Consider the following 44,267-nt stretch of genomic DNA (forward strand, 5'->3'; position numbering starts at 1 on the left):
GGTCCAGTAGCGCCGGTAGCGCCCGTGTTACCTCGAGGTCCAGTGGCACCGGTAGCGCCAGTAGCACCCGTGTTACCTTGAGGTCCAGTGGCACCAGTAGCGCCTGCTGGTCCAGTAGGTCCGGTAGGCCCTTGAATAAACGAAGCAGAATTAACTAGAGCAGTTTGTAATGCTGCTATTAATTTAAGGAGCTCTTGAAGTGTGCAAGGGTCAATTCGGAATAATTTTGTAATGTATAGTAAATAGTTAATGAGATTTTGAAGCTCAATAAATACAGCGCTTGCTACAAAGGTTGGATTTCTTAATATAGTTATTAAGTTTTTAATAATAGCTAACCCTTGTGCTTTCAGGGAGGAAGTAGCGTCTAGTGAACAAATAAATTTACTTAGTAGGTTCAATGTATCGATTAGATCTTCAATATTTTGGGGAGATGGATTTGCAAAAAGTGTTGGGATTATTTTTGTTAAATCAATAATAATCGCACGAAATGTTCTAAGTTGAGCTTTAGTAATTGGGATTGATGGAGTATTTGGTATTCGTCCAGCGCTACTTGGAAAGCATGGTTTGGAGAATTTGTTTTGATTGTCGTTATAACGAGACATTAAATCTCTCCTTTCTCACGAAAATGTGAACGAAACTCATCATAGTAGATGCAGAAATTAGTTAAATGGTCATAGTAAAATCGTTTGTTTAAAGAAAAAATAGAAAAAACGCCTTACAATAAGGCGTTTTTTCTATTTTCTGCGTATTGATAATATCGCTTTAATGAAATTTTTGATTTGAATCCAGCGAGTTTTATAATTTCTGATTCAGGAGTTTCTTTTTTTATTAAGTTTAAAATATAGGTGTTACGAAAATGTTGTCCTGAAATTCCTTTACGTAAATTGGCTCTAGCCACTTCGAGGCGAATCATTTTTTGTATAGCAATTTCCGTTAATGCCTTTGGTGCATCATTTTCATATACCCATCTGTATGTTCCACGGTTAAAATCGAATGCGACAAATAATGGATCATCACTATGGTATTTGGGACGAACTGGTTCCGGGATGCTTTTGTAATAATTATATAGTTGTTTTTTGTCTTCTTTTGCTAATGTAATTGTTCTTTCTACACCTGCGGTTGCTGGGATTGATAATGTGTTAGTTTCAAAGTGAACGTGATGCATTGTTAATGCTGTAAGTTCCTGTAAGGATAAACCGTAGTCAATCAATAGATTTAAAATAGCAATATTGCGATCCATTAATAAGGGGCGCACAGGAAGTTGTTTTTCTGAAAGTCCTTCTAATGAAGTGACTATATACTTTAACCTTTTTTCTTCATCAGGTGAAATGAAATCTTCGTTACGAAGTGTACGGTCTGGTTGAATAGATATCTCCATATTTTTCAATGGATTAGGAATGTTTAGAAAATGATGCATTCTATTTAGTACAATAAATACACGATGCATCGTTTTTTCTGAGTAATGTCGATTCGTTTTTAAATCGGAAAAGTAATCTTCGTAGTCTTTTGTACAAAGTGTAGCCCATATATTACTGGAAGGGAGCTTTTTGTTTTTTTCTAACCAATGTCCGAAGTCTTCAACGTCATAAACATAACGTTTAATAGTTGAGGGTTTTCGGCCTTTATTCAATAAAAAAATAGAAAAGGCTTGTATTGTATCATGGAATTCCGTTGTCTCCATAGTCCCACCACCTTAATTATTTCTTATATTATAGCAAACTTTTCTGAAAATAGGCATTTACAAGGGGGACAGGAATAATAATATTTGGTGAGTGGATAAAATGAGGTGATTGTATGGAACAATCGATGCGAAAGAAGAACAATAATCAAATTAATATTGTGTTAAACCATCGAAAGAAAATTTCTTTGCCAGCCGCAGAAAATAAAACGGTAATTTCAAATGAAACTACAATTAAACATGAAATGCTGCAGAGAATTGAAGAAGAGATGGGGAAGCTTGTTGGGATGGATGATATAAAAAAGATAATAAAAGAAATATATGCTTGGATTTATGTGAATAAAAAAAGACAAGAGAAGGGATTGAAGTCAGAGAAGCAAGTACTTCATATGCTGTTTAAAGGGAATCCAGGTACAGGGAAGACAACAGTTGCTAGAATGATAGGAAAATTGCTGTTTGAGATGAATATTCTATCGAAAGGCCACTTGGTTGAAGCTGAACGTGCTGATCTTGTAGGAGAGTACATCGGCCATACAGCCCAAAAAACAAGAGACTTAATAAAAAAAGCAATGGGAGGTATTTTGTTTATTGATGAGGCGTATTCTTTAGCTCGAGGAGGAGAGAAGGACTTTGGAAAAGAAGCAATTGATACGCTTGTAAAACATATGGAAGATAAACAACATGGTTTTGTATTGATTTTAGCTGGATATTCAAGAGAGATGAATCACTTTCTTTCATTAAATCCAGGGCTGCAATCTCGTTTTCCATTTATTATTGAATTTGCGGATTACTCGGTAAATCAGTTGTTGGAAATTGGGAAAAGAATGTATGAAGAGCGTGAATATCAGTTATCGAAAGAGGCTGAATGGAAATTTAGGGATCATTTACATGCTGTAAAGTATTCGTCGCAAATTACATCGTTTAGTAATGGGCGGTATGTACGGAATATTGTTGAAAAATCAATTCGTACACAGGCGATGCGGTTGTTGCAAGAAGATGCCTATGATAAAAATGATTTAATTGGAATATCGAGTATGGATTTGATGCTCGAAGAGGAGACGCACAGTACATAAACTGTGCGTCGATTTTGTGTATAAGTTCGTTTACTCTTTTTTTGCTTTTTCTTGGTGTGCTTTATGGAAGTGTTCCATTTTAGCGCTCTTTTCGTGTGCTGAATTAGGATCGTGCCCGAATTGATTTACTGAGCTTTTTTGAGCTCCTTTATTAACGTGGTTTGTCATGTGTATTCACCTCACTTTAAAAATTAGTATAAACATTATATAAAGAAAAAATCGTTAGAAAAGAAAAACCTCTTTACGATATGTAAAGAGGTTAGATTGCTATTTATGCATTGAACGTTCTTTCGTTTCGATACGTCTGTGCGGTAAATGCCATTTGTAATGAATAGAAACCATGCGGAAGCAAACAATTAAAATGAATAAAATGTAAAGAGCCCAATCGCTAACAATAATTTGAGCGCCAATTAAGAAACCTGCTAAAATTGTCCAAAAGGCATATACTTCAGCTCGAAGAACGAGAGGTTTTCTGCGGGCTAAAAGATCGCGAATGATACCGCCGCCGATACCAGTTAAAACAGCTGCTACAATTGTGGCGCTAATTGGTAAATTTAATTTTTGGGCATATAATGCTCCTTGTACAGCAAATGCTGATAAGCCGATAGCGTCAGTGATATTTTCCCACTTTTTCCAATGTCTAATTAACTTATTTGGAAAAAGAAAAATAATAGTCATTGATAAAAGTGCGATTTGGAATAACATGTCTTGTTGCCAAAACGCGACAATCGGATAACCGATTAATAAATTACGAAGGGCACCTCCCCCAAATGCGGTTGCCATTCCTAAAATATACACCCCGAAAATATCATAATCCTCTTCCATTGCAACAATGGCTCCGCTTAGTGCGAAAGCGATTGTGCCTATGATGCTAAAAATCTCCCATGCCATGAATTTTCTCCCCCGCTAACTAGATGAAATGTGCTTCCTCTGCTATTATATTAGAAGGTTTAAATTTCGAAAAGGATGAGTGAACATATTTGATGGAAGAAAAAGAAAAAGTCATATTAGTAGGCTGTCAATTGCCACAAGATGATGATGAAAAATTTATGCATTCCATGAAAGAGCTTGCATCACTAGCGAAGACTGCACGAGCAGAATTGTTAGTGTCAACAACGCAAAAACGACCAAAGTTTCATCCGGCAACTTACATAGGTAAAGGGAAATTAGAAGAGCTTACAATGTTAACTGAAGAATTAGAGCCGGATGTTATTGTATTTAATAATGAATTAACGCCGAGTCAAATTCGGAATTTATCCTCAGTATTAGATGCGAGAGTAATTGATCGAACGCAACTAATACTGGATATTTTTGCGCAACGTGCGAAGTCGAGGGAAGGTAAGCTTCAAGTAGAATTAGCTCAGTTGCAATATACAATGCCGCGTCTTATGGGGCAAGGATTGTCCTTATCGCGTCTTGGTGGTGGTATTGGAACGAGAGGACCGGGTGAGACGAAATTAGAGACGGATCGTCGTCATATTCGATCCCGTATTGATGAAATAAAGAAACAACTTGCAGTTGTTGTGGAACATCGAAAAAGATATCGTGAGAGAAGAAAAGATAATAAAGTATTTCAAGTTTCGTTAATAGGGTATACAAATGCAGGGAAATCGACACTGTTTAATAGATTAACGGAAGCTGATACGTTTGAAGAAAACCTTCTGTTTGCAACATTAGACCCAACGACGAGGAAGATGCCGTTACCTTCTGGTTATACAGTATTACTAACCGATACTGTTGGTTTTATACAAGATTTACCCACTTCATTAATCGCTGCTTTTCGTTCGACACTGGAAGAAGCGGGGGAAGCAGATGTCATTTTACATGTAGTTGATTCTGCGGATCCTAACTACATAGGGCATGAAAAAACAGTAAAACGATTATTATCAGAACTTGAAATTAATCATATTCCTATTATTACGTTATATAATAAAAAAGATGAATTACATCAAAACTTTATTCCGTTTCCGAAAAGTGATTTCTTAATGACTAGTGCTTTTGAAGAAAGTGATGTATTGCGTATAAAAGAAGCGATAGAAATGAAAATGAAGAAAGAAATGGATCGTTATCGAGTAGAAATCCCTCCGAGTGAAGGTAAGTTATTAACGCTTTTAAAGACGGAAACGCTATTAGCAAAGATGGAGTTTCTGGAAGATAAATTTGTATATGATTGTGCAGGGTATATTTTTACTCATTCATCGCTTAATGTGCAATTAAAGAGATTTTTAGTGGAAGAAGGAGAAAATAAAAATGTTTGATCGTTTGAAAAATGGAGAAAAAATTGCTCCAATCGTAAAAGAAGTAGAGAGTCAGATTACAGAAGTACATAAACGTGCGGATGAAGTAATTGAAAGTAATCAGTTTCGTGTATTAGAAAGTTTTCGTAAACATAAAATTAGTGACTCGCATTTTATCCCGACGACAGGTTATGGTTATGATGATATTGGCCGTGATACGTTAGAAAAAGTGTATGCTGATGTGTTTGGAGCGGAAGCTGGACTTGTTCGTCCGCAAATTATTTCAGGTACTCACGCTATTTCTACAGCGTTATTCGGTATTTTACGTCCAGGAGATGAGTTATTGTACATCACTGGAAAACCGTATGATACGTTAGAGGAAATCGTTGGCGTGCGTGGGAAAGGTGTAGGTTCATTTAAAGAATATAATATTGGTTACAATGCAGTTCCGCTAACTGAAGGTGGGCTTGTTGATTTTGAAGCTGTTGCAGCAGCGATTCATAGTAATACGAAAATGATCGGTATTCAGCGTTCGAAAGGTTATGCTACTCGTCCATCGTTTACTATTTCTCAAATTAAAGAGATGATCGCGTTTGTTAAAGAAATTAAACCTGATGTTGTTGTGTTTGTAGATAACTGTTATGGTGAGTTTATTGAAGAGCAAGAGCCATGTCATGTTGGTGCAGATTTAATGGCGGGTTCGCTTATTAAAAACCCGGGCGGCGGAATTGTTAAAACTGGCGGTTATATTGTCGGGAAAGAACAGTATGTTGAAGCGTGTGCATATCGTTTAACATCTCCGGGAATTGGTGCGGAAGCTGGAGCGTCTTTATACAGTCTGCAAGAAATGTATCAAGGGTTCTTCTTAGCGCCACATGTTGCAGGACAAGCGCTGAAAGGTGCAATTTTTACAGCTGCGTTTTTAGAAAAGTTAGGAATGAACACGTCACCAGCGTGGAATGCGCCAAGAACAGACTTAATTCAATCTGTTCAATTTGATGATAAAGACCGTATGATTGCCTTCTGCCAAGCGATTCAATATGCATCTCCAATTAATTCGCATTTTACTCCGTATGCAAACTATATGCCAGGTTATGAAGATGATGTAATCATGGCGGCGGGAACATTTATTCAAGGTGCAAGTATTGAATTGTCTGCTGATGGTCCAATTAGACCACCGTATGTTGCATATGTGCAAGGTGGCTTAACGTATTCGCATGTTAAAATTGCGATTTGTTCTGCAATTGACGAATTGATTGAAAAGAATTTATTAACAATTTCTTAATGGGGAGCTGTCGATATCGGCAGCTTTTTTCGTATAAAAGTAACGATTTATGCGATTAGAAAAAAGAATGAAAAAATTTATAAAAAAATCATGTAAGAAAAGCTAACATCTATTGACACTAAACATAACATGTTATAAAATGAGAAGCAGTTAAGGCGAAGGAGGAACTGAAAAATGAAAGAAGATAGACGTTCTGCCCCGCTGTTTCCAATTGGTATTGTTATGGATTTAACACAATTGTCTGCACGTCAAATTCGCTACTATGAAGAGCATAATCTTGTTTCTCCAACCCGTACAAAGGGGAATCGTAGATTGTTTTCATTTAACGATGTAGATAAGTTGTTAGAAATTAAAGATTTGTTAGATCAAGGCCTGAATATGGCTGGTATTAAACAAGTGTTACTAATGAAAGAAAATCAAACAGAAGCAGTGAAAGTAAAAGAAGAAACGAAAGAAATTTCAAAAACTGAGCTTCGCAAAATACTTCGAGATGAACTACAACATACAGGTAGATTCAATCGAACTTCATTGCGACAAGGTGACATTTCAAGATTTTTTCACTAAAGATAACTGATTCTGAAGGCGATTAGAGGGACTAAGGAGGAATTTATAATGTCTAGATACACAAAAGAAGATATTTTCCGTTTGGCGAAAGAAGAGAATGTAAAGTATATCCGTTTACAATTTACGGACCTTTTAGGGGTAATTAAAAACGTAGAGATTCCAGTGAGACAATTAACGAAAGCTCTTGATAACAAAATGATGTTTGATGGATCTTCGATTGAAGGTTTCGTACGTATTGAAGAGTCTGATATGTATTTATATCCTGATTTAGACACTTGGGTAATTTTCCCTTGGACAGCTGAAAAAGGTAAAGTAGCTCGACTAATCTGTGATATTTACAATGCAGATGGCACTCCATTTGATGGAGACCCACGTAACAACTTAAAACGTGTGTTAAAAGAAATGGAAGCTTTAGGATTTTCAGACTTCAATCTTGGACCAGAGCCAGAATTCTTCCTATTTAAGGTGGATGAAAAAGGAAATCCAACATTAGAACTAAACGATAACGGTGGATACTTCGACCTTGCGCCGATGGATCTAGGGGAAAACTGTCGTCGTGATATCGTTCTTGAACTTGAAGAAATGGGTTTTGAAATTGAAGCATCTCACCATGAGGTTGCTCCAGGACAGCACGAAATTGACTTTAAATATGCAAATGCAATTCGCTCATGTGATGACATTCAAACATTCAAACTTGTTGTAAAAACAATTGCTCGTAAACATGGTTTACACGCAACGTTTATGCCAAAACCACTATACGGTGTGAACGGTTCAGGTATGCACTGTAACTTATCATTATTTAAAAATGGTGAGAACGTATTCTTTGATGCAAACGGTGACTTACAATTAAGTGATGATGCTCGTCACTTCATCGCAGGTATTTTAAAACATGCACCAGCATTTACAGCGATAGCAAACCCAACTGTAAACTCATACAAACGTCTAGTACCTGGATATGAAGCACCTTGTTACGTAGCATGGTCTGCACAAAACCGTAGCCCGTTAGTACGTATCCCTGCATCTCGTGGTATTAGTACACGCGTAGAAGTACGTAGTGTTGACCCAGCTGCAAACCCATATTTAGTAATGGCTACATTATTAGCTGCAGGTCTTGATGGAATTAAAAACAAATTAACTCCACCAGCAGCAGTAGATCGTAACATCTATGTAATGACAAAAGAAGAGCGCGAAGAAGCAGGTATCGTTGACTTACCAGCAACATTAGCGCAAGCATTAGTTACATTACAATCTAATGAAGTAGTATGCGGTGCACTAGGAGAACACTTACTTGAGCACTTCATCGAAGCGAAAGAGATTGAGTGGGATATTTTTAGAACACAAGTTCACCAATGGGAACGCGATCAATATATGTCTCTTTACTAAGAGGCTTGAACCCTTGATACAACTCGTATCAAGGGTTTTTTAATTCCCTATTATTACAATTTTATGTGGTTGCAAAATGAAAAACAGCCACATAAAAGCCAATAATTAATAACAAGTAGTGATATCATAGAAAAACATTATCAGATAAATGTAAGTTTTATATAATTTGTGAAATGAAAAAGCCTTGATACTACGGTATCAGGGCTTTTTTAGTGAAGTTATTGGATATGTTAACTACTAGATAATGGATTGTTTTTGGTTATTTTGAATCATGTTACTAAGAAAATCTTTTCAAAAGAATTGATTTTATCTTTTTTAATCACTTGTGCTAAAACTTAATAATTCTTTACTGCCTGTACAACGCGACCAATTATTTTTACATCTTCAGCTGAAAGGTCGTAAGTTTTTGGTTCGTGGATAGGGTCATTACTCAATGGTATTAAAGTAATGATGCTTCCGGATTTTGAAATCTTTTTCACGGTAGCATCATAACCATTGACTTTTACAACAGCAATTTGTCCGTTTTCAACATAAGGAGTTTCCTCTACTAAAACATAAGAACCATCAGGGAATTCGAGATTCATGCTAGTGCCTTTTACAGTAAGATAAAAATACTTTTTACGCTTGTTTAAAAATGTACTTAGCATGGGTAAATAGCCTTCGATATTTTCTTCAGCGAGTATGGGTGTACCGGCTGCTACAGAACCAATGATAGGAATGTAAATAATGTTTGATTGATCGTTTTGGATGGTTTCATAAATAGAAACTTCTTCTTTAACAGTATTGTCCTCTTGAGTTGCGAGTCTTTCTAAATCATCAGTAGTGATTCCTAATCCCTTACAAACTTTTATGACATTATCAACAGATGCTTTACCAATCCCTCTTGATAACATGGATTGCAGTGTTGTGGGGGGGAGACCTATTTTTTCGGCGAAGGCTCTTTTACTATAGCCAGCTTCTTTTATTAAGCGTGTTACAACCTCTGCTTTTTTCATTACTTTCACCATCTTTCTTATTAAAATGTATACGATATTGCGTATTTCTGTATATATCATAACCTAACTAAAATTGTTAGTAAATAGAAAAGCATACGAAATTGAGTATTTAAATACGTTTTTTTGTTGACTAAATACGAAATTGAGTTTATATTTAAATGGAAATGAACGCAATATCGTACAAAAAACAGGTGGTGAGTAAATGTATCCGAATTTGCGTGCAGAGATGGCGAGAAAAAGAATTATGATTACACAAATTTCTTCGCATCTGAAACTTCGCCACGCAACAGTGAGCGACAAAATAAATGGTAAATTTCGTTTTTATTATGATGAAGCTTTTGAAATTAAGAAAACTTTTTTTCCAGAACATAGTTTGGAATATCTTTTTGAATTTGAAGAAAATGAAGCGAATTGAAATCGGAGGAAATTTACTTAAAATGTAACCCTATAATCGAATTATTGAATGATGATTTAGTAAGAGGGTTCATATCAAAGTATTTAATTTAAATTCTGATAACTAGTTAATTTGTAAAAAGAAAGTAAAGAATTATGCGTAGTGCGAAATTATCTCAATGCAATAAAGATAGTCCAAAATTAGTAGTGAGGAGGAGATGAGGATGGGGCAATTAATTGACTCATCAGTACATAGTTCATTAGTATTTGAAGTTAATGGCAAAGTAGTAACGGATAGTTTGGTAATTGCGAAGATATTCAAAAAAAATCACTTCGACGTTTTGAAGGAAGTTCGAAAACAAATTGTATATGTAGGTGAAGAGTTTGGAGGAGAAAATTTTCACGAGTCCACTTATTTTAATTCAAAGAATAGGCGAATCCCTAAATATGATTTAACAGAAGAAGCATTCACGTTACTTGTTATGGGATATACCAGTAGAGAAGCGGTTGGAATGAAAATTAAATTTATGAAAGAGTTCAAACGAATGAAGCAATATATACAAAATCAACAAAATGTGCCAAAGGACCCAATGGGGGTTTTAAAGTTAACATTTGCTGCGTTAGAAGGACATACTCAGCAGATACAAGAGATAAAGTCTGAGGTGAAGGGTTTGCGAGAAAATACGCCGCTTTATGCTATCGAGTGTGAAGAGATAACAAGGGCTGTAAAAAGCTTAGGTGTTATGTTATTGGGAGGTAAAAATTCAAATTCTTATCAGGATATCGGCCTTAGAAGGAAGTTATATAGAGATATTTATAGTCAGTTACATCGGGAATTTGGTGTGAATAGTTATAAAGCTATTAAACGTTATCATTTGGATAGAGCAATACAAATGATTAATGAAGAATATTCAATTCCAACTGTTTTAAATGAAGAAATTACAGTTAAAAACTCACAAATAAATATGGCAGACATTCAGTAGGAGGAAAGAACATGCAAAGAAAGATTTTAGTAATTACTAGCAGTTTAGCAGGGTTACCAACTGTCAGTGAATTTAAAACAAAAGAAGATGCAAAAGAGCAGGTTAGAAAGCTTATTCAAAAAGGAATGAGTCAAAATGTGATTCGTATAACACAAGAAATTCCAATGAATATCGAAATTCAAGTGGATGTTGAACTTGAGGAATAAGAGAGGTTTAGAAGAAAATAGATATGGATAGCATGATTGTTTTGAATGAATGCATAAGAAAAGAATCCGTTGCAGCGGATTCTATAAGAAAAAATATCTCTAGATAAGTATAACATTGAATACCGTTTTTGAGAATTTATGAGGTGGCTAGTATGGGGATTATTCGAGTGAAAAAAGATAGTAATTATTCCGTTATAAATAATACTGGTTTAAAAGATGAAAGGTTGTCATGGAAAGCGAAAGGAATCTTAGCCTATGCGCTTACATTACCAGACGATTGGACTTTTCATATTAGTGAATTAGCTCGACATGCTAAGGATGGAGAAGATTCGCTCCGTACAGGTTTTAAGGAATTAAAAGAATTAGGTTATGTAAAACGTTATCCTGTTCGTGATGGGAATACGAAAAAAATTGCAAGGTGGGATACGGAAATTTACGAAACGCCACAAAGGGACATGCCACAAATGGAAAACCCAGATGTGGTAAAGCCATATGAGGAAAATCAGAAACTACTAAATACTAATAGACTAAATACTAATAAACGAAATAATAATGATTATGATGATATGGATAAATTAGAATCTCGTGTATTCATCAATGAGAGGGTTAAAGTAAGTTGTAACTTTATTAAGGGGATGGGCATTCCGTTAAGTGAAATTGCAATTGCAGAGTTGGGGAGCTTTTGTAATTTGTTTAGTGGGGAGTTAATTCAGCATGCAATTAATAAAGCTGTTGATGAGAATGCGCCAAGATGGAACTACATTAAGGCTATATTGAGGAATTGGAAGGAGCAAGAAGTTAAAACATTAGTTGATGTGGCTATACTAGATAGACGTTTCGAAATGAGCAAGAAAAAGAAATATAACGGGACAGGTAGGAAGTATTCAAATAGAAAAGAGATTGTACCCGATTGGTTATATAAAGATGATGAATCAACAAATCTAGAAGAGGAAAGAAAAACCGTGCAGTCTACTGATGAAGAGCGTGAGAGATTACAAGAAGTGTTAAATAAATATAGGTCATAAGAAAAAATGCTAGATGATTTACAAGCAATAAAGATTGAAAAGGCTAATAAGCATATTCATGCTATTAAATTAGTATTAAGAGACTTTGTAAAAAGAACGGAAGTGGGTGAATCAGTAAGTGTTCGAATGGCTCAAAGATTATAAGAAGTTAGAAGAAGAAATTGCTTATTTAGAATACAACTTAGATAAATCAAAAGCCGAATTGAAGCGTTGGATTAGCGGTGATTTGCAAAATGTACGATTAACCGCTGAATCGGAAGGGGCTAAGGTAGAAGGGCGGATTGAAGCAATTGAATATGAATTAGCTCATAAAATGAATGAGGAGTATGATTTAAAGCTTTTGATTAATAAGTTTACAGGACTGGATCATCAAATACTTAAAATGAAATATGTTGATGGAATGACTTTAGAGCAAATTGCGTTTGAATTACATTATAGTACAGGCTATATACGCCGAAAACATGCTGAAATAAGGAAGATTGTCAAGTTTTTAGATGGATTTTAGTGTTACCTTTTTGTAGGATACATGCAGTGTACAGAAAGTATTGAAAAAGTGATTTATAGTAGTAATATAAGATTTCGACGAAAGGGCAACTATTTTTATGGTTGCTCTTTTTGATGTGAAAGAAGGTGAGTAATATGAAGTGATTTGATGGATTAATAGGTCTTTAGCTTCTAGTTATATTTAGTAAAGTAGTAGTTTTACAGGCGAAAATAATAGAAAAATAAGGAGATGTTTAATGATGAGTTTATTAGCTGCTTCAGTCAAAACAAAGAATTTGCCACAACAGGTGTTACGTTGGCAATCAATGGTAGAAAGCGAATGTTCTGCACAAGGTGTACCTGAGTTAGTTCCTTACGTGCTTGGAATTATTATGGTGGAAAGTGGAGGGAATTCTGAAACGACACCTGATATTATGCAATCCAGTGAATCACAAGGGTGGGCAATGAATACAATTAAAAACCCGAAAGATTCAATTTATTACGGAGTGAAGCATTTAAAGGGTGCTTTTGATGATGCGAAGAAAAATGGAATTACAGATTTAAGTGCCATTGTTCAATCATATAATTTTGGACGAGCTTACCTTCGCTGGTTAGCATCTAACAATAAACAGCATTCATTACCGGTGGCAGATCTGTATTCTAAAACGGTTGTTGCGCCATCACTTGGAAATACGACCGGTGCTATGGTGAAATATAGTAACCCTATCGCTGTTGCCTACAATGGTGGTTATCGATATAAAAACGGGGGGAATTTCTTCTACTCTGAAATTGTTAAACAATATGTAGATTTTGATGGAGGAACTGGTGGTGGTGTGCCGCAACCAGAGGGTATTGGATTTGCCAAATCAAAGTATCCAGAGGGATTTGGTGTTAACTATCATGATAAACCACATGGCTCTTTTCAAGGACGTTTTACAACAGCAGCGGAAGTATTATATTGGGGTGCCTACTGGGGAGCAGATGGTGATGTTTGGTTAGATTTAGGTAGAAGTCGTTGGGTAAAGGCTGAACATTATAATTACTGGCCTTTCAAAGCAGTATCAAAGTATCCAGAAGGATGGGGAGTAAATTATTACGATGGTATTGATGGTCCATATAAAGGTAGAATTTCTTCAAAAGCGCCTGTCATGATTTATGCTCGTAAAGAAGGATGGATTGATGTTGGTAGAAATAGTTGGGCGCCAGAAGAACATTTTGATATTTTAGATATTCGATAAAAGGGTAGTAAAATTAGTTGAACAATGATTCATTGCTTATTCAAAATATCCAGTAGTTTATGGTATTAACACATATGATGGTCCTAATAGGAATTATACAGGTAATGTAGATGGATTTGTTCCATATAGGGTTTATGCACGACAAGATGGTTGATTTGATATTGGAAATGGTGCGTGGTTAAAAGAAGAACATTTTGATGTTAGGTAACGGCGGAGAGCTTTTCATTCTGTTCATCTTTAGATTTGAAAAACTATAATATATTAGAAAAATAATAAATATAGACAGTGAACGAAGGTGCTCATTTAAGTACCTTTTTTATATTTTGTAAAAATAGAAAGGAAGATTAATATGGCAAAATTTATTTATCCAACGGATACAACAAGAGTAACAAGTGGTTTTAGGGGTGACAGACCAGATCACCATGGGGTAGACCTTGCTGAATCGGGTTATCATCCGATTTATGCAGCGGCTAGCGGACAAGTTAGTCGTTCTTATCTTTCATCCAGTTATGGTGAATGTATTATGATTGTGCATACTATTGATGGAGTTACATGGGAAACTGTATACGCTCATATGCGTAGTGGTTCTCGAACGGTTAAAGAAGGCGATTACGTTATACAGGGACAAACAATTGGAGTAATGGGAGAAACGGGGCAGGCCAGTGGCCAACACTTACATTTTGAATTGCATAAAGGACGCTGGAATGTTAGTAAGAGTGATGCTGTGAACCCGTTAGACTACTTGGGCAAAGGTGGCGGAAACGGTGTGCCGCAACCAGAGGGTATTGGATTTGCCAAATCAAAGTATCCAGAAGGGTTTGGTGTTAACTATCATGATAAACCACACGGCTCTTTTCAAGGACGTTTTACAACAGCAGCGGAAGTATTATATTGGGGTGCCTACTGGGGAGCAGATGGTGATGTTTGGTTAGATTTAGGTAGAAGTCGTTGGGTAAAGGCTGAACATTATAATTACTGGCCTTTCAAAGCAGTATCAAAGTATCCAGAAGGATGGGGAGTAAATTATTACGATGGTATTGATGGTCCATATAAAGGTAGAATTTCTTCAAAAGCGCCTATCATGATTTATGCTCGTAAAGAAGGATGGATTGATGTTGGTAGAAATAGTTGGGCACCTGAAGAACATTTTGATATTTTAGACATTCGATGAAAGGTTTAGAGTCACTCATATGAGTGGCTCTTTATTTTGGAATCTGGGCATGACAGAGGAAGAAAAATGGCGGTGTGTACTGAACTAAGTTGTTTTCGTGTCTCGATTCGAGAATGAAAGGAGTAGTTTAGTGACTAATTTGTTTAAAGGCTGCTGCATAAACGCTGTGACTATTCTATGTAAAGATATTACAAAGCACTTAGTCAAGTTACCAAAGAAAAAATGATTCGAAATTTTAGAGGAGCAAATTATATCTAGCTTTGCCAAGGGTGAAAAGTACTAAAAAAGTATGGGGCAATACCATGAAATTACAAGGAATCTTAGAGAGGTTCTACAATCATAATTACTGTGAAAAATACAAAAGGTGAAATAGATAAAACAGTGACTAAAATGCAACAGACAAATGAAGAGTTTAACAAATCCATAGAAATATTAACGAAAAAAAGTGAAATCACAAACGAATTAAACACAGTAAAAATTCCTACAAAAGTTGATGGTGCGGGCTCTATTGAGGGACATATAGATGAGACAGATAAAAAAGAAGGAACTCAATAATGAAACGCAAAGCCAAGCATATGTAATATAGGATTTTTAATTTTAAATTAAATAAGAAGTGGGAAAGAGGTGGAAATATGGATGGTTTACAAGAGGTGCAAAGTAATGTTCAGGAAATAAGGCAAGATATTAAGGATATACGATTAGAGATTAGAAGTTTAGAAATGCGGACGACAGGTAATGAAAAAGATATTATTAATATCAATAAGCAATTAGATAAAATCAGTGCTAATACAACTTGGATCTTACGCCTTATTATCGGTGGAATAATTGGAGTTGCTCTTACCTTCTTTTTGAAAGGGGGAGGTATGTAATGATTGAAATTACGGCAATGATTGGGGTTGTTGTAGGAATTTCACAAATTGCAAAAACAACTGGACTGCAAACAAAATATATCCCAGTATTTAATTTGACGCTTGGCATTACGTTAGGCGTTTTATTTTTGTCTCAAGATACCAAAATGAATATATTTCAAGGAATAATTATCGGATTATCAGCAAGTGGATTATTTGATCATACGAAAATTATGAAAAAGGATGACAATAAGCAATGAAAAAGAAATGCAAATATATTTTATCCATATTTGTTACTATGATTTTAATAGTAACAATTGAAACCAATGCATTTGCTGATAGAACGCTACTTATTCCTGAATTGCCTAAGCAACCTTTCCGTTATGGTGTTGGTGCTTTTGAAGGTGTTGTGGCACATTCTACAGCTACCCCTGAGGCGCCAGCAATTAATATTCAAAAATATGAGTCTCGTACATGGCGTTCGGCATTTGTTCATTATGCAGTTGATTGGGAAGAAAAGATTCAAATAGCATCTATTAAATATCGTGCATGGGGGGCAGGTCCAGCAGCAAATACTAGATTTGTTCATGTTGAATTGTGTGAGACAAGTGATTCATCCAAATTCAAACGTTCTTATGAGCGATATGTAAAGTTAATTGGAGAAATCTTGCGAGAACGAAATATTCATCCTTCTAAGGGCCTATGGACACATAAGGATGTTACCTATAAATTAGGTGGAACAGATCATGAGGACCCTCTTGATTATCTTCGTAGTCATGGTGTATCTGAGGCTAAATTTCGAGCGGATGTGTTAAATGTCTATAACAGTGATTCAGTTGCGGTTGATGCTAAACCACAAGAGTCAAATGATTTACCTAGCATAGTGGAGGCGAATGGTGTTGTAAATATTGAGGGATACAATGTAAACTTGCGTTCTGGACCATCAACTAAGAACAAAGTCATTCGTAAACTACAAAAGGGTGAGACATATAAAGTAGGTAAGAAGGTAGGAGATTGGTTAGATATTGGAAGTAATCAGTGGATTTATTATGATTCCTCATATATCCGTTACAAGGGGATGGATGCTTCTACATTAGTTGGTAAAAAGGTTATTTCCAAAGTGGACAATCTACGATTCTATGAATCCCTATCTTGGCAGGATAAAGATGTTGCTGGTACTGTAAATATAGGATTAGGATTCACTATTGATGCTAAAGTAAGTGTAAATGGATCTCCACAATATAAAGTACACAACAGCAAAGGGAAAACATACTATTTAACAGCAAATGAAATTTATATATATGTGAAATAAAAAAAGACCGCCTGTAATAGGTGGTCTTTTTTTATTTATTATATTCGTAATTTCTATGAGTTCTAAATCAATTGATTTTTCTATTTTCAAAGTTCAATCAATTTGTCTATGTACCAATGAGTTTGTACTCCTATATATCAATTCTATTTTGAGGATGGTCTAATATTATTTATTTCTATTTAATATAGACTGAAGAGACTGTTCTACCTTACACATTTCACCTAATATAGGATTATCATAATAACTACAAGAGTCGAGATGTGCTCAAACGCTATCAAAAATCTTGAAATCTAGTCTGGATAGTAAAGAAAGTTCTTTAGTTTCTAATATAACGACAGCTGCTTTGTAATGTTTATTTATATCATCAATCATTCTTTCCAAGATGTTAATAATATTATTTATTTGTTTTTTAATTCAGTAATATTTTTAGCATGCATTAGTATTTAAATACCTCTATTTTAAGTGTTTATTTGGTGCTTTTTGTATATCGATAATCCATTTTAAAGGCCAATTTTGTAGAAGTAAAACTGGATCCACCACCTTTAAACTTGCTCCCACTTATTTTGGATTTTTAGCGCAATTTAAAACTTGTTAAATTCAGAGGATATATTCCATACATAAGTTCACCGATGGGAACGCGGTCGGTATATGTCCCTATACGAAAAGAAAAGCTTTGATACTATGGTATCCGGACTTTTCTTTTCGCGGGCAAAAGAGGCGCTTGTGAAATGTCTGAAAAAATCAAAGAGATTATTTGAGGTGGTACCGTATATTTTTAATTTAATGTAAAAGGTTTAATCATTTTGCAGTTCAGGAAGAGGTGGTTGAACAAGTGTTTAATATGCGTGGTAGCTGTGAACATATATAGAATAATTGTATTGTATGTTTTGCTCGACGTTTGATGTTGTGAGTGTGAATAGTGCTAAATATAAAAATGAAAAATACAGTACCTTGCAATAAATAATACCAAGTGGTATATTATGGATAAAACAGGTACCGTGTATTGAACAGTACTAAGATAGGAAAGGAGGATGGCACTTGAACGTTCAGTTTAAAAAAGGTGTGCTTGAACTTTGTGTATTAGCACTTGTAAAACGTAAAGATAGTTACGGTTATGAACTTGTTCAGCAAATTTCTAATAAATTTTTAATATCGGAAGGGTCAGTATACCCTTTATTACGTCGTTTGACGAAAGAAGGGTATTTTCAAACGTATTTAAAGGAATCTACGGAAGGGCCACCTCGTAAATATTATCAATTAACAGAGCAAGGGGAGACGCAATTTCATTTGTTAGTAACAGAATGGCGTGATTTTGCGAAAGGGGTACAAGAAATTATTGAAGGGGTGGAATGGGATGAGTAAAGAAGGGTTTCTTAAAGAATTATCAAGTTATCTTAGAAAGTTACCAGAGGAAGAGAGGCAAGATATTTTATTGGATTATGAAGAGCACTTTCAGTTTGGACTAGAAGAGGGGAAAACTGAATCGGAAATAATACAGAGCCTTGGTTCTCCGAAAGTAATCGCGAAAGAATTACTTGCGATGTATCGCTTCGATGAAATGAAAAAAAATCCATCGACTTCAAATGTGACAAGAGCTGTTATGGCAGCGATTGGACTTAGTTTGTTTAATTTTATTATTGTGTTAGGCCCGTTAGTCGCAATTATTGCTTTTATATTTTCTTTTTGGATCGGTGGTATTGCTAGTGTAGTAACACCATTTTTCATTATTGGAAAAGTATTTATGGGTACTTTTATATGGTTGGATCTTTTCGTTAGTATAACGTTTGTTGGGGTAGGTTTATTGTTATGTATTATCGCTTTTTATAGTACAAAGTGGTTTAAGAGATTGTGTGTACGATATGTAATATGGAACTTCAAAATGATAAAAGGAGAGTAAATGATGAAAAAACTATTTTTAATCGCTATCGCTTGTATCATTATTGGAGTAATAGGAATTTCCCAAACATATGAAAAAGCAGTACAAACTGCTGAAAAAGGCGATAAAGAAAATGTAATTAAAAACGAAACATTAAAAAATATAGAAGTTAAGTTAGATGCCGGGGATATTATTGTCCAAAAATCTCCTGACTCTTCTTTTTATGTAAAGCAATCGGGAGATGTACGTAAACAAGAGATTCGTATCGCAGAAGATGGTGACACATTAAAAATTATTGGGGAAAGAGAAAAAGGTGCTTCATTTGATTTTTCTTTTTACGATTTTAGGTTTCAAACGTCTAAATTGACTCTCCTTGTGCCCGAACGCTCTTACCAAGATGTAAAAGTAAATTCATCTGCTGGACAAATCGAAATGAGTGATGTGAAAAGTGATAGCGTAAGTGTTAGAACACTTGCTGGAGAAGTAGAGTTGAAACAAGTAACGGCTAAGAATGTGGAGGGATCGACAAAAGCTGGTGAGGTGAACTTTAAGAAGGTATTAGGGAAAGTGACCGCAAAAACAACAAGTGGGGAAATAAATATTCAAGATCATGATTCTAAGTATAATCTAGAAGCAAGTTCAACTGCGGGAGATATAGATATTACTTTATCGGAAAAACCACAAGATGCGGTAATTACTGGGCAAAGTGCTGCTGGAGATGTAACAATTTTTAATGAAGAAAATAAAAATGTAACAATTGGAAATGGCAGTAAAAAGATTAGCGGTAAAACGGCTGCGGGAGATGTGACGATTGAAACTCGTTAATAAGAAATAGAATGCATGGAAATCTATCAAAATACAAAAAGAAGATAATTACCGTATATAAATAAGGTAATTATCTTCTTTTTTTTATTTTTAATGTAAATCACGATATACGCCAATTACTTTCCCGATAACTGACACTTGTTTTAAAATGATAGGTTCTAATGAAGAGTTTTCTGGTTGTAGACGGAAATGGTCTTTTTCTTTATAGAAACGTTTAACTGTTGCTTCGTTATCCTCTGTTAAAGCGACTACAATTTCACCATTATATGCAGACTGCTGTTGGCGAACAACAACTAAATCTCCATCGAAAATACCAGCTTCAATCATACTATCTCCAGAAATACGTAACATGAACACTTGGTCTGCTCCAGCAACAATACTAGCTGGAAGTGGGAAATGTTCTTCTACGCTTTCGACCGCTGTAATTGGTAAACCAGCAGTGACTTTTCCGACAATTGGAACTTGAATAACAGATTGTGTTTCCGTATCCATTCGGTCTTCACCTAAAATTTCAATTGCACGTGGTTTTGTTGGATCGCGTCGAATGTATCCTTTTTCTTCTAATCGTGATAAATGTCCGTGCACTGTAGAACTAGAAGCGAGGCCGACTGCTTGACCAATTTCACGTACGGAAGGTGGATATCCTTTTTCTTGTACTTTTAGCTTAATAAAGTCGAGAATGTCTTGCTGGCGTTTCGTTAACTTTTCCATGTTTTCTAACACCTCGTTTTCTTTCATTTTTCTTATTAATAAGTATAACATGTGAAAAAACATTCTACAAACATAAGTTCGAACAAATGGCGGATTTATGTTACACTATAGGGAAATAATAGGGAGAAAGAGGGGTTCAAAATGAATGCAATTATTTATGCACGTGTGAGTACAACGAAAGAAGCGCAAGAAACATCATTATTACGTCAAAAAGATGAATTATTGCATTTAGCTGAGCGCTATCAAATGAATGTTACTAAGGTGATTGAAGAGCAGGCTAGTGGATATATAATTGAACGTGACGGTATATTAGAGGTGTTGGATACAATTCGAGACGAACAAATTGATGTGTTACTTATACAAGATGAAACGCGTCTTGGTAGAGGAAATGCGAAGATCGCGTTAATGCATTGTTTACATAAAGAAGGCATAAAAGTATATACGCATACACATAATGGTGAATTACAATTGTCGGATTCTGATTCAATGGTATTAGATATTATTGGTATTGTTGAAGAATATCAAAGAAAGATTCATAATTTGAAAATTAAACGTGGTATGCAACGTGCAGTAGAAAAAGGTTATCGTCCAGAAAAAAATTTAAAAAATCGTCATTTAAGTGTAGGAAGAGAGAAAAAAGAAGTGCCAATTGAGGAAATTGTACGTTTGCGAAAAAGTGAACTCACGTTTGAAGAAATTGCAGCAACATTACGTGGATTTGGTCATAATGTTTCAAAGGCGACTGTACATCGTAGATATGTAGAGTATACGAAGCAATTGCTTGATAAAGAAGAGTAACTATTGTATGATAATAATCAGTTTTGATTAGAAGGGGGATTCGAGATGATTAATCACGAACTCGTTGAACGCATTAACTTCTTAGCGAAAAAAGCAAAAGCTGAAGGTTTAACTGAAGAAGAGCAACGTGAGCGTCAATCGCTACGTGAACAATATTTAAAAGGATTTCGTCAAAATATGTTAAACGAACTTAAAGGTATTAAAGTTGTTAACGAAGAAGGTACAGATGTTACACCGACGAAATTAAAAGCTTTAAAAAAGCAAGATAATGCAAGATTAAATTAAAAGATGGGCGAAGCCCATCTTTTTTATATTTAAAAATCGTTATTTAATAACTTTCCAGTTGTTATTAACTGTTGCTTCTATCGTTTTATGTTCCAATATATAATTAGCGATAAGTTCAGACATATCTGTGGGGATATCTTTTACTACCGGTTTGTTTTGAAACATAAAGAAATTTCCCCCGCCACTTGCACGATAATTATTCATTACAACGTCATATTCTTCATTCATATTAAGAGGAGCACTGTTATGCTGTAAAGATTCTACTCTTTCACCAATTGGTTTTGAAATGTTTAATACGTATGAAATCCCTTCCCACATATCATAATTATAATGTTGTGGCTTTGGTTCTATGTAGGTAGGACTTACGGTGATGGATCCATCTGTTTTTAATGTAAAATAAGAAGCAGAGAGTTCAAGAGCATTTTTTATGTCCGCTCCAGTTAGTCTAATTACTTTTAATGTGTTCGGATAAATATAATTAGAAACGATGTCACGCATTGTTACATGTTCCGGGAAACCTGGAGATGTATTATGGAACAAACTTGTACAAGAAATTGATACATTAGCTATATCCATCTGTATTTTATTTATGAATTCGATAAAAGGATGATCATGCAAACGAGTTTGCATAGCATCTGAAATTTGCATATCCCCCTGAATGATTCCAATAGGTTGATCAAGCCACTTTTGTGTTTTCTCTTCATAATCGGCTACCAATGAAAGTGCATCTTGGTCAGCCTCAACTCCTTGTACAGATAATAATTCAGAAGAACTCTCTTTTTTAACCCATTTATGTTTTGTTTTTTCGAATGTTATTTTTACTTTTCCAACTGAGTTTCCATTACATCCGGTCTGTAAAATTGTTACACCGTTAGCCATTGTGTGAGCAATTTCCCGGTGTTGGTGGCCTGTTAATAAAATATCTATGTCTTCAATTTCATGGCACATTGCATATCCTTGGTTTTCTCCTGTTAAAACTTCAGTCGGTACCCCGGTTTGTAAATCTCGTTCAACTCCCCCGTGATACGCTACGACTAGTAAATCTGGTTTCTCATGTTTGCGAATGTAAGAAACCCACTTTTTCGTTGTTTCTAATGCATCTTCAAATTGTAAGTCTTTAATGTGATGGGGTTGTTCCCAATTGGTAATGTAGTGCGTTGTCACCCCTAAAATAGCAATTTTTATATTGGATTCAATCTGTTTGATTATATAAGGTTTTCCGAAATAAGGTTTCTTTATGTTTTTATCTAAAATGTTTGCTGATAGGTACGGGAAGTTCGCAGTAGTCACAGCATTATTTAATATACCCATCCCGTAATTAAACTCATGATTGCCGATAATTGCAGCGTCATACTGTAAGTAATTCGCTAATAAGGACATTGGGTTTTTTTTGTTTTTTTCGTATGTAACATAATGATAAGTAAATGGTGTTCCTTGAATAAAGTCGCCATTATCAATTAAAAGAACGTTTGTATTTTGGGAACGTTCTTTTTTTATAAGAGTAGAAATTTTAGCTAAACCAAGTTCTGCTGGGGAGTTATCTTGGTAGTGAATAGGATAAACAGTGCCATGTATATCGCTTGTTAATAAGATGTTTAAAGTTACAGTTTGATTTTGTTCCAATATGACTCACCTTTTCTATTGTTATCTTCCAATTCATCATATCAAATATGTGAAGAGAATTTTAATGTGAGTGTATAGAATGTGTAAAGATTCTGTAAATAATCAATTATTTGTAAAAATATGTGATATATTTCTTCATGTTTATGAAAGGTTATTTTATAACAATGAAAAATGGAGGCATTAATATGTTGAAAAAAGTTTTTGCAATGAGCACAACAGTTGTACTAGCAGCGGGATTATTAAGTGGCTGTGGAACGAAGGAATCAAGTGCAAGTAAAAATGAAGATACGAAAAAAGGGTATGTACCGAAGACTTTAAATGTTCAATTTGTTCCTTCTCAAAATGCAGATACGTTAGAGGCGAAGGCAAAACCGCTTGAGAAGCTATTAAGTGATAAGTTAAATATTCCAGTAAAAGTTAGTATTTCAACGAACTACAATACAATTGTAGAAGCGATGGCATCTAAACAAGTAGATGTAGGATTTTTACCGCCAACAGCGTACGTATTAGCACATGAAAAGAAGGCTGCAAATGTAATTTTACAAGCACAACGTTTTGGAGTAGAGGATGAAACAGGAGCTCCTACAAAAGATTTAGTAGATTATTATAAATCTGAGTTTGTTGTTAAAAAAGACTCTAATATAAATAGTGTAAAAGATTTAAAAGGTAAAAAGATTGGTTATCAAGACGTAACATCATCAGCAGGGTATGTATGGCCTGCAGCTGTTCTATTAAAAGAGGGAATTGATCCGTTAAAAGATGTGAAACCTGTTACATTAAAAGGTCACGATCAGTCGCTTATTGCTCTTTTAAATGGTGACGTAGATGCAGCTGTTGTATTCCAAGATGCTCGTAATATTGTAAAAAAAGATTATCCGAATATATTCGAGCAAACGAAAATAGTGAAATTTACGGAGAAAATTCCAAACGATACGATTTCGGTACGTTCTGATTTAGATGAAGAGTGGAGCAAGAAATTACAGGATGCTTTCATTGAAATTGGAAAAAATGAGGAAGGTCACAAAATCATTAAAGAAGTATATTCACATGAAGGATATGTTAAATCTGATGATAGTAAATTTGACATCGTTCGTGAATATGGGAAGAAAGTAAAAACGCAATAATACATATGGAAATGGCAGCTAGCTGAAAGGGAATGTTTTCAGTTAGTTTGCCGTTTTGAATACATAGAAGGTAGGTAAGATGTGTGATAGAATTTCGAAATGTCTCCAAAGTGTATCCAAATGGTACAAAAGGATTGAATAATATAAACTTGAAAATTCAAAAAGGTGAGTTTGTTATAATGGTAGGGCTGTCCGGAGCTGGAAAGTCTACACTTCTAAAATCGGTAAATCGTCTTCATGAGATTACAGAAGGCGAAATCATGATTGAATGTGAGTCTATTACTGCTGCAAAAGGAAAAGATTTACGACGTATGCGCCGGGATATTGGTATGATCTTTCAAAGTTTTAACCTTGTAAAGCGATCAACAGTATTGAAGAATGTATTAGCTGGCCGTGTTGGATATCATTCGACATTGCGTACAACGTTAGGTTTGTTTCCGAAAGAGGATGTGGAGCTCGCATTTCAAGCGTTAAAAAGAGTGAATATTTTAGAAAAAGCATATGCACGTGCTGATGAATTATCAGGAGGACAACAACAACGTGTATCGATAGCTAGAGCATTGGCGCAAGAAGCAAAAATCATATTGGCAGATGAACCTGTTGCGTCGTTAGATCCGCTAACAACAAAGCAAGTATTAGATGATTTAAAGAAAATTAATGAAGATTTTGGAATTACAACAATTGTAAACTTACATTCTATTGCTTTAGCTAGGCAATATGCGACGCGTATTATTGGATTACATGCAGGCGAAATTGTTTTTGATGGTTTAGTAGAAGCAGCAACGGATGAAAAGTTTGCTGAAATTTATGGTGACGTAGCACAGAAAAGTGAATTGTTAGAGGTGGCAGCTAAATGAATGATGTGACGATATATTCGAAGTCGATACCGAAGCCGCCGAGTAAGTTAAAACATATGTTAACGTTTATTCTATTCATTTTACTGTTGTGGGGAAGTAGTATACAGGTCGACGCATCATTTTCAAAGCTAGTAGTTGGTTTTCCTAATATAATGGATTTGTTAAAAGAAATGGTGCCGCCAGATTGGAGTTATTTTCAAGTTATTACAACAGCAATGTTAGATACAATACGTATGGCGATTATTGGGACGACTTTAGGAGCGATTTTAGCTATTCCACTTGCACTGTTTGCGGCAAGTAATGTGTTTACTAGTACATTTTTATACAGTCCAGCTCGATTGATTTTAAATTTTATTCGAACGATACCAGATTTATTATTAGCGGCAATTTTCGTAGCTATTTTTGGAATAGGACCACTTCCGGGTATTTTAGCTCTTACTTTTTTCTCAATTGGGCTCGTGGCGAAATTGTTGTATGAATCAATTGAATCAATTGACCCTGGCCCACTAGAAGCGATGACAGCTGTAGGGGCTAATAAGGTGCAATGGATTGTTTATGGAGTCATTCCACAAGTAAAAGCACACTTTGTTTCCTATGTACTATATACATTTGAGGTGAATGTACGGGCAGCGGCTGTCCTAGGTTTAGTAGGAGCAGGTGGTATTGGACTATATTATGATCGTACACTTGGATTTTTACAATATCAACAAACCGCATCTATTATCATCTATACTCTTGTTGTTGTATTGGTAATTGATTATGTAAGTACATTGTTGCGGGAGAAATTATAATGAGTAAAACGACGATAATCGTACCAAAACCGAAGAAACCGAGTGTGTATCGCTCGTTTATTTTTATAGCACTTACATTTGTTTATATATGGGCTTTTTCAGGAGTACCGCTAGAGGGAATAAAGGAAACGGCGGGAGAAATTACAAAAGCAATTATGACAGGGATATTGACTCCAGACTGGGCGTATGTATCTTTGCCAGATGGTGAAGATTTATTACATGGATTAATTGATACGTTGGCAATTGCGATATTAGGTACATTTATTTCTGCATTTTTATCTGTTCCGTTTGCTTTTTGGGCGGCAACGAATATGAGTAGTGGAAAATTAACTTCAGGATTTGGGAAATTTGTACTTAGTTTTGTTCGTACGTTTCCTGAATTAGTTATGGCTCTTTTATTTATAAAAGCTGTTGGTCCAGGCTCTTTTGCAGGAGTATTAGCCTTAGGATTGCATTCTATTGGAATGTTAGGAAAACTATATTCAGAAGGAATTGAAAACATAGATAAAGGACCGACGGAAGCGTTACTAGCAACAGGAGCAAATCGTTTTCAAATACTTTGGTATGCGGTGTTACCGCAAGTGTTACCAGATTTTCTATCGTATACGTTATACAGATTTGAAATTAATGTACGATCCGCTGCGATTTTAGGAGTTATCGGAGCAGGAGGGATTGGTACACCTTTAATTTTTGCGCTGAGTTCACGGAATTGGTCTCGTGTTGGTATTATTTTATTAGGTATTATTTTAATGGTAATTATAATTGATTTGATTTCAAGCTCGATTCGGAAACGGATTGTTTAACTTATTTGAAAAGCATCGAAGTTAGATGCTTTTTTATGTTTTTAAAAACGTATTTAAAAAAGTAAGTATAGAAGAAATTTGTATAAATATACAGATAATTCCCTTTCTTTTTAAAATAAAAATAATAAAAAAGTATGTCATATTGAATGCCCATACATTCCCGGAAACATTGATTTTTTTATAAAAAATCAAAAAAATATCAACATATTTGTCGATACATGTTGTATAATCTTGCGTGGGAAGCTATCATATAAATGTATAAAACGTTTACTAATATAAGCGAAGGGAAGAATAGCATGTCACATTCAATCGAACAACTTTCTATCAACACGATTCGCACATTATCCATCGATGCGATTGAAAAAGCAAACTCTGGTCACCCAGGAATGCCAATGGGTGCAGCACCAATGGCTTATACATTATGGACTCAATTTATGAAACACAATCCAAATAACCCAACGTGGTTTAACCGTGATCGTTTCGTATTATCTGCAGGTCATGGTTCAATGTTATTATACAGCCTACTTCACCTATCTGGTTATGATGTAACAATGGATGACTTAAAGAACTTCCGTCAATGGGGAAGCAAAACTCCAGGACATCCTGAGTATGGTCATACAGCTGGTGTAGATGCAACAACTGGTCCACTTGGACAAGGTATTGCAACTGCTGTAGGTATGGCAATGGCTGAAAGACATTTAGCTGCTAAATATAACCGTGATGCGTATAATGTAGTAGATCATTATACATACGCTATTTGTGGTGATGGAGATTTAATGGAGGGCGTTTCTGCTGAAGCATCTTCATTAGCTGCTCATTTACAATTAGGTCGTCTTGTTGTGCTTTACGATTCAAACGATATTTCATTAGATGGCGATTTAAATCGTTCATTCTCTGAAAGTGTAGAAGATCGTTACAAAGCATACGGATGGCAAGTAATCCGTGTTGAGGATGGAAACGATATTGAAGCAATCGCGAAAGCAATTGAAGAAGCGAAAGCTGACGAAAAACGCCCAACGCTAATTGAAGTAAGAACGACAATTGGTTTCGGTTCTCCAAACAAATCAGGAAAATCAGCTTCACATGGTTCTCCACTTGGTGTAGAAGAAACAAAATTAACGAAAGAAGCATATGCTTGGACTGCTGAGCAAGACTTCCACGTAGCAGAAGAAGTATATGACAACTTCCGTAAAACAGTACAAGATGTTGGTGAAACTGCGCAAGCTGAGTGGAACACGATGCTAGGTGAATATGCACAAGCATACCCAGAATTAGCAAACGAATTCCAAGCAGCAATGAACGGTCAACTTCCAGAAGGTTGGGAGCAAAACTTACCAACTTATGAATTAGGATCAAAAGCAGCAACTCGTAATTCTTCTGGTGCTGTAATTAATGCTATTGCAGAGTCTGTACCATCATTCTTCGGTGGATCTGCTGACCTTGCTGGTTCTAACAAAACATACATGAATAACGAAAAAGACTTTACAAGAGATGATTACAGCGGTAAAAACATTTGGTACGGTGTACGTGAGTTCGCAATGGGTGCAGCAATGAACGGTATTGCACTACATGGTGGTTTAAAAACTTACGGTGGTACGTTCTTCGTATTCTCTGATTACTTACGTCCAGCAATTCGCCTTGCAGCATTAATGCAATTGCCAGTAACGTATGTATTCACACATGACAGTATCGCTGTTGGTGAAGATGGTCCAACACATGAACCAATCGAGCAATTAGCAGCGCTTCGTGCAATGCCAAACGTTTCTGTTATCCGTCCTGCTGATGGTAACGAATCTGTTGCAGCTTGGAGACTAGCTTTAGAATCTACAAACAAACCAACTGCTTTAGTATTAACTCGTCAAGACCTTCCAACATTAGAAGGTGCAAAAGATGATACGTATGAAAAAGTAGCAAAAGGTGCATATGTAGTTTCTGCAAGCAAGAAAGAAACGGCTGACGTAATCTTACTTGCAACTGGATCTGAAGTAAGCCTAGCTGTTGAAGCTCAAAAAGCATTAGCAGTAGACGGCGTTGACGCAGCTGTTGTCAGCATGCCATCTATGGATCGCTTCGAAGCTCAAACTGCAGAGTACAAAGAATCTGTATTACCAAAAGCAGTAACAAAACGTTTCGCAATCGAAATGGGTGCTACATTCGGATGGCACCGTTACGTAGGTCTTGAAGGAGATGTGTTAGGTATCGATACATTCGGTGCTTCTGCTCCTGGTGAGAAGATTATGGAAGAGTATGGATTTACTGTAGAGAACGTTGTTCGTAAAGTAAAAGAAATGCTTTAATGATTTCAGAAAAATCTCTCCGGCATGGAGAGGTTTTTCTATGTAAATGAGTTTTTTCGACAGAAAAAGTTTTTTATCTCTCCGCAGTCAGACAATCATTGCAAATTTTCTTATATATAATGAAGAGAAAAGGTTGTCCAGATTGGGAGTGGAAAAATGAAAACGTATGAATTGTATTTAATTCAAGAGGATATTGCGAAAGCTTATTTTGGTCGTGAATATTTGTTTTTTGATTTATTTGCTCGATTTTCAGAATCTGGGTCCCTTTCGGAGAAAAAAGTGTTATATAAGCAAATGATGTATATAACGATGCCATTGCAAGTAATGAAAATTCATCATAAATTAGAACAAGCTTTGCGCGTTCTTGGTAAATATGATAGAACACATCATACACATACAATTTATACGGGAGCGGAGTACGGCGAAATAATGGTGAAACCGCACTATATTCGTATGAATACCTCTGGAAATGTCTCTATGGAAACGACGTTCTTTGAGGTGTTAAGAAAGTGTGAATTAACATTTTTAGCTATGGATTATGAAAATACAAAGTACGGATGGCTGAATCCTCTAAAACAAGTACGAACATATGTGTAAAAAATGTCGAATTGTATCTTGTCTTATTGAAAAGGTTTTAGTACACTGTAAGGTAGACAACATGAAGGAGGAAAATATATGCCAATTTGGTTAGGTATTCTAGTGGGCGTAGTAGCACTAGTAGCAGGCGTGGCGTTAGGATTTTTCATTGCCCGCAAATACATGATGAATTACTTACAAAAAAATCCACCAATTAACGAACAAATGTTAAAAATGATGATGATGCAAATGGGACAAAAACCTTCCCAAAAGAAAATCAATCAAATGATGAGCGCAATGAACAAGCAACAAATGAAATAAGCGAATGGCTCATCCTTAGAGCCACAAGTGTTTCATCGCTCTGATATAAGCATTAATTTCGTAAAAATGAATAAACTCAATGTATTCATTGGTTTATCTTTCTCTGAAATTTTTACGAAATTTGCTTTGTTTTTCTTAAAAAACCACTTTTTCTGTTGGAATATAAACCAACGGGAAAGGTGGTTTTTTGTTTGGAATTAGAAGATGTAATTGAAGAGTATTTGTATCACTGCATGGCAAAAGGATTCACGCCAAAGACAATGAAGAACAAACGTCAAGAAATGAAACAATTAAGAAAGTTTCTAATGGATGAGAAGGGGATAAGCGAGTTAGAAGCCATCAATACATTACATTTAAAGCAATACGTCAGAGCAAAGCATGGGGAGGGCTTACAGCCACAATCCATAGTATCTATGTTTAAAATGGTTAGAGCATTCTTTTCTTGGTGTCAGAAAGAAGAATATCTCAAAGAAAACATTGCGAAAAAGGTAGAGATGCCGAAAGTTCCTAAGAAATTACTAAAGGGATTTACCGTTCAAGAGGTATCGGCAATGATAGACGCATTTAGTTATAAAAACTATATTGAAGCAAGAAATAAGGCAATAGTAGCCATGTTAAGTGACTGTGGACTACGAGCAATGGAGATTAGAGGATTATTAACTAAAAACGTAAAAGAAACGACAATTTTAGTAAATGGTAAGGGGAATAAGGAACGTATAATGTTCATCTCCCCACCATTAAAGAAGATTCTAATTAGATACGAGCGGTTAAGAAAGGAATACCTCAAAGATAAAATCGTCAAGACAGATCATTATTTCTTATCGTATACAGCCGATCCTTTATCACATATGGGTATCTACAACGTTGTTAAAGAAGCAGGAAAAAGGGTAGAAGTTGAAGAGGTAAGATGTAGTCCGCATACGTTTCGTCATTTCTTCGCTGTTCAGTGTATTTTAAACGGAATTGACATCTTCACATTATCAAAATTGCTAGGTCATTCTGATGTATCGACCACACAGCGTTATTTACAGTCATTAGAGGATTTTGAACTTATTAAGAAGGCAATGCCTTCAAGTCCATTAATGAATATTGGTAGGTCATCATAATATCGTTCTCATCACTGATATTGAAACAAAAAGGGTCATTGATGACCTTATTATTTCAACAGTTATTTAAATGTCAATAAAAAAAGTAGAGTGTTGGTAGCACCCTACTTTTTACGTTAGTTTCATTCGCATTAAAACTAAATAGGAAAAATCCTACACCTTCATTTTATCGAAAAAAATTTGATGATGCAAGGGCTATTAAGTATTGTCTTTTTTATGAAGTGTACGGTAATTTTCAAACGTGGGAATGACCTAACACCACGCTAAACACTTGAACAGGTTCGCTAAGCCAATGTCATAAAATTAAGCGTATACTCTCAAAAGCGTTTCCTTGTTTACGCTGAGTATAGTCTAGGAGAGAACGTCCATAAACGGTTTGGTAAAGGTTGCTTGGTGTACTACGGTACAGGTAGCAACGAATAAGAAAGATAATATTAGGTTGTGAGTAATTAAGGATATGTCAGCAGTACAATTCCTTCCCTAAATCTTTCAGCATGTTGGACAAGCATAACATGTTAAAAGTTCGTTGTAGGTGAAAATCTAACGTTCAAACAGGGTGTTACTATACGGAAACCTTAACCCGATATACAATGTTGGAGTGACAATGAACGTCTGCTTTATATCGCTTTAACTTTTTTGTTTTTGCGATATAAGGTAGACGTTCTCTGCCCTAGCCGTTGTCCTTCCCACTCAACCAATGTAGAATGACAGCCAAATCCAGTCAATACTTTTAGGGAATTTAATGAAAATATTATTAGAAAATTTAATGGAAATATACACTTTTTATCAAAATGCGGAAAAAAGTGCTTAGTTAAAGGCATTATTAATGAGGGGATTATTTCTCAAATACAAAACACGTACAAAGTGCCTTAGTTAAAGGCATTATTAATGAGGGGTATTTTAAAAAAGGTAAAATGGTCACAAAATATCCTAGTTAGGGGCTTTATTAATGAGGGGTCTTTTAAACAAATATAAAACACGTACAAAATGCCCTACAAAAGCACTAATATATGAGGGGTATTTTTTTATAACTTTACTCAATTTATTGTATGAGTAAAATTCCTTGGAAAACTAATTATATTTTTCTTACGATAGCGATTAGTATATTCCTTTTTAGAAGGGTGGATAGCCACACCCTTATTTTTATTTTAAATGGAGGGCTAGAAATGCAAGAAATTAATAATCAAGAACAACAAGAACAGACACAAGGTGTTGAAGAAACTCAACAAACTGATGAAATAATTGAAAATAAAACTTATTCGCAAGTAGAAATAGATGTACTACAAGAGCAGATTGATCAGTTGTCACAATATAAGCCAAAAGAATTAACAGATGATGAAATCAAAATTCAGCAAAAATTAGAAGCGATTTGGCAAAGAGAGGTTACACAAACCTTAAAAGAAGAAGGCGTTGAAGTTTTCGCTGACTTCATTAATGTTTCTGTAGATGATACAGAAACATTAAATAATCAAATTACAAAATTAAAGGAAATCATTGGTCAACTAGAGTTGGCGAATGGATATAAACCGACAAATCATAAAAAAGTGGATGGCTATAGCATTGCTAAGAAAAACAAAGACACTAAGAGTATGATAAGTCAAAAATTAAATTTTTAATAAAAGAAAGAGGAAAAAAGAATGTTAGATTCTAAAAAATTAACTACACAAGAAAATATTCATCTTACTGATGAAATCGCTTTAGTAGCACCTATTGCTACTCCATTTTTCACATTACTTATGAGCAAAGGATTATATGTTGACTCAAAAGGAAAATTCCACACATGGAGAGAAAAAACTCTTGATGGTACTGCTGACATCACTGTTGATGAAGGTGTAGATGCTACTCAATTCGTACAATCTGGACGTGCAGAGTTAAATAACATTATGGAAATTTTCTATAAAGCAACTAGCGTATCTGGGACAGCACAAGCAACAGGTGCAGTTAATGACTTATTCGCACAAGAAATCAATGACCGTTTAATTGAACTTGCTATTGGTATGGAGAAAAAACTAATCAATGGTGTTAAGAACGATGGTGCTAGCGGTAAACGTCAAATGGATGGTATTTTAAAATTTGTTGATGCAGGTAACGTTGTAAACGGTGCTACGACAAACGTATTACAAGAAAAAGAAGTTAAGGAACTTGTTAAGAAATTATGGAATGCAGGAAATGAAAATGGTGAATTTTACGCTCTAGTTGGTGCAGACATCAAAGACCAAATTGACGAACTATACAAAGACCGTTATTCTTACCAACATGTTACAACTGATTTCGGTATCGTTGTAAATTCTGTAGAAACTTCTTACGGAAAAGTTAACTTTATCCTAGATCGTTATATGCCAGCAGATAAAATTGTTGCATTTGACGTAAACGCTCTTAAAGTTGCTTTCTTACGTCAACCCCAATTTGAACAACTAGGTAAAACTGGTGATAATGTTAAAGGTCAAGTTGTTGCAGAAGCGACACTTGAGGTTGGAAGTAAAAAAGCAGTTGCAGTATACAACTTAAAACAAGCGTAACTAAATACATAACTCAAATAAGGTAAGAGGAATTATCCTCTTGCCTTATTTATTTTGATGAAAAGTAAAAAAAGTGAATGAGTTAGGAGGATAAATACAATGAACATGAAAGATATGTACATTATTGAACGTAGGAAGAAAAAAATACGTTTACGACAATTAGCAGAGTATATTGGGTGTAGCCCATCTCTCCTTTCCAGATATGAAACAGGAGATTGTGAGATGGATAAAGAGAAAGTGAAAAAGTATAAAGAGTATATAGATTCTTATTAAGTTTTAGGTAAATGAAAGATAAATTAAAGGAGTGAACAATGTGAAGGTGTTCGTTACTTAAACTCTTGTATTCCAATAAGCATAGGAGATACAAGGAATACAAGAGATAAAAGGTAGCCACAATATAAAATTGTGGTTTTATTTAGTTTTAAAATTATGCAGTTTCAAGAGTGAAAGTTACATACTTTCGCTTTATTATGTTGAAAGAATTTAAAGGGAAATTTCCACAATGGGTTAATGAAAGTGGAGATTATACAGTTTGTTTGTCAGATGACTTAGATAGTTTAGTTGGTGCTTCTATTTTGAAGCGTGTTAAAGGATATGAAATTAAACATTTCTATGATTTTAACAACTTCTATTCAGTTGATGGTGACAAACGAAAAGCAATTGGTGTTGATATTGCATTAGAAAAAGGAATGACTTGGGATAACCATGTTGTAAGGTTGTCGAGATATGGAAAGGTAAATCCTTTGTCTGCTAATCCCAATGTAATAGAAAACATTAATAGAGAGAATTACACAAAGAAGTATGCAATGAGTACAGCACTTCTGATGTGGTCTTTTTATGGCTTACCGCTTCCAGAGAGTGATGAAGGAAAGATGTTGCTACTTAGTATAGATTCTTCTTATAAGGGTCATTATACGGGTTTTAAGGCGGTTCAAAATGAGTGGTTACGGAAGTTAGGTTTTGAAGAGTTAATTGATATTCAAAATAAATATACTTTGAAAGATTTTGCGAATATCAAAAAGAAATACAATTCTTCTATGAAAATAGAACTTGTGAATGGACAACTACAAACAGAGATGTATTTAGAAGGTATCTCAAAGGTATTAGGCTTACCTATTGAGTTGCCTATTTGTTGTTTCAAATTAAAAAAACGTTTCCAAAGAGAGAAAATTGAGTTAAGAAACCATTCATCTTGTACAAAAGATATGGTCGAAGAGAAGTATGAAAAAGAAATCTTCTCTATGGCTCTTACACAAAAGAATACTATTAGTTTAACCTTCAAGTGATGTGAGGGGAAATAAAAAAAGGGGAAATTAGAATGTTTCAAGAAAAAGAATATTTTTTCTGTTACTCAACAAACTTACATGAGTTTTTGAGATACGAGAAAGGAATTAAATATATTTGCACCGCATTTCACGATACAACGAATAAACGTTTTTGGTTATTTGAACGTGATGAAAAGTTGTTAAATGCTCTGGATGAGTATAGTAAGCATGGTAAAAAATTAGGTTTTAAAAACAAATAATCTATAAAGGATAATTTAATTAAAGGGGTAATTAAAAATGAAAATGACAGAAGATAATTATATCCAAATTCCAAACGTGGCGTTTGGGTTTGGAACAGAATGCAAGTTAAATAATGATGAGTTAAAGGTATTTGCTTACTTACAATTTATGAAGAATGTTGGCACGATGAATATTAGAACACATGTGACAATCATAGTGGAAGATTTAGGGTGGACGACTTCAAAAGCAAGTCGTGACAATGCGAAGGCAGGAAAAGCATTGGAAGGTTTAAGAGATAAAGGGTATATAACTCTATCTTTCAATGGTGATGTAAAAAAGAATGCACTAGCAATTGAAATAAACGATGAAATGAAGAAGGTTGTTGCAGAAAGTACAGTTGACTGGAAAACAAAAGCATTTAAATTCTCTGGTTATACAGAAATCAAAGCAAATGAATACAATCTAGCAGAAGAAAATGATTATCACCTAGCAATTATGACTTATCACAAATGGAGAGAAAATCTAGAAAAGAAATATGGTTTCAAATATGATATTTGTGATAAAGAGTGGTGTGAAGTGTTGGAATTAGGTATGACACGTACAAGGGAAATTATTAACGATTGTACATTTCTAACAAAGGTTTCTGGTAAGAAGTATCAAGATGAAAATGGACAATGGAAACAAGAAACAAATCATTATGTAAAAAGCACGTCTGTTAAGCCAGATTTAAAAGAAATTGAAACAGAAAATAAAAATCTAACTATCTTAGAAAAAGAACGTGAAAAGGTTACAGATGAGAATGTGTTGTTAGATGGTGATGTTTTCAAACAAATCTTTGACAAGAATACTTTCATTGAATTTAAGGGGTATAAAGCATGGAAAGAAACAACTTGCGACTATGTTAAAAAGGCGGGTCAAAAGAAATTTGAAATTCTTGAAAAAGCAGGTCAATCATGGGTTGGAGAGAAACTTGAAAGAGAGTATCAAGAACGCTTAGAAAATCAACAAAGAACACATAGAATGATGGAAATTCATATGAATGATTTTGAAGGATATGAAGAATTTCAACCTTCATATAAACCAAAGAAAGTTGAAGAAAATAATTTCTTCGATGATATGTAAGAAAGAGGTTAAATGAAATGACATTGAAAGAAGCATTAAAGAAAGTTACAAAAGAGAATCGTATGTATTTTAATTATAAATTCCCAGATACACGATTTAATCAAACTATTCAGCCGAAAAATGAAGAAGAATTTCTTATTTCAGTTGGTAGAAAAACTATGAATGGTTTTACAAATTGGGAAAAGACACCAGAGTATGCGAATTTGGTGGCACTATATTTACAATCTAAAATGATTGATGACATTTACAAAATCTATGATGTTGTGAGGGTTAAGGCACTTGAAGGTGATGATAAATCAATCACAACTTTCCTTAAATTAAATAAGGAAATTAACACTATTGTTAAGGCAGGTCGTGAACTTATTGACGATGAAATTGAAGAAGATGGATTGAGTTTATAGTGAGTAAAAAATTAACAAAAGAGGAAAAGTTACAAATCATCAATAATGACCCTGTATTATGGCTTAAAAATTTCGTCAAAATCACGACCAATACAGGTGAATACATAAATTTTGTGGTTAATGACCAACAAAAGAAATTCATTGATGAAATGGGACGTTTTAACGTAATTGCAAAGGCAAGACAAATTGGTTTTAGTACAATGTCATTGGCTTTGTGTTTATGGATGGCAATGAACAGACCACGAACAAATTATATGATAGTTTCCTATAAACAAGAATCATCAACATCATTATTTGACAAATTAAAAATGATGTATGATGACCTTCCACATGACAAATTTAAGTTTCCAAAAGACGTACAAAACAACAGAGGACAAATGAAATTTGATAATGGTTCATCTATTACGCTTGCAACCGCTGGGGGTAAAGATGTTGGTCGTGGTACTACATATGAATATATTTTGTTATCAGAATTTGCATTCTATGAAAATCAAGAATCAATTTTATTATCAGCAGAACAAGCATTGGCAAAGAGTAAAACATCAAAATTAGTAATTGAAACAACTTCAAACGGTTTTAATCCCTATCAAAAACTCTTCATGAACGCATATAAAGGTGAGTCAAAGTATAAAGCGTTTTTCTTTCCTTTCTATTCTTCCTCATACGCAAAACAATTCAAAGATGATTATGATGAAGCAGAAATATGGTACAAAGAAAATAATAAAGGAAAGCGTCTTACTAAAGATGATATAGAGCAAGACGAATTATATTTATACGAGCAAGGGGCAACGTTGAAACAATTAATGTGGCGTAGATGGAAACTACTTGATATGACTTTGCAACAATTCTATCAAGAGTTTCCTGCAACTCCAATGGAATCATTTATCAGTAGTGGATTAAATGTTTTCGATCAACAAAAGATTGTTGAACGCTTAAAATACATTTCTAAACCATTACAATATCGTGAGATAAAAATGATTATTCCAGATAGTATTGCAAAATACATTGGAAAATCGTTAATGATTTATGAATTACCTGTTAAGGGTGTTAAATATTATGGTGGTGTGGATACTGCAAGCGGTAGCGGTGGCGATTATTCTACTATCTCAATTTTAAATGGAGATGGTGAACAGGTGCTAAGTTTTTATGATAATAAAATTCCTGTTTATGAATTTGCCAAGTTACTTGATATTATTGGAAAGTTTTATAACTATGCTTTTTTAACAGTAGAAAGAAATTCTTTTGGTACTCCAATCTTAGAACGTTTAAGAAAAGAATATGAGTACATGAATTTGTACAAGCATAAAATTTTTAATCAGCAATTAGGTAAAAAACAATTACAGTTAGGATACCAAACTACACAAGTAACAAAAAATATTATGATTACAGATTTAAAAGAGCAATTTGAATTAGGGATGATTCTTATAAACTGTCAAGAAACATTAGAGCAGATGCAAATTTTTGTTGAAACAGATGGGAAAACAGGAAATAAAAAAGGTAATGACAAACATGATGATTGTGTAATTGCTATGGCATTAGCAATTCAAGGTATTAAACAAAATAAATGGTATGTTTAAGAAGGAATTTGTCTTTTTTTGCCGAATTATATTGTGTAGAAGGAGATGATTCAGTTGAATTGGACAGATGCATTTATTGATTCTTTAAAAGATTGGAATGAGTTATGCACAGTAAAAAATATTAAATTAGAAGATGTATTAGGGCAAATCGGCTATAGGATTGGACTGCAAGGTTTGATAGATAATAGTACGATAGAAGGTTTGGAAGATAGAATTAATTTTCTTGTTACTGAAGAAAGAATGGATGAGAGATTTCTAATTGAATCTTTAATAAATCAAGTTACAGTGATTTTAAAAGGTATGCTTAGTGAATTAGGTGAGAATATAATTCAAGCAGAAAAAATGAAAGAAACCCTTGAAGGACAAGATTCATTAAAAGATATTTATGATAGAAAACTTGCGGAGTTAAAGAGCCCATCATACGCTTATAATGCAAGGCATCAAATAGACACTTGGGAGTTTGTTATTAATAAGAAATTTTCTTCAACAATAAAAAAACAGTTTGAAATAGAGGACTTTATGAAAGCATCAGAAAGAGTAAAGAAAGATTTTGCAAAAATTCCTCAAGAAGATTTAAATTTATCGTTTGGTGAACTTCATAAAAAGTTAAATAAATAAAAAAGCATCCTTTTAAAGGGTGCTTTTTATTTTGGAAAGGAAAAAGAAATGAATTTAAAAGAATATATTAAAACCGTACATAATGGTAACTCATTCTGGTTTGTAGATGAGGTGTCTCATTTTGAAAATCAGAAAAGAATTTTAGACACAATTGAAAAGAAAAAATATTTGGATGGAAAACATGCAATCTCAAATAAAGTTGTAGAAAATTATAATGGTAAGCCATACGAACAACGAGCAATTTTATTGCAATATGCAAAATTAATCGTGAACCTTGAAACAACTTACCTATTAAAAAAACCATTAACTTTTACTGGTGAAGAAAAAATTGTTAGCGATATGAAAAGAGTATACAAAAAAGGTAAGTATGACAAAATTGACTTTGATCTGCTATCTAATTTAGTGAAGTATGGTAACGCTTATGAGTATGTCTTTGTCAATAGTGGTGGAGAGGTGAGTAGTAAGGTAATCCCTACTGAATGTGGTTATCCTATTTATAATGATGAGTTGGACATGATTGCATTTGTTGAGTATTACACGTCACTAGAGAGCGACTTCTATATTGTCTACACACCAGAGGAAGTAGTTAAGTATTCAACAATTGGTGGCACTGACTTACATGTGATTGGTTCATACAATAACGTTAGTGGTCTACCTATTCACTACAGAACAAACAACGAATTGAATGAAGCGTTTGGTAAGAGCGACCTAGACGACTTCATTAACATTATTGATGCAATGGAGGATTTACTATCTAAGTTTAGCGATTCATTCTATAAGCATCATAATCCAATTCCTGTTGTTATTGGGCAACAACTAAAAGGAGAAGGATTGAATCCTCATATCGTTGGTGGAGGGATTACTTTAGATGATGGTGCTGACTTTAAGATGGTAAGTAACGATATCAATCATAAGGCATTCGAGGTAATCTTCAATACTCTTATGCAACAACTAATTAACATTGCAAGTGTTCCTGCTGTTGCTTTAAATGCTAGTGATGTAAGTAATCTTAGTGAAATGAGTATGAGAATGCTATATCAACTTGCGGATATGAAGGCAGGGTTGAATGAGCGTTACTTGCGTGAGGGACTAGAGCACCGTACTGACAAGGTAGTGGGTCTGCTAGGTAGACAAGGCAAGACATACAGTGAGGATGCTATTGAGTCATTAGACATGGTGTTCCACTATTCAAGACCAGTGAATGAGACAGAGGTTATTGATAACTTAGTTAAGATGTATGATGTTGGTGCAATCAGTATCGAGTCATTGGTTGCAATCAATCCATACGTAAGCAATGAGCATCTAGAGTTGAAGCGTATCTTAGAGAGAGAGCAACGAGTGAGCGAGCAAGTCAATGAGAAGGTCAATGAACATGAGCAAGTGCAAGCAAAGACGAAGGATGCAAAAGCAGACGTTGCAACTAAGAAAGAGGATGCAGTCGAGAAGTAAGAAAGGCAGATGTGAGTGTTGTGATTGTGTGTTGTGGGTTATTAAGAATATTGGCATATCAACGTTTAGTGATGTGAGGGTATCACTTTCATGCGACACACTTTTAAGTAATACATGTGTGTGTGGATGAGCCGAGACAGAAAATAAACGAGCAAAAATAGAGAGGGGTATTCGGAGAACGAACGTTCGAATTACTCCTTTTTGTTCGTTTTTGGGTTGGTGAATAAGTGCGTTTGGAAGGAAATGAACGCAAAACAAAAAACGAACATTCCGACTAAAACGTCAATAAATGTTCGTGTGATAGGACTTCCTATAACCTTAATTATGTAAACTACCATATAATTAATCTTATAGGGGTACTTCTTTATTCGTGTATTGTTCATTTTTTGTCTTGTTGAGTAGAGAAGTCGAACAAAACCTTTACCCCATGTTCGCAAAATGTCCGTCTAGCCAACCTCTCAACACACACCCTAAAAAATTTCAGAAAGGAGAATCCATGATGTTTGATTCTATCCTAAATTTACCTAGTCAATCTCTATTATATCTCGAAAACAAAATCAAATCAATGTACCCAACATTAAATCCAATCAAACAACGTCCATTAATGACAACGGAACAATATGAAGCAATTTATCCATATGTTTCAGACAGGTTGTATCAAAAATTGTCCTTCACTCCATATGATACAACTCTGGTTCATTTTGAAGATGATGAGAACATGGAATATGAAGTTAATGGAATCAAACTGAATGGATTCTACATTGCGGAACATCACAACGCTAAAACACATATATTCATATTTACATATGAAGGAATCTGGCTCTATAACAATGAGCCATTGGATACACCTATTCACATTCAAGAGTACATCAATCAATTAATTTGTAACTCTCATGAATGTTTAATATATAACAAATTAATTACAAAGGAGAATATAGATATGGATAATATTGAAAGATTACAAATGGAAATCGGTGGTATTGAATTACCGTATGAAGAATTACTTGTGTACTTAGAAGAAGAAGGAATTAACGGTGATGCAACTTATAATGCTTCTTCAAAAGCCAATAAGAAAGCAATCTATTCAACTGCATTAGCAATCTTAAATTCAATTGCAAACCAACCGCATTTAATGAAAAACTACAGACAGGACGACATGACAATTGACAGTTTTGCAAAGTATTTGCAGTCACGAATTGACCAATTAGAAAAGAAGATTCGTCAAATGCCAAATGAAGATTCTGCACCTAGCAACTTCTTCAATTTATTTCAATAAGAAAGGAGAGTAAACAATGGCTAAGTTTAATATTTTTAAGACACAATACAACGCATTCAACGATATGTTGTCTTTGAGTGGTCAAGAAGTGTTTGTAAATGGTGCTAAGAAGTATGGAATCATTACAAATACAGACACTAGAGAATTTAATGATAAATATATCTCTACTAATTTTCCTTTGATGCGTGGCGATTACATCTATTACAACGATATGTATTGGATGATTTGGAATCAAGTAACTGTACCACGTGCAGAATCCTATAAAGGAATTATAAGACAAGCAGAACATGATATTATCTTTAACTTGTATTATGCAGGTGTAACAAGCAAGTATCTTTTAAAATGTCCCGCAATTGTACAACGTACAAGCGACTATACACAACACTATCAAAGTACAGTTTCTATGATTACAGTTGATTCAGAGATTCATGTGTTTGTAAAGGATACATCTAGCACAAGAAAAATCATCGAACTTGCAGGGAAAAGTGACGGTGAAATTATTTTAGGTGAGAGAAACTATGACATTATCGGTGTATCTATTGAAAAGAAAGGATATCTTAACATTACTTGTCGTTTAGGTATTAGAAATTCTGCATCTGACTACGTTAATAATATTTATTGGTCAACTAGTGGAAACAAACCTGCTGATTGGGAGAACCAAATTGATAATACTTTCTATCAGCGTGGAAGCATTTCACCAGATCCGAAAGGAACAGTAACAATTAAACATGTTAATGAATCGAACGTTGAAATTGCATCAACAGATTTATTGACTGGTAACATAGGTTCAACATATACAACGTCAGCAAAAACAGTAAATGGATATACATTAAAAACAACCCCTGCAAATGCATCTGGGACATATATTGAAGGCAACATTGATGTAGTATATGTTTATAAAGAAAATGTTCCAAGTAATCTTCCAACAGGTACAGAGCCAACAGAAATAACAATGAAATCATATAATGATTCATCTTCTGGAGACGGAAAATTAACATGGTCGGAGGAAGTAAAGAAAAATAATTGGGATGGTTTTAGTGGATATCGTGTAAAAGTTGGTTATGAGGATTGGGGAGAAGATGAAATAGTTAACACGTATACTACAACAGTAGAATGGCAAAAGATAACTAAGACATTAGATGGTACAGGATTTGTTACAATTGAATCTATTTATACTGATGGTACAACAACTGTATATCTTAAACCAAAACGATATACTAAAACACAATTAGAAGCATTATCAGATGAACCCCCACTTTGGTAATAGAAATATGGGCATATCTTATGATATGCTCTTTTTTTGCGTTCTATGACGTTTTGGTTGATTAGTGATGTTTCGTATCAAGTTGATTATTAAAACCTAGTACAAGTAAATTTGAGAGGTCGTTTTTTTAGTCGTGAATATTTTCAATTTTCCTTTTCGTGATTCGGTCTTCTATATATAGAAGTCTGCAAATCGGGGAATCCTCTCACCCCTTGATAATATTGATGTCCACCACCCTCAAAATGTACCAAATTATTATTAGGCACTACCATTTGGTATACTTTGTAGTGTTAAAATGCTTGCTTAAAATGCAACAGGGTATCATTTTTTGTTCTGTTTTGGTCAAAAAGCGAAATTGGTTCATCAGAAATTGTCCATTTTAGGACAAAAAGTGATAAGACCTATATCAGAAAATGAACAAAAATGGACAAAAAGTGATAGGTATAGAGAATAGATAATAAAAAGAATAGATAGTATAAAAGGAAGGTCGCTAACGCTCCATGCTATCTTTTTTCGCTAACGCTCTCTTGTTCGCCTTCGGCTCATTACCTCACTTCGTTCGGTGGGGCTTCGCCCATTCTTTTACACAATAAAAAAATGTTTAAAATGAACTTTAAAAGATATTTTAAGTGAAATACATTATGTCATCTATTTAATTTTAGTTTTAAAGAAGTATGAAAATAAAAAAGGGTGGTTATCTATTTTATAACCACCCTTTTAATTCAACCTATTAACCACCAGTATGACCATCTGACATTTGTTTTACAGTATGAATAGTTTGATGTGTATCTTTAGAATCCAGTACACTAAATGTTAATGTTAGTGCAGTCATAATTCCCATTAAACTAATTATTACTTTTTTCATTTTAATGCCCCCTTATCATGAATTTTTTCTCTTGCATTTGAACTTAGGTAGAAGTATTTACTTGCCTTTAAGTGATTGTCTTCATGATAAAATTTCACTGCTAATTTTTCATTATATTCATGAATGTACTCGTATAGGTTTTCTTTTTCAAAATAGAGCATTCCTGCTAGTATTATTGATTCTAGTTGTTCTCCAGAAACCTCATTGTTTATCGCTAGTAAGATATTAAAGCGATGTTGGTATTCCTCATTTTTCAATTCTGTGATGATTTCTAAACCTGTTTTCAAAAGTTCTAATGCTTTTTCTTTATTATTAATTTTTGCGTGTTCACATGCTTCAATTAAAATTGCTCTATAGTTTGCCGGCATTTTTTCAGTTACTTCGGATAAATAGCGAATTGCTAATTCTGAAAGGTTTTGATTTGCATACATAAAACCTAAGTTATGTCGAACGTATAAGGTTGCTTGTTCTTCGTTTTGTTTTTGGAATATATCCAATGCAGAGATAAGACATTCTTCTGCTAATTCATATTCTTTCAAATGTATACATGCTAATCCATAAAGGTTATTACAGTAACCAATGTTTAATTCATAACCATTGTATTTAGAAAAAATTTCTTTTGCCTTAGAAACCTGTTTAAGTGCTAAAACATATTGTTGGTTATGACAACTAAAGGTAGAAAGTTTAAAATAAAATTCTGCTTGTTCAAGTTGATCTGGGATTTGTTTTAATTTAATTTCGGCTTTTTCATAATGTTCTTTTGCCAAATTATAATCACCAGTTATGTTCGAATGCATTGCTTTG

Annotated in this window: 51 protein-coding genes; 42 read left to right on the plus strand and 9 right to left on the minus strand. The window is 34.5% G+C overall.

The features are described 5' to 3' along the window. On the minus strand, positions 1-602 hold a 602-nt coding region (locus tag BLT20_RS27220; RefSeq protein WP_141770364.1), incomplete at its 3' end, for a collagen-like protein. Between the two features lie 113 nt (positions 603-715). Continuing rightward, entirely contained in the window at positions 716-1,681 is a 966-nt protein-coding gene (locus BLT20_RS27225) for a tyrosine-type recombinase/integrase (RefSeq protein WP_000450326.1), read from the minus strand. Between the two features lie 113 nt (positions 1,682-1,794). Between BLT20_RS27225 and spoVK the strand changes: the two genes are divergently transcribed. Then, on the plus strand, positions 1,795-2,751 hold the full coding sequence (gene spoVK / locus BLT20_RS27230; RefSeq protein ID WP_000438178.1) for a stage V sporulation protein K: 957 nt from the start codon (positions 1,795-1,797) through the stop codon (positions 2,749-2,751). A gap of 30 nt (positions 2,752-2,781) precedes the next feature. Here spoVK and BLT20_RS30680 read toward each other — a convergent pair whose 3' ends face one another. Further along, positions 2,782-2,919 carry a hypothetical protein gene (locus BLT20_RS30680; protein ID WP_000181500.1) on the minus strand — a complete coding sequence of 46 codons (138 nt, stop codon included), beginning with the start codon at positions 2,917-2,919 and terminating at the stop codon, positions 2,782-2,784. Positions 2,920-3,018: 99 nt separating this feature from the next. Beyond that, the gene (locus BLT20_RS27235) at positions 3,019-3,642 is read right to left on the minus strand and encodes a trimeric intracellular cation channel family protein (protein WP_000312267.1); all 624 of its coding nucleotides are present in this window, start codon (positions 3,640-3,642) and stop codon (positions 3,019-3,021) included. Between the two features lie 92 nt (positions 3,643-3,734). Between BLT20_RS27235 and hflX the strand changes: the two genes are divergently transcribed. The 4 genes from hflX to glnA all read left to right on the plus strand — a co-directional run bounded on the left by hflX (position 3,735) and on the right by glnA (position 8,220). Next, the gene (gene hflX / locus BLT20_RS27240) at positions 3,735-5,009 is read left to right on the plus strand and encodes a GTPase HflX (RefSeq protein ID WP_000391393.1); all 1,275 of its coding nucleotides are present in this window, start codon (positions 3,735-3,737) and stop codon (positions 5,007-5,009) included. After that, positions 5,002-6,273, plus strand: coding sequence for a methionine gamma-lyase family protein (locus tag BLT20_RS27245; RefSeq protein WP_000460302.1), 1,272 nt, complete (start codon positions 5,002-5,004; stop codon positions 6,271-6,273). Before hflX ends, BLT20_RS27245 begins: the two co-directional genes overlap by 8 nt. A 174-nt stretch (positions 6,274-6,447) precedes the next feature. Next, the gene (gene glnR / locus BLT20_RS27250; protein ID WP_000656783.1) at positions 6,448-6,837 is read left to right on the plus strand and encodes a transcriptional repressor GlnR; all 390 of its coding nucleotides are present in this window, start codon (positions 6,448-6,450) and stop codon (positions 6,835-6,837) included. 48 nt (positions 6,838-6,885) lie between these two features. Next, on the plus strand, positions 6,886-8,220 hold the full coding sequence (gene glnA, locus BLT20_RS27255) for a type I glutamate--ammonia ligase (RefSeq protein ID WP_000092763.1): 1,335 nt from the start codon (positions 6,886-6,888) through the stop codon (positions 8,218-8,220). 335 nt (positions 8,221-8,555) lie between these two features. On the opposite strand, the gene BLT20_RS27260 is transcribed toward glnA, so the two are convergent. Continuing rightward, positions 8,556-9,215 carry a LexA family protein gene (locus tag BLT20_RS27260; RefSeq protein ID WP_011110319.1) on the minus strand — a complete coding sequence of 220 codons (660 nt, stop codon included), beginning with the start codon at positions 9,213-9,215 and terminating at the stop codon, positions 8,556-8,558. Between the two features lie 202 nt (positions 9,216-9,417). Here BLT20_RS27260 and BLT20_RS27265 point away from each other — a divergent pair, with 202 nt between their 5' ends. The 15 genes from BLT20_RS27265 to BLT20_RS27330 all read left to right on the plus strand — a co-directional run bounded on the left by BLT20_RS27265 (position 9,418) and on the right by BLT20_RS27330 (position 19,575). Next, positions 9,418-9,630: a hypothetical protein gene (locus tag BLT20_RS27265; protein WP_000283431.1), complete on the plus strand. Its 213-nt coding sequence runs from the start codon at positions 9,418-9,420 to the stop codon at positions 9,628-9,630. 202 nt (positions 9,631-9,832) lie between these two features. Beyond that, the gene (locus BLT20_RS27270) at positions 9,833-10,591 is read left to right on the plus strand and encodes an ORF6C domain-containing protein (RefSeq protein ID WP_000531225.1); all 759 of its coding nucleotides are present in this window, start codon (positions 9,833-9,835) and stop codon (positions 10,589-10,591) included. A gap of 11 nt (positions 10,592-10,602) precedes the next feature. After that, positions 10,603-10,797, plus strand: a complete 195-nt coding sequence (locus BLT20_RS27275) for a hypothetical protein (RefSeq protein ID WP_001189065.1) — start codon at positions 10,603-10,605, stop codon at positions 10,795-10,797. A gap of 152 nt (positions 10,798-10,949) precedes the next feature. Next, positions 10,950-11,822 carry a DnaD domain protein gene (locus BLT20_RS27280; protein WP_000511413.1) on the plus strand — a complete coding sequence of 291 codons (873 nt, stop codon included), beginning with the start codon at positions 10,950-10,952 and terminating at the stop codon, positions 11,820-11,822. A gap of 6 nt (positions 11,823-11,828) precedes the next feature. After that, on the plus strand, positions 11,829-11,966 hold the full coding sequence (locus BLT20_RS30840) for a hypothetical protein (protein WP_000883316.1): 138 nt from the start codon (positions 11,829-11,831) through the stop codon (positions 11,964-11,966). Beyond that, entirely contained in the window at positions 11,941-12,327 is a 387-nt protein-coding gene (locus BLT20_RS27285) for a DUF1492 domain-containing protein (protein WP_000464425.1), read from the plus strand. The genes BLT20_RS30840 and BLT20_RS27285 overlap by 26 nt, the downstream gene beginning before the upstream one ends. 238 nt (positions 12,328-12,565) lie before the next feature. Continuing rightward, complete coding sequence (locus tag BLT20_RS27290; protein WP_025921790.1) at positions 12,566-13,543, plus strand: lysozyme family protein; 978 nt, start codon at positions 12,566-12,568, stop codon at positions 13,541-13,543. Between the two features lie 349 nt (positions 13,544-13,892). Next, positions 13,893-14,714, plus strand: coding sequence for a M23 family metallopeptidase (locus tag BLT20_RS27295; protein WP_001051360.1), 822 nt, complete (start codon positions 13,893-13,895; stop codon positions 14,712-14,714). Between the two features lie 348 nt (positions 14,715-15,062). Beyond that, complete coding sequence (locus BLT20_RS27300) at positions 15,063-15,269, plus strand: hypothetical protein (RefSeq protein ID WP_002026207.1); 207 nt, start codon at positions 15,063-15,065, stop codon at positions 15,267-15,269. Positions 15,270-15,346: 77 nt separating this feature from the next. Beyond that, positions 15,347-15,583: a hemolysin XhlA family protein gene (locus BLT20_RS27305; RefSeq protein WP_000348875.1), complete on the plus strand. Its 237-nt coding sequence runs from the start codon at positions 15,347-15,349 to the stop codon at positions 15,581-15,583. Further along, on the plus strand, positions 15,583-15,822 hold the full coding sequence (locus BLT20_RS27310) for a holin (protein WP_000570187.1): 240 nt from the start codon (positions 15,583-15,585) through the stop codon (positions 15,820-15,822). The genes BLT20_RS27305 and BLT20_RS27310 overlap by 1 nt, the downstream gene beginning before the upstream one ends. Further along, positions 15,819-16,874 (plus strand): N-acetylmuramoyl-L-alanine amidase, encoded by a 1,056-nt coding sequence (locus BLT20_RS27315; RefSeq protein ID WP_000725955.1) that lies wholly within the window; start codon positions 15,819-15,821, stop codon positions 16,872-16,874. Before BLT20_RS27310 ends, BLT20_RS27315 begins: the two co-directional genes overlap by 4 nt. Before the next feature lie 1,038 nt (positions 16,875-17,912). Next, entirely contained in the window at positions 17,913-18,236 is a 324-nt protein-coding gene (locus BLT20_RS27320) for a PadR family transcriptional regulator (RefSeq protein ID WP_001102628.1), read from the plus strand. After that, entirely contained in the window at positions 18,229-18,771 is a 543-nt protein-coding gene (locus BLT20_RS27325; protein WP_000031387.1) for a DUF1700 domain-containing protein, read from the plus strand. Before BLT20_RS27320 ends, BLT20_RS27325 begins: the two co-directional genes overlap by 8 nt. Then, positions 18,772-19,575 (plus strand): DUF4097 family beta strand repeat-containing protein, encoded by an 804-nt coding sequence (locus BLT20_RS27330; protein WP_000976237.1) that lies wholly within the window; start codon positions 18,772-18,774, stop codon positions 19,573-19,575. A gap of 90 nt (positions 19,576-19,665) precedes the next feature. On the opposite strand, the gene lexA is transcribed toward BLT20_RS27330, so the two are convergent. Then, positions 19,666-20,286 carry a transcriptional repressor LexA gene (gene lexA / locus BLT20_RS27335; RefSeq protein WP_000413738.1) on the minus strand — a complete coding sequence of 207 codons (621 nt, stop codon included), beginning with the start codon at positions 20,284-20,286 and terminating at the stop codon, positions 19,666-19,668. 141 nt (positions 20,287-20,427) lie between these two features. Between lexA and BLT20_RS27340 the strand changes: the two genes are divergently transcribed. Both BLT20_RS27340 and BLT20_RS27345 read left to right on the plus strand, forming a co-directional pair. Then, positions 20,428-21,084 (plus strand): YneB family resolvase-like protein, encoded by a 657-nt coding sequence (locus BLT20_RS27340; RefSeq protein ID WP_000991468.1) that lies wholly within the window; start codon positions 20,428-20,430, stop codon positions 21,082-21,084. Positions 21,085-21,129: 45 nt separating this feature from the next. Beyond that, positions 21,130-21,369, plus strand: coding sequence for a DUF896 domain-containing protein (locus BLT20_RS27345; RefSeq protein ID WP_000607016.1), 240 nt, complete (start codon positions 21,130-21,132; stop codon positions 21,367-21,369). Positions 21,370-21,408: 39 nt separating this feature from the next. On the opposite strand, the gene BLT20_RS27350 is transcribed toward BLT20_RS27345, so the two are convergent. Beyond that, the gene (locus BLT20_RS27350; protein ID WP_000437455.1) at positions 21,409-22,992 is read right to left on the minus strand and encodes a bifunctional metallophosphatase/5'-nucleotidase; all 1,584 of its coding nucleotides are present in this window, start codon (positions 22,990-22,992) and stop codon (positions 21,409-21,411) included. A gap of 185 nt (positions 22,993-23,177) precedes the next feature. Between BLT20_RS27350 and BLT20_RS27355 the strand changes: the two genes are divergently transcribed. From BLT20_RS27355 to BLT20_RS27450, 20 genes are all read left to right on the plus strand, one after another. Beyond that, the gene (locus BLT20_RS27355) at positions 23,178-24,116 is read left to right on the plus strand and encodes a phosphate/phosphite/phosphonate ABC transporter substrate-binding protein (protein WP_000915065.1); all 939 of its coding nucleotides are present in this window, start codon (positions 23,178-23,180) and stop codon (positions 24,114-24,116) included. Between the two features lie 83 nt (positions 24,117-24,199). Then, a complete protein-coding gene (gene phnC / locus BLT20_RS27360) occupies positions 24,200-24,973 on the plus strand; it encodes a phosphonate ABC transporter ATP-binding protein (protein ID WP_000569240.1) in 774 nt (257 codons plus the stop codon). Continuing rightward, positions 24,970-25,764, plus strand: a complete 795-nt coding sequence (gene phnE, locus BLT20_RS27365) for a phosphonate ABC transporter, permease protein PhnE (protein WP_001000763.1) — start codon at positions 24,970-24,972, stop codon at positions 25,762-25,764. The genes phnC and phnE (BLT20_RS27365) overlap by 4 nt, the downstream gene beginning before the upstream one ends. Continuing rightward, positions 25,764-26,567 (plus strand): phosphonate ABC transporter, permease protein PhnE, encoded by an 804-nt coding sequence (gene phnE, locus BLT20_RS27370; RefSeq protein ID WP_000047894.1) that lies wholly within the window; start codon positions 25,764-25,766, stop codon positions 26,565-26,567. The genes phnE (BLT20_RS27365) and phnE (BLT20_RS27370) overlap by 1 nt, the downstream gene beginning before the upstream one ends. Before the next feature lie 296 nt (positions 26,568-26,863). After that, positions 26,864-28,864 carry a transketolase gene (tkt, locus tag BLT20_RS27375; protein ID WP_000019766.1) on the plus strand — a complete coding sequence of 667 codons (2,001 nt, stop codon included), beginning with the start codon at positions 26,864-26,866 and terminating at the stop codon, positions 28,862-28,864. Between the two features lie 156 nt (positions 28,865-29,020). Next, positions 29,021-29,461, plus strand: coding sequence for a sporulation inhibitor of replication protein SirA (gene sirA, locus BLT20_RS27380; RefSeq protein ID WP_000860636.1), 441 nt, complete (start codon positions 29,021-29,023; stop codon positions 29,459-29,461). A 78-nt stretch (positions 29,462-29,539) separates the two neighbouring features. Next, complete coding sequence (locus BLT20_RS27385) at positions 29,540-29,761, plus strand: YneF family protein (protein ID WP_001123317.1); 222 nt, start codon at positions 29,540-29,542, stop codon at positions 29,759-29,761. Positions 29,762-29,952: 191 nt separating this feature from the next. Next, the gene (locus BLT20_RS27390; protein WP_073340277.1) at positions 29,953-30,867 is read left to right on the plus strand and encodes a tyrosine-type recombinase/integrase; all 915 of its coding nucleotides are present in this window, start codon (positions 29,953-29,955) and stop codon (positions 30,865-30,867) included. A 1,049-nt stretch (positions 30,868-31,916) separates the two neighbouring features. Then, positions 31,917-32,483 carry a xanthine phosphoribosyltransferase gene (locus BLT20_RS27395; RefSeq protein ID WP_256332087.1) on the plus strand — a complete coding sequence of 189 codons (567 nt, stop codon included), beginning with the start codon at positions 31,917-31,919 and terminating at the stop codon, positions 32,481-32,483. A gap of 21 nt (positions 32,484-32,504) precedes the next feature. Then, positions 32,505-33,386, plus strand: coding sequence for an SU10 major capsid protein (locus BLT20_RS27400; protein ID WP_073340285.1), 882 nt, complete (start codon positions 32,505-32,507; stop codon positions 33,384-33,386). Positions 33,387-33,485: 99 nt separating this feature from the next. Next, complete coding sequence (locus BLT20_RS27405; RefSeq protein ID WP_073340291.1) at positions 33,486-33,659, plus strand: helix-turn-helix domain-containing protein; 174 nt, start codon at positions 33,486-33,488, stop codon at positions 33,657-33,659. Between the two features lie 197 nt (positions 33,660-33,856). Beyond that, entirely contained in the window at positions 33,857-34,672 is an 816-nt protein-coding gene (locus tag BLT20_RS27410; RefSeq protein ID WP_073340296.1) for a hypothetical protein, read from the plus strand. Positions 34,673-34,704: 32 nt separating this feature from the next. Beyond that, positions 34,705-34,911, plus strand: a complete 207-nt coding sequence (locus BLT20_RS27415) for a hypothetical protein (protein ID WP_073340300.1) — start codon at positions 34,705-34,707, stop codon at positions 34,909-34,911. Between the two features lie 37 nt (positions 34,912-34,948). Further along, complete coding sequence (locus tag BLT20_RS27420) at positions 34,949-36,013, plus strand: hypothetical protein (protein WP_073340305.1); 1,065 nt, start codon at positions 34,949-34,951, stop codon at positions 36,011-36,013. A 17-nt stretch (positions 36,014-36,030) separates the two neighbouring features. Next, entirely contained in the window at positions 36,031-36,414 is a 384-nt protein-coding gene (locus BLT20_RS27425) for a hypothetical protein (RefSeq protein ID WP_073340309.1), read from the plus strand. Next, positions 36,414-37,991 carry a terminase large subunit domain-containing protein gene (locus BLT20_RS27430; protein ID WP_073340313.1) on the plus strand — a complete coding sequence of 526 codons (1,578 nt, stop codon included), beginning with the start codon at positions 36,414-36,416 and terminating at the stop codon, positions 37,989-37,991. The genes BLT20_RS27425 and BLT20_RS27430 overlap by 1 nt, the downstream gene beginning before the upstream one ends. Before the next feature lie 54 nt (positions 37,992-38,045). Beyond that, positions 38,046-38,609, plus strand: a complete 564-nt coding sequence (locus BLT20_RS27435; protein ID WP_073340317.1) for a hypothetical protein — start codon at positions 38,046-38,048, stop codon at positions 38,607-38,609. Between the two features lie 48 nt (positions 38,610-38,657). Continuing rightward, on the plus strand, positions 38,658-40,058 hold the full coding sequence (locus BLT20_RS27440; protein ID WP_073340322.1) for a phage portal protein: 1,401 nt from the start codon (positions 38,658-38,660) through the stop codon (positions 40,056-40,058). Between the two features lie 499 nt (positions 40,059-40,557). Further along, positions 40,558-41,334: a glutathionylspermidine synthase gene (locus BLT20_RS27445; RefSeq protein ID WP_073340327.1), complete on the plus strand. Its 777-nt coding sequence runs from the start codon at positions 40,558-40,560 to the stop codon at positions 41,332-41,334. 16 nt (positions 41,335-41,350) lie between these two features. Next, positions 41,351-42,598 (plus strand): MucBP domain-containing protein, encoded by a 1,248-nt coding sequence (locus BLT20_RS27450; RefSeq protein WP_232485672.1) that lies wholly within the window; start codon positions 41,351-41,353, stop codon positions 42,596-42,598. Positions 42,599-43,328: 730 nt separating this feature from the next. Here the strand turns inward: BLT20_RS27450 and BLT20_RS31210 are convergent. After that, positions 43,329-43,463, minus strand: a complete 135-nt coding sequence (locus tag BLT20_RS31210) for a hypothetical protein (RefSeq protein WP_256332050.1) — start codon at positions 43,461-43,463, stop codon at positions 43,329-43,331. Continuing rightward, positions 43,460-44,267, minus strand: an 808-nt coding sequence (locus tag BLT20_RS27455; protein ID WP_090869603.1) for a tetratricopeptide repeat protein, incomplete at its 5' end; no start/stop codon positions are given. The genes BLT20_RS31210 and BLT20_RS27455, both read right to left, overlap by 4 nt.

Source organism: Bacillus sp. cl96, assembly GCF_900100505.1.
In the GTDB taxonomy this organism is placed as follows: domain Bacteria; phylum Bacillota; class Bacilli; order Bacillales; family Bacillaceae_G; genus Bacillus_A; species Bacillus_A cereus.

Excerpts from the sequence above, each read along its gene's own strand:
- BLT20_RS27315 (WP_000725955.1), top strand. The coding sequence starts at position 15,819 with ATGAAAAAGAAATGCAAATATATTTTATCCATATTTGTTACTATGATT.
- glnR (WP_000656783.1), top strand. The coding sequence starts at position 6,448 with ATGAAAGAAGATAGACGTTCTGCCCCGCTGTTTCCAATTGGTATTGTT.
- BLT20_RS27410 (WP_073340296.1), top strand. The coding sequence starts at position 33,857 with ATGTTGAAAGAATTTAAAGGGAAATTTCCACAATGGGTTAATGAAAGT.
- BLT20_RS27425 (WP_073340309.1), top strand. The coding sequence starts at position 36,031 with ATGACATTGAAAGAAGCATTAAAGAAAGTTACAAAAGAGAATCGTATG.
- phnE (WP_001000763.1), top strand. The coding sequence starts at position 24,970 with ATGAATGATGTGACGATATATTCGAAGTCGATACCGAAGCCGCCGAGT.
- BLT20_RS27415 (WP_073340300.1), top strand. The coding sequence starts at position 34,705 with ATGTTTCAAGAAAAAGAATATTTTTTCTGTTACTCAACAAACTTACAT.
- tkt (WP_000019766.1), top strand. The coding sequence starts at position 26,864 with ATGTCACATTCAATCGAACAACTTTCTATCAACACGATTCGCACATTA.
- BLT20_RS27400 (WP_073340285.1), top strand. The coding sequence starts at position 32,505 with ATGTTAGATTCTAAAAAATTAACTACACAAGAAAATATTCATCTTACT.
- sirA (WP_000860636.1), top strand. The coding sequence starts at position 29,021 with ATGAAAACGTATGAATTGTATTTAATTCAAGAGGATATTGCGAAAGCT.
- BLT20_RS27280 (WP_000511413.1), top strand. The coding sequence starts at position 10,950 with ATGGGGATTATTCGAGTGAAAAAAGATAGTAATTATTCCGTTATAAAT.
- BLT20_RS27310 (WP_000570187.1), top strand. The coding sequence starts at position 15,583 with ATGATTGAAATTACGGCAATGATTGGGGTTGTTGTAGGAATTTCACAA.
- BLT20_RS27450 (WP_232485672.1), top strand. The coding sequence starts at position 41,351 with ATGGCTAAGTTTAATATTTTTAAGACACAATACAACGCATTCAACGAT.
- BLT20_RS27340 (WP_000991468.1), top strand. The coding sequence starts at position 20,428 with ATGAATGCAATTATTTATGCACGTGTGAGTACAACGAAAGAAGCGCAA.
- BLT20_RS27395 (WP_256332087.1), top strand. The coding sequence starts at position 31,917 with ATGAGTAAAATTCCTTGGAAAACTAATTATATTTTTCTTACGATAGCG.
- BLT20_RS30840 (WP_000883316.1), top strand. The coding sequence starts at position 11,829 with ATGCTAGATGATTTACAAGCAATAAAGATTGAAAAGGCTAATAAGCAT.
- spoVK (WP_000438178.1), top strand. The coding sequence starts at position 1,795 with ATGGAACAATCGATGCGAAAGAAGAACAATAATCAAATTAATATTGTG.
- BLT20_RS27225 (WP_000450326.1), bottom strand. The coding sequence starts at position 1,681 with ATGGAGACAACGGAATTCCATGATACAATACAAGCCTTTTCTATTTTT.
- BLT20_RS27265 (WP_000283431.1), top strand. The coding sequence starts at position 9,418 with ATGTATCCGAATTTGCGTGCAGAGATGGCGAGAAAAAGAATTATGATT.
- BLT20_RS27440 (WP_073340322.1), top strand. The coding sequence starts at position 38,658 with ATGAATTTAAAAGAATATATTAAAACCGTACATAATGGTAACTCATTC.
- BLT20_RS27325 (WP_000031387.1), top strand. The coding sequence starts at position 18,229 with ATGAGTAAAGAAGGGTTTCTTAAAGAATTATCAAGTTATCTTAGAAAG.
- BLT20_RS27305 (WP_000348875.1), top strand. The coding sequence starts at position 15,347 with ATGGATGGTTTACAAGAGGTGCAAAGTAATGTTCAGGAAATAAGGCAA.
- hflX (WP_000391393.1), top strand. The coding sequence starts at position 3,735 with ATGGAAGAAAAAGAAAAAGTCATATTAGTAGGCTGTCAATTGCCACAA.
- BLT20_RS27385 (WP_001123317.1), top strand. The coding sequence starts at position 29,540 with ATGCCAATTTGGTTAGGTATTCTAGTGGGCGTAGTAGCACTAGTAGCA.
- BLT20_RS27445 (WP_073340327.1), top strand. The coding sequence starts at position 40,558 with ATGTTTGATTCTATCCTAAATTTACCTAGTCAATCTCTATTATATCTC.
- BLT20_RS27270 (WP_000531225.1), top strand. The coding sequence starts at position 9,833 with ATGGGGCAATTAATTGACTCATCAGTACATAGTTCATTAGTATTTGAA.
- phnE (WP_000047894.1), top strand. The coding sequence starts at position 25,764 with ATGAGTAAAACGACGATAATCGTACCAAAACCGAAGAAACCGAGTGTG.
- BLT20_RS27355 (WP_000915065.1), top strand. The coding sequence starts at position 23,178 with ATGTTGAAAAAAGTTTTTGCAATGAGCACAACAGTTGTACTAGCAGCG.
- lexA (WP_000413738.1), bottom strand. The coding sequence starts at position 20,286 with ATGGAAAAGTTAACGAAACGCCAGCAAGACATTCTCGACTTTATTAAG.
- BLT20_RS27235 (WP_000312267.1), bottom strand. The coding sequence starts at position 3,642 with ATGGCATGGGAGATTTTTAGCATCATAGGCACAATCGCTTTCGCACTA.
- BLT20_RS27405 (WP_073340291.1), top strand. The coding sequence starts at position 33,486 with ATGAACATGAAAGATATGTACATTATTGAACGTAGGAAGAAAAAAATA.
- BLT20_RS27290 (WP_025921790.1), top strand. The coding sequence starts at position 12,566 with ATGAGTTTATTAGCTGCTTCAGTCAAAACAAAGAATTTGCCACAACAG.
- BLT20_RS27275 (WP_001189065.1), top strand. The coding sequence starts at position 10,603 with ATGCAAAGAAAGATTTTAGTAATTACTAGCAGTTTAGCAGGGTTACCA.
- BLT20_RS27345 (WP_000607016.1), top strand. The coding sequence starts at position 21,130 with ATGATTAATCACGAACTCGTTGAACGCATTAACTTCTTAGCGAAAAAA.
- BLT20_RS30680 (WP_000181500.1), bottom strand. The coding sequence starts at position 2,919 with ATGACAAACCACGTTAATAAAGGAGCTCAAAAAAGCTCAGTAAATCAA.
- glnA (WP_000092763.1), top strand. The coding sequence starts at position 6,886 with ATGTCTAGATACACAAAAGAAGATATTTTCCGTTTGGCGAAAGAAGAG.
- BLT20_RS27295 (WP_001051360.1), top strand. The coding sequence starts at position 13,893 with ATGGCAAAATTTATTTATCCAACGGATACAACAAGAGTAACAAGTGGT.
- BLT20_RS27245 (WP_000460302.1), top strand. The coding sequence starts at position 5,002 with ATGTTTGATCGTTTGAAAAATGGAGAAAAAATTGCTCCAATCGTAAAA.
- BLT20_RS31210 (WP_256332050.1), bottom strand. The coding sequence starts at position 43,463 with ATGAAAAAAGTAATAATTAGTTTAATGGGAATTATGACTGCACTAACA.
- BLT20_RS27330 (WP_000976237.1), top strand. The coding sequence starts at position 18,772 with ATGATGAAAAAACTATTTTTAATCGCTATCGCTTGTATCATTATTGGA.
- BLT20_RS27420 (WP_073340305.1), top strand. The coding sequence starts at position 34,949 with ATGAAAATGACAGAAGATAATTATATCCAAATTCCAAACGTGGCGTTT.
- BLT20_RS27260 (WP_011110319.1), bottom strand. The coding sequence starts at position 9,215 with ATGAAAAAAGCAGAGGTTGTAACACGCTTAATAAAAGAAGCTGGCTAT.